Here is a 57,428-nt window from a genome sequence, read left to right on the forward strand (position 1 = left end):
GGCCGAGGCCGGTGACCTCGTCTTCGGCAACACCGACACGTGGACCCTGTGGAACCTCACGGGCGGCGTCAACGGCGGCGTGCACGTCACCGACGTGACGAACGCGTCGCGCACCATGCTCATGGACCTCGACACCCTGTCGTGGCGCGAGGACATCGCCGCGGACATGGGCATCCCGATGTCCATGCTGCCCGAGATCCGGTCGTCCTCCGAGGTCTACGGCGAGGGCCGCCAGCAGGGCCTCCTCCCCGGCGTCCCGATCGCCGGCATCCTCGGCGACCAGCAGGCCGCGACGTTCGGCCAGGCGTGCTTCGAGGTCGGGCAGGCCAAGAACACGTACGGCACCGGCAACTTCATGCTCCTCAACACGGGCACCGAGAAGGTCATGAGCGAGAACGGCCTCCTCACGACCGTCTGCTACAAGATCGGCGACCAGCCGCAGCGCTACGCGCTCGAGGGCTCGATCGCGGTCACCGGGTCCCTCATCCAGTGGCTGCGCGACAACCTGGGCATGTTCGAGGACTCGCCCGACGTCGAGTGGCTCGCCGGCAAGGTCGAGGACAACGGCGGCGCGTACTTCGTGCCCGCGTTCTCCGGCCTCTTCGCGCCCTACTGGCGACCCGACGCGCGCGGTGCGCTCGTCGGCCTCACCCGGTACGTCAACCGCAACCACATCGCGCGCGCCGCGCTCGAGGCCACGGCCTACCAGACGCGCGAGGTGCTCGACGCCATGAACGCCGACTCCGGCGTCGACCTCACCGAGCTGCGCGTCGACGGCGGCATGGTCGCCAACGAGCTGCTCATGCAGTTCCAGGCCGACCAGCTCGGCGTCGACGTCGTGCGCCCGAAGGTCGCCGAGACGACCGCGCTCGGCGCCGCGTACGCCGCGGGCATCGCCGTCGGGTTCTGGAAGGGCGAGCAGGACGTCATCGACAACTGGGCCGAGGACAAGCGCTGGACCCCCGCCGTCGAGGAGGGCGAGCGCGAGCGGCTGTACCGCAACTGGAAGAAGGCCGTGACGAAGACGTTCGAGTGGGTGGACGAGGACGTGGAGCAGTAGTCCGTCCGTCCTCTCGCGCGCGGGTCTCTCTCGCGTCCGGAGGGGTGGGTGCTCGACGCCGGTCTACCATCCGCTTGCTCGTTCCTCGCAAGCTCCCGCCAGACCCGCCACGACCGGCGTCGAGCACCCACCCCTCCTTTCGTGTCGCCTTTCGCGGGGGTGCGGCCGGGCTGCTGTCCGACGTGGGCGAGAGCGGGGCGTGGGTGCGCTCGCTCCGGGGCGACGGAGTCCCTACGGTGGTCGGGTGCGCGCGTGGGTGTACGAGCGGTACGGGTCGGTCGACGAGCTGCGGCTCCGGGACGTGCCGACGCCTGCGCCCGGGCGGGGCGAGGTGCTCGTCGAGGTCGTCGCGACGTCGGTGAACCTGTCGGACTGGGAGGCGCTGCGCGGCACCCCGGGGTACACGCGCCTCGACGGTCTCCGCGCGCCGCGCACGCGGGTCCTCGGGTCCGACGTCGCCGGGCGCGTGGTCGCGGCCGGCGAGGGCGTCGTGCGCTTCCGCGCGGGCGACGAGGTCTACGGCGACAACCTCCCGCGCCGTGGCGGGTTCGCCGAGTACGTGGTGATGCCCGAGAAGGCGCTCGCGCACAAGCCGCCGACGCTGACCTTCGTCGAGGCGTCCACGCTCCCGCAGGCGGGCGCCATCGCCCTGCAGGCCGTCGCGTCGGGGACGCCGGGGCAGCGGCTGCTCGTCAACGGCGCCGGCGGAGGCTCCGGGAGCTTCCTGGTCCAGCTGGCGGTCGCACGCGGCATGCACGTCACGGGCGTCGACGACGCGGCGAAGCTCGACTTCGTCCGTCGGCTGGGCGCGCAGGAGGTCGTCGACTACCGGCGGACGGACTTCACGCGGACCGGCCCGTACGACCTCGTCGTCGACCTCGTCGCGCACCGCTCCGTGCTCGCCTACCGGCGTGCTCTCGCCCGCCACGGTCGGTGCCTGATGGTCGGGGGCACGCTGCGGACCCTGCTCCGCATGCTCACCGTCGGCCCGTTGCTGGGGGCGCTGAGCGGTGCACGGCTCGGTGTCCTCCTCGTGCGGCAGGGGCCGCGCCACTTCGGTCCCGTCGCCGACCTGTGCGTCGCCGGCGAGGTCGAGATCCACGTCGACCGCACGTTCACCCTCGCGCAGGTCCCGGACGCTCTCACCGTCCACGGCACCGGCCGGGCCGCGGGCAAGGTCGTCGTCGTCGTGCGCGACACCTGAGGTGCCGCACGACCCCGACGCCGAGGCCCGGCGCGCGAGCGGGGCCAGGTCTGCCTAGCGTCGAAGACGGCCGCACGACGGCGGCCGACATCCACGGGAGGCGTCATGACCGACACGCACCACGAGCTGCCGCACGCAGGGTCCGACGAGGTCGCGAAGGTCCGCGAGCTCGTCAAGGACGAGCACATCGCCATGCTCACCACGGTCGCCGAGGACGGGAGCCTCGTCAGCCGCCCGATGGGCGTCCAGGCTGTCGACTTCGACGGCGACCTGTGGTTCTTCGCGGCCGAGGACTCGCACAAGGTCGCGGAGATCGCGCACGACTCCGCGGCGAACGCCGCGTTCTCCGGGTCGAGCTCCTGGGTGTCCCTGTCCGGTCGGGCGAGCGTGGTCCGGGACCGCGCGAAGATCCGCGAGCTGTGGAGCTCCGTGGCCGAGGCGTGGTTCCCCGACGGCCCCGACACCCCGGAGGTCGTGCTCATCCGGCTGCACGCCGACACGGCCGAGTACTGGGACTCCCCCGGCGGCCGTGTCGCGACGCTGTTCAGCCTCGTCAAGGCCAAGGTCACCGGCAAGCCCTACGACGGCGGCGAGAACGAGACGGTCCAGCTCTGACGGGACGCGTCACCGTCCCGGGCGGTGGCTAGGGTGGCGGCGTGAGCACCACGCGCGAGACCAGCTACACCGTGCCCGGGATGCACGTCACGGACCGCGAGGTCGAGGTTCCGCTCGACTGGTCGGACGACGCCGACCCCCGGCGGCTCACCGTCTTCGTGCGGGAGGTCGTCGACCCCGCCCGGCGCCGCGACGACCTCCCGCTCCTCGTGTTCCTCCAGGGCGGGCCCGGGGGGAAGGGGCCGCGGCCCACCGGCCGCGACGGCTGGCTCGGGGAGGCGCTGACGACCTACCGCGTCGTCCTGCTCGACCAGCGCGGGACCGGTCGGTCGTCCGCCGTGCGAGGAGCCGCGCTCGTCGCGCGGGGCGCGGCGCGGGCCCAGGCGGAGCACCTCACGCACTTCCGCGCGGACTCGATCGTCGCCGACGCGGAGCACGTGCGGCGGACGGTCTACGGCGGGCGGCGCTGGACGTCGCTCGGGCAGTCGTACGGCGGCTTCCTCACGATGACCTACCTGTCGCGCGCGCCCGAGGCCCTCGCCGCGTGCCTCGTCACCGGCGGCCTACCGGGGCTGCGCGCCGACGCGCGCGAGGTCTACCGGCGGACCCAGCCACGCGTCGCCGGGAAGAACGCGCGCTACCGGTCGCGGTACCCCGAGGACGAGGAACGCCTCGCGCGCATCGCCGACCGCCTCGCCGTCGGCGACGTCCGGCTGCCCGACGGCGACGTGCTCTCGGTGCGCCGGTTCCAGACGGTCGGCACGGACCTGGGCATGAAGCCCGGCCCGGAGCGGATCCACTGGATCGTCGACGAGGCGTTCGACCCGGGCGCCCCGGACGAGCTCACCGACACGTTCCTCGCCGAGGTCGGAGCCTCGACGTCGTTCCGCACCAACCCGCTCTACGCCGTGCTGCACGAGTCGATCTACGCGCAGTCGCACACCGGCCCCACCGCGTGGGCGGCCCAGGCCGTGCGCGACGACGACCCCGCCTTCGCGCCCGAGGCGCGGCCCCTGCTGCTCACCGGCGAGATGATCTACCCCTGGATGCTCGACGAGGTCGCAGCGCTCCGGCCGTTCCGCGCGGCGGCCGAGGCGCTCGCGGCCTGGGAGGACTGGCCCGACCTCTACGACCTCGACGCGCTCGCCCGCAACGAGGTGCCCGTCGAGGCGGCGGTCTACCACGACGACATGTTCGTCGACGCCGGGCTGTCGCTCGAGACGGCCGCGCACGTCGGCAACCTCGACGCCTGGGTCACCAACGAGTTCGAGCACGACGGGCTCCGCACCGGCGACGTCTTCCCGCGGCTCGTGGAGCGCCTCGCGGCGCGGGGCGGAGCGCTCCCCACCCGCTGAGCGCCGACGCGCCAGGTCCGTGCCCGAACGATGCCACGCCCGGCACCGCTGAGTGCGTGAAATAGTCGCGCCCCGGCCTCGGAACCGCGACGATTTCATGCACTCAGGGCGGGGTCAGTCCGACGGCGCGTGCTTGTCGAGGAACGCGTAGACCTCGGTCGCGTCGACGCCGGGGAACGCGCCGGTGGGCAGCGCCGACAGCACGTGCTGGTGCATGCGGGCGCTCGGCCACGAGGCGTCCTGCCACTGGGCCGCGGACGCGGCGGCGGGGCGCCGGCAGCACGACTCGTCGGGACAGGTCGACTGACGGCGCACCGTCGTGTCGCGACCGCGGAACCACTTGGCCGAGGCGAACGGGACCCCGACCGCCAGGGCGAACTGGCCGTTCGTCGTCGTCCCGGTCTGGGTGGAGCACCAGAACGTCCCGGCCGGGGTGTCGGTGTACTGGTACGACTCCTGCGCGCGGTCGCGGCGCGCGAACGCCTCGCGCACGGCCCAGCGCCGGCACACCATCTGCCCCTCGATCGCGCCCGTGACGTCGGCCGGCAGCGGCAGCCCGTCGTTGGCGTACCCGCGGAACAGGGCGCCGTCGTCACCGACCCGCAGGAAGTGGAGCGGGATGCCGAGGTGGACGGTCGCGAGGTTGGTGAAGCGCTGGGCCGCGGCCTCGTGCGTGACCCCGAACGCGTCGCGGAAGTCCTCGACCGCGAGGTCCTTCTCGCGCTTGCGGCGCTCCAGGAAGTCGACGGCCGCGGACTGCGGGATGAGGCAGCACGCCGCGAAGTACGTGATCTCGACGCGCTGGCGCAGGAACTCGGCGTACGAGCGCGGGCGCTCGTGCCCGAGCACCCGGTGGGCGAGGGCCTGCAGGGCGAGCGACCGCAGCCCGTGCCCGCCCGGGATCGAGGCCGGGGGGAGGTAGATGCGCCCGTGGCGCAGGTCCGTCACCGTCCGAGTCGAGTGTGGCAGGTCGTCGACGTGCCAGATCGTGAAGCCGAGCTGCTCGGCCATGCGCGCCACGGTCCGGTGGGTCAGCGCCCCGACCGTGTACCCGGCCCGGCGGGTCATGTCCTCCGCGAGCTCCTCGATCTCCGGGTAGTGGTTGTTGCGCGCCTGACGCTCGAGCCGCAGCTCGGTGTTGGCCCGCCGGGCCTCCTCGGGGGTGGCGATCGCCTCCGTCGCGCGCCGCTGCAGCTCGGCGTGCAGGCCGACGAGGTTCTCGAGGACCGGAAGCGGGAGCTTCTGGCTCGCCTTCACGGACGGCAGCCCGAGCGCGGCGAACAGCGGCCCGCGCTGCGCCCGGTCGAGCTCGATCTCCAGCGCGGCGCGGCGCGACGGCGCCTCGTCGGTGAGCAGGTCGGCCACCGACACGTCGAGCGCCTGGGCGAGCTGCTGCAGGAGCGACAGCCGCGGCTCGCGACGCCCGTTCTCGATCATCGACAGGAGGCTCGGCGCCGTGCCGACGGCGTCGCCGAGCGCGTCCAGCGTCAGGCCCCGGGCGGTGCGGAAGTGGCGGACGCGGCGCCCGAGGGTGATGAGGTCGGCGTGCGGCTCCCCCGTCGACGAGGGGGCGTCCCCTCGGGAGGCGTCGGTCGCACGGGCCATTCCTTCACAGTACGTCAAGATCCGGCGATCTTCACACGTTTAACGGCGGGAAACTTGCGCCGGCTCGCGCCAGGCTGGGGACATCGACCGGAATTCCCTCGACCCCGGGAGCCTCCCATGACCACGACCACCCCCCGCCGCAGCGGTCTCGCCGCCCTCCTCGACGACGTCGAGACCGAGCTCGCCGGCCTCACCACGTCGGCTCTCGGGTCCTCCGCGCGCACCGTCGACCCTCGCCCGCGCGACGCCCGCGCCTGGGTCCGCGAGATCGCGAACCTCACCGAGCCCGACGCGATCGTCTGGTGCGACGGCTCGGCCGACGAGAAGCAGCGTCTGCTCGACCTCATGGTCGACGCCGGGACCCTCGTGCCGCTCAACCCCGAGCTGCGCCCCGGCAGCTACCTCGCGCGGTCCGACCCGAGCGACGTCGCCCGCGTCGAGTCCCGCACGTTCATCTGCGCGCGCGACGAGGTCGACGCCGGCCCGACGAACAACTGGCGCGAGCCCGAGGCCATGCGTGCCGAGCTGCGTGGCGTCTTCGAGGGGTCGATGCGCGGCCGCACGATGTACGTCGTCCCGTTCTCGATGGGCCCCGTCGGCGGCCCGATCTCGCAGGTCGGCGTCCAGGTCACCGACTCGCCGTACGTGGTCGTGAGCATGGGCGTCATGACGCGCGTCGGTCAGGACGTCATGGACCTGATCGACGGTGGCACCCCCTTCGTCCCGGCCGTCCACTCGGTCGGTGCGCCGCTCGTCGACGACACGGGCGCCGTCTCCGAGGACGTCCCCTGGCCGTGCAGCGACACCAAGTACATCGCCCACTTCCCCGAGACCCGGGAGATCTGGTCCTACGGGTCGGGCTACGGCGGCAACGCGCTGCTCGGCAAGAAGTGCTTCGCCCTGCGGATCGCCTCGGCGATGGCGCGCGACGAGGGCTGGCTCGCCGAGCACATGCTCGTCATCCGCGCGACGTCGCCGGAGGGCCGCCGCTACCACCTCGCCGCAGCGTTCCCCTCGGCGTGCGGCAAGACCAACCTCGCGATGCTGCGCCCGACGATCCCCGGCTGGACGGTCGAGACGATCGGCGACGACATCGCGTGGCTGCGCACCGGCCCCGACGGCCGCCTGCGCGCCATCAACCCCGAGGCGGGGTTCTTCGGGGTCGCTCCGGGCACCGGGATCGAGACGAACCCCGCCGCGGTCGAGACGTTCGTCCGGGACACGATCTTCACCAACGTCGCGCTGACCGACGACGGCGACGTCTGGTGGGAAGGGCTGACGCCGGAGGCGCCGAGCCACCTCGTCGACTGGACGGGCCAGGACTGGACGCCCTCCGACGGCGACGGCGGCCGCACCGCCGCGCACCCCAACTCGCGCTTCACGGTCGCCGCGGCGCAGTGCCCGACGATCGCCGACTCGTGGGAGGACCCCGAGGGCGTCCCGATCGACGCGATCGTCTTCGGCGGCCGACGGGCGAGCAACGTCCCGCTCGTGGCGCAGGCGTACGGGTGGGAGCACGGGGTCTTCATGGGCGCGACGATCTCGTCCGAGCAGACCGCCGCCGCCGAGGGCACCGTCGGCGCGCTGCGTCGCGACCCCTTCGCGATGCTGCCGTTCTGCGGCTACAACATGGCCGACCACTGGGCGCACTGGCTCCGCGTCGGGGCGTCGATCGACGCCGACAAGCGACCCAAGATCTTCCAGGTCAACTGGTTCCGCAAGGACGCCGACGGGAGCTTCCTGTGGCCCGGGTTCGGCGAGAACTCGCGCGTCCTCGCGTGGATCGCCGCGCAGGTCGACCGCGCGCACGGCGTCCGGACCGACTGCGGCGCGGTGAAGAGCCCGGTCGGCCTGCTCCCCGCCCCTGGCGCGCTCGACACGACGGGCCTCGACCTGCCCGACGGCGCCCTGGACGCCCTGTTCGACGTCTCGCCCGAGCCGTGGCTCGCCGAGGCCGAGCTGACCGCCGAGTTCTTCGACACGTTCGGCAACCGCGTCCCGGACGAGCTGTGGGCGCAGCTCGCACGCCTCCGCGACCGGCTCGGGGCCTGAGCACGCACCCGTCGTCGGGCAGGACGTGGGCGGGCAGCACGCACGGTGCTGCCCGCCCGCGTGCGTGCGGACGCGACGCTTCGCACCCTGGTGACATCGGCTCCAGCAGGTGGGCCCCCGGAGGAAGCGCCGCTGCGGCGGCGAGGCGGGAGGACCCACCATGATCAGCACGGACCAGGTCGAGAGGCTTCTCCGCGAGGGGACGGTCGTCTCGAGCACCGGGGACAAGATCGGCAAGGTCGGCCAGGTCTTCCTCGACGACCGCACCGGCGACCCGGAGTGGGTGACGGTCAGGACGGGCTTGTTCGGCACCGCGGAGTCCTTCGTCCCGCTCGCCGACGCCGACGTCCAGGGCGACGAGATCCGCGTCCCCTTCGGCAAGGACGAGGTCAAGGGAGCACCCCGCGTGGACGACGCGGAGGGTCACCTCTCCGAGGACGAGGAAGCGGAGCTCTACCGCTACTACGGGCGCGTGCAGAGGACCGACGACCAGGCTGCGGTCGGCACCTCCGGCCAGGACGACCGTGCGGAGGAGGCGGGCGTCGTCGGGAGGCACGCCGCCGGCACGGCCGCCGACGACCCGACCGCCCGCTCGGACGACGCGTCGACCCGTGCGGACGACGACGCGTCGGACCGTTCCGCCGACGACGCCACCGGCCGGGTACGGCTGCGCCGCTACGTCGTCACGGAGTACGTGACGCAGACCGCCCCGGGTGAGCAGGCGGGCACGCCGAGCGACGACCTCGGTGCGGAGCAGAGGGTCACGGAGCGTGTCCGCGAGGAGATCGTCGAGACCGACGGAGAGGAGAACCGGCCATGAGCACCAGCTACGGGGCGACCCCGCCCGAGAACGACCCGGCCGCCCGCGAGGCGGGCGAGTCCCGGCGTACCGTCGGGCACGACGGCGATCCCGTCGCGCGCGACCGCGAGACCGTCGTGGCGCGCGAGAAGGAGGAGTACGGCGGCATCAAGATCGGCTCGGCCTTCTTCGGGTGGCTCACGGCCACCGGGACGGCCGTCCTGCTCACCGCGCTGGCCGCGGCCGCCGGGACCGTCTTCGGCCTCAACACCACGACGGACGTCCAGGACGCGGCCGAGCAGGCGACCGAGAACGCGGAGACCATCGGCATCGTCGGCGGCATCGTGCTGGCCGTCGTCCTGTTCGTCGCGTACTACTGCGGCGGGTACGTCGCGGGCCGCATGGCACGGTTCGACGGCGCGAAGCAGGGCCTCGCGGTCTGGCTGTGGGCCGTGGTCATCGCGATCGTCCTCGCGCTGCTGGGCCTGGTCGCGGGCAGCCAGTACAACGTGCTGTCGGAGCTGAACGCCTTCCCCCAGATCCCGGTGAGCGCGAGCGACCTCACGACCGGGGGCGTCATCGCGCTCGTCGTGGCCGCGGTGGTGAGCCTCGTCGGAGCCGTCCTCGGCGGGATCGCCGGCATGCGGTTCCACCGCAAGGTGGACCGGGCCGGTCTGGGCACCTGACGACGGGCCTCAGAGCCAGTCGTGCTCCCGGGCGTAGCGCGCGGCCTCGTGCCGCGTGCGCGTCTGGGTCTTCTGCATGGCGCTCGACAGGTAGTTGCGGACCGTGCCCTGCGCCAGGTGCAGGCGGGCCGCGATCTCGGCGACGGAGAAGCCGTCCCGCGTCACGCGGAGCACGTCGAGCTCGCGGTCCGTCAGCGGCACGTCGTCCATGAGGGCGGCGGCGGACACGTCCTGGTCGATCCACCGCCGGCCCTCGTGCAGCGCCGCGATGACGGTGGTGATGTGGCTCGGCTCGGCGGACTTGCTGACGAAGCCCTGCACGCCGAGCCGGAGCGCGTGGCGCAGGACCCCCGGCCGGGCGTGCCGGGTGAGCATGAGCACCACCTGGTCCGGCACGACGCGCCGGATCCGGTCGACGGCCTCGAGCCCGTCGACCCCGGGCATCTCCAGGTCGATGACGAGCACGTCGGGGCGGTGCGCGAGCGTCGCCTCGACCGCCTGCGCCCCGTCGGCGGCCTCCGCCACGACCGTGACGTCCCCCTCCAGCGGGAGCAGCGCGGCGAGGGCGCTGCGGAGGAGGGCCTCGTCGTCGGCCAGCACGACAGTGGTCACGACTCCTCGCCCCCGCCCGTCGGACCGGTGTCCTGCCGCCGTCCCGGGAACGTGGCCGCCGTGCGGAAGCGACCGTCGGCCACCTCCGCCGTGAGCACGCCCCCCGCCTCCGCCACGCGCTGCGCGAGCACCGCGAGCCCTCGGAGCGTCGGGCGCCCGGGGGTGGTGACCCCGTCGTTGACGACGGTGATGCCGTCGTCCGCGAGGGCGACGTGCACGAGCGTGGCGCGCGAGTGGCGCAGGACGTTGGTCGTGGTCTCCCGCAGCACCTGCGCGAGGAGGTCGCCGGACTGCACGCCGAGGTCGGCCGGGCGGTCGACGCGCACCCGGATGCCTGCGGCCTCGAGCAGCCGGCGGGCGTTCTCCAGCTCGGCCGAGAGGTTCGGCCGGCGCTGCCCGTACGCGAGCTCCTTCGCCTGCGCGATGGTGTCGCCGACCAGGGTGTACGTCTCGCGCAGCTCCCGCTCCGCAGCCTCCGTGTCCGTCCGGAGCAGCTTCTGGGCGAGCGCGATCTTCAGCTTCACGACGTGCAGGGTGTGGCCCTGGATGTCGTGCAGGTCGCTCGCGAACCGCATGCGCTCCCGCACCACGGCGAGCTCCGCCTCACGCTCCCGCGCCTCCTCGAGCTCGGTCATGACGTCGTAGAAGCCCTTGTGGGGATACCGCAGGCCGATCAGGACGGCCGTGATGCCCGTGGGGACGAGGACGTACGCGACGACCGCGGCGGCGTCGACCGGGCCGACGGCGACCAGGCCCCAGACGCCCACCGCGGCGACGTACCCGGCGAGGCCGACGGCCGCCGCGGCGCGGTGGCGGGGCAGCTCGGGGACCACGAGGCTCCCCACGAGCGCCAGACCGTAGTACGAGGCCTCCGGGCCGCCGTCCACCACGAGGACGCCGTACGGCCAGACGGCAGCAGCGACGACGAGGCAGGGCACCTGGACGCGCGCGAGGTCGCCCGCCGTCCACCGTTCGAAGGCCAGCAGGGCCGCGGCGGTCCCGAGACCCAGCACGACCGCCTGCACCGCGTCCTGGGCCTGCACCGCGACGAGGTACGCGCCGACGAGCGCGAGCAGGGGCAGGATGGTGAGGAGATTGATCCGCCGGAACCGCCGTCGCGACGCCACCGACGTGCGGGACGCCGGGGAACCCCACGGAGACCTGTAGCGCGACCGGTACGCCGTCGCGCGCTCGCCGGACGCCGTCGGGACCTCCGGCGCGGAGGGGCGTGCGTCCATGGGCAGCTCGCTGGGTGGGAGACGGTTCCGGAGCCAGTATCCGGTGCCGGGCGACGCCCGACCAGTGACGCCACGTCACACGGGAGCACCCGCGGACGTCATGCCCGGTTCCTGACGCCACGGCACTGGGAGCGCCCGACGGTCCGGGCTGTGATGGGGGCATGACCTCGAACCCCGTGATCGACGTCGACGACCTCGGCGTCACGTACGGCGACTTCCCCGCCGTGACGAACCTCTCGTTCCAGGTGGGGCGCGGTGAGCTGTACGCGCTCCTCGGCACCAACGGCGCCGGCAAGACGTCGGTGCTGGAGGTCGTCGAGGGCCACCGCGCCGCCACCTCCGGCGCCGTGCGTGTCTTCGGCGAGAGCCCGCAGGACCGCACCGCCGTGCGCGCCCGGACCGGGATCATGCTCCAGGAGAGCGGCTTCTCCCCCGACCTCACCGTCGCCGAGACGGTCCGGCTCCTCGGCCGCCTGTCCGGGCGCACCGACTCCGTGGACCGGGTGCTGGGCCTCGTGGACCTCCGGCACAAGGAGGGCACGCGCGTCGGCCAGCTCTCGGGAGGCGAGAAGCGCCGGCTCGACTTCGCGACCGCGGTGTACGGCGGGCCGGAGCTCGTCTTCCTCGACGAGCCGACGACCGGTCTCGACATCGCGTCCCGGGACGCGCTGTGGGAGACCGTGCAGGGGCTGCGCGACGGCGGGACGACCGTCGTCCTCACCACCCACTACCTGGAGGAGGCGCAGCAGCGCGCCGACCGCATCGGCCTGATGCACCGCGGGACGTTCCGCCACGAGGGCACGGTGGAGGAGCTGACGCGGACCCTGCCGGCCTCGATCCGCTTCTCGCTCCCGCCGGGTGCACCCGTGCCGCCCGTCCAGGCCGTCCCGCACGACGACCGGTCCTGGTCGATCGAGACGTTCGAGCTCCAGCGCGACCTCAAGCAGCTCCTCGACTGGGCCGCCGACCACGCCGTGGACCTCCACGGGCTGTCCGCGGCCCCGACGCGCCTGGACGACGTCTTCCGGGCCATCGGCGCCGACGAGCAGCCCGTCCCGGCACCGCTCCCGTAGACCCGCTGTGCCCGCAGAGCCACCCCCGACCTCGTCGACCCTCCCGCAGAACCGACCCACCGGACAGGAACCCGTCATGCTCCCCATCGCGCACAGCGAGCTGGTCCAGCTCTTCAGGAACCGTGCCGTGCTCGTCACCAGCCTCGTCATGCCCGTCGCCGCGGCCGTGTTCTTCATCGGTTTCCGCGACGTCTTCGCCCGGATCGGCAGCATCGGCTACGTCGCCGCCGTGCTCGTGTTCACGATCGCCGCCTTCAACCTCTACGCGACGACGGTGACCACGCTCGCCGCCCGCCGCCAGGACCTGTTCCTCAAGCGGCTGCGCTCGACCGCCGCAGGGGACGCGAGCATCCTCTCGGGCCTGGTGCTCCCCGTCTCCGCGATCGCCCTCGTGCAGGTGGGCGTGATCCTCGGCGTGTTCGCGGCGGTGGGCGGCGGTCCGGCCGACCCGGTGCTGCTCGTCGTCGCCGTGCTCACCACGTTCGTCATGATGCTGGCCCTCGGGATCGCGACGGCAGCGTTCACCACCTCGCCCGAGCACGCGCAGGTCACCAGCCTGCCCCTGAGCCTGGGCGTCGTGGCGGTCGCCACCTGGGTCGGCATCACCGGCACCGAGAGCCTGCCGCTGCTCAAGCGGCTGCTGCCCGGGGGCGCGGCCACCGAGCTCGTCGTCACGTCGTGGGAGGGCGGTGCCGCACTCACCGACTCGCTCCTCCTGCTCGCCCCGACCCTCGCGTGGGTGGTCGTGGCCGTGGCGGTCGCGGCACGGGTGTTCCGCTGGGAGCCTCGACGATGACCTGCGCACCGATCCGCACCCACCAGCACCTCGGAGAGGACCCACGATGAGCGACCCGACCGCGGCACCCGGCCCGACGGACGGCCCCACCGACGCCACAGCGCGCCACGACGACCTGCTCGTCGTCGAGGACCTCATGCTCCTCCTGCTGGACGACGACGGCGCGTCCGTCCAGGGCGCCGGAACCCTGTACTACACGCTCGGGGGCGCCGTGCTCACGGAGCTCGCGCTCCTCGGCCGCGTCGAGGCCGACGGCTCCGGGATCCTCAACGGCCCGCGCATCACGCCCGTGGGCGACGCCCCGCTGCCCGATCCCCTGCTGCAGCAGGCGTTCGACACGGTCTCCGAGAAGACGCAGCGCGTGCAGCCGCTGCTGGTCGCGCTCGGTGCCGACCTGTGGCGCGAGGTGGTCGACCGGCTCGCGCACCGCGGGCTCGTCGAGCGGCAGCAGTCACGCGTGCTCGGGCTGTTCCGCACGACGCGGTGGCCGGCCGCGAACCAGGCGCACGAGGCGCGGCTGCGCGAGCGGGTCCGCGCCGTGCTCGAGGACGGCGAGGCGCCCGACCCGCGCACGGCCGCGGTGATCGGGCTGCTCTCGGCCAGCGGCGCCCTGCCGTCCCTGCGACCGCCGCTGCCCTGGACCACGGTGACGGCGACCCGCGCGAAGGAGATCGAGCAGGGCCAGTGGGGTCCCGAGGCCGTCGCCACCGCGGTCACGCGCACCGCGGCGGCGATCGCCGCCTCCAGCGCTGCCGTCGCCGTCGGCGTCGCCGCGAGCGGGCGATGAGGCGGCCGCTCAGTACCGCATCCCCATGAGGTCGCGGACGTCGTCGAGGGTGCGGTCGGCGATCTCGTTCGCCCGGGCGTTCCCGCGGGCGAGCACGTCCAGCGGGTCCGGTCCGTCGCCCGCGGCGAGCGCGCGGCGTCGGGCCCGCAGCGGACGCAGGTGCTCGACGAGCGCCTCGGTCACGACCTGCTTGAGCCGGCCCGCTCCCGCAGCACCGACCTCGTCCGCGAGCGCCTCGGGCGTCGTCCCGGCGGCGAACGCACCGAGGGTCAGGAGGTTCGCGACCTCGGGACGACGGTCCGGCTCGTAGGTGACGTGCCGCTCCGAGTCGGTCCGGTGGCGGCGGACGAAGCGGGCGGTCGCGTCCTCGTCGTCGCGCAGCTCGAGCGCGTTGCCCGCGGACTTGCTCATCTTGCGCCCGTCGGTGCCGAGGATCGTCGGCGCAGGTGCCAGGAGCACCTCGGGCTCGGGGAAGTACGGGCTCGTCGCGGCGTACCGCTGGTTGAAGCGCCGCGCGACCGTGCGCGTGATCTCGACATGAGGCAGCTGGTCCTGCCCGCCCGGGACGAGGTTGCCGTGGCAGAAGAGGATGTCCGCGGCCTGATGCACGGGGTAGGTGAACAGCAGCCCGCTCATCGGCCGCCCCTGGCGCGCGGCCGCCGCGAGCGCCTCCGCCTTGACCGTGGGGTTGCGCTCGATCTCGGCCGTCGTGACGAGACTGAGGAACGGCAGGAGCAGCTGGTTCAGCGCGGGGACGGACGAGTGCGTGAAGATCGTCGTGCGCTCCGGGTCGATCCCCGCGGCGAGGTAGTCCAGCACGATCTCGCGCACGGTCGCGCGCAGGTCGCCGGCGTCGTCGCGGTCGGTGATCACCTGGTAGTCGGCGATCACGAGCACGATCTCGACCCCGGCGCGCTGCAGGCGCACGCGGTTCGCGACGGTCCCGACGTGGTGGCCGAGGTGCAGCGCCCCGGTCGGTCGCTCCCCGGTGAGGACGCGGAAGCGTGACGGGTCGGCGGCGATCTGCGCCTCGATCTCGGCGCTGCGGGCGCGCGCCGCGGCGACGGACGCGGTGGAGGACGGCGCGGATGCGCTCTCGCGGCTCGGCGCGGCGGGCGGGGCGAGGGTGTCGGTCATGGGAGCTCTCCTTCGGGGAGGGGAGCCGCGCGGCGCAGGTCCGGTGGTCCGGCACGGACCGGTCGGACGGGGGATCGCCGCACATGACGACGTCCCGGCTGCGGAGCGCAGCTCGGGACGTGGGCAGGACAGGTCACGGCTGCGGGGGCAGCCACCACCAGTCGCGCGTGAACATGCGCCCAGGGTACGCCGCGCGACCCACGGTGCGGGAGATCGGTGCCGTCACGCCGCCGGCCGGCACGGTGCGGTGGTCAGAGCGACAGGACGTGGTTCGCGGCCCCCGCACCGGCGAGCCCCAGGGGACGGTCGCGGCGAGGACGAGCGGCACGAGCCACCGTTGTCGCGGCGTGCGGGCGAGGAACACGGCGGCGACCAACCCGACGGCGCAGAGGATCGCGCCCGACGCGCCCTGCCACGGGAACAGGAGCCAGCGCACGAGGCCCTCGCTCACGAGCACGCCGCACAGGAGCGCCAGGCCCGTGACCTGGCGCCAGACGACGTCCGACCGCCACCACGAGCCCGCGAGGCCGAACACGATGCCACCGACGACCGCGCCGCCCACCCAGAACAGGAGCGTGCCGAGATCAGACGGGACGTCGTGCACGGTGCGTGCGACGTAGTACCCCGCGACCAGCAGGAGCTCCGCACCGACACCGGCGAGTGCCGCGCGGGCACCTCCGCGCACGAGCGCCCCGGCGGCGAACGCGACGACGACCCACGCCGCGATCGAGTTGGCCCACATCGCCCACGGGTCGACGAGCACGCCCTGGAGCCACTCCGTGAGCACGCCGAGGCCGGCCGCCGCGCCGAGCAGCGCCAGGACGAGTGCAGCCCGCGGGCGAGGGGACGTCGGCCCGGGACCGGCCGCCGGCGAGGCGGTAGCCGATGGATCGACAGCCACCGCACCGGCCGCTGCAGGAGGTGTCGTCGGGCGGTCCGCCGCCGTGAGCTCGCTGGTCACCGATCCAGCCAACACCGCGGCAGGCTGGTCGCGCGTCCTCCTCAGGAGGGGTCCACGCCTCAGCCTCCGGGTGGACGCAGCGCCGCCCGCCCGGCGAGCGGACGGCCCACGGGCGAGGATGGGTCCCGTGCCCGAGCCCCACGTCGAGAACGTCACCGGTCCCGTTGCCTACCACGCGGAGGGGCCCGTGTGGTGGCCCGGCTGGAGCGCGCTGCGGTACGTGGACATGCTCGCCGGCGACCTCCTCACGCTGCGGCCCGACGGCGGCGTCGACCGCCTGCACGTCGGTGACCACGCGGCCGTGGTGCGGCCGCGCGCGGGCGGAGGGTTCGTCGTCGGGCTCGAGCGGTCGGTCGCTGTCGCCGACGCCGACGACGCCCCGGTGCGCGTGCTCGCGACGCTGTGGGACGACCCCACGGTCCGGCTCAACGAGGGCGCCGCGGCGCCCGACGGCGCGTTCTACGCGGGCGGCATGGCGCAGGGCGAGCGGCCGGGCGCGCTGTACCGCGTGGAGCCCGACGGCAGCGCGCGCACGGTGCTCGACGGGATCCAGGTGTCGAACGGCCTCGGCTTCTCCCCCGACGGGGCGCTCGCCTACTACGTCGACTCCGCGACGCAGCGCGTCGACGTGCTCGACGTCGTCCCGGCCGACGAGGACCCGCGCGGGCTGGTCCGACGCCGGCCGTTCGTGGAGGTCGACCCCGACGACGGGACGCCGGACGGGCTCACCGTCGACGCCGAGGGCGGCGTGTGGGTCGCGCTGTTCGGCGGGTCGGCGGTGCGGCGCTACACCTCTGCCGGAGCGCTCGACGCGGAGGTCCGGTTCCCCGCGAGCCAGGTGACCGCGTGCACGTTCGGCGGCGACGACCTCGACACGCTGTTCGTCACCACGTCACGCCAGGACCTCGACGCCGACGACCCGGACGAGCGCGAGGCGGGGTCGGTGTTCCGCGTCGACGTCGGCGTGCGCGGGCTGCCGGTGCTGCCCTTCGCGGGCTAGCGCCCTCCGCGCAGACCGCGCAGACCGCGCCTCCTGCGCCGCGGGAGCGTCGCCAGCGCGACGCCCGCGAGGCTCAGCACGCCGCCCGCGAGGGTCAGCCCCGCGGGGACCTCGGCGAGCAGCGCCCACGACAGGACCACGACGAGGGGCGGCACGAGGTACGTCGACGCCGCGAGCCGGCCCGCGCTCGTCCGCGAGAGCGCGTAGCCCCACGTGGTGAACGCGACGGCCGTCGGGAAGAGCCCGAGGTAGACGACGGCGAGCGTGGACGCACCCGTTGCGGCCGAGGCCTCGCGGACGAGCGCGGGGGCGAACGGCAGGCACGCGACGGTGCCCGCGAGGCACCCGACCCACGTCATCGTCAGGGCGTCGACGCCGGCCAGGAGCCGCTTCTGCGCCGTGGCCGACCCGGCGTAGAGCGCCGCGGCGGCGAGCCCGAGCACGACCCCGAGCACGTCGGCGTCACCCGTCGACGTGGTCACGGCGATGACCGCGACGCCGGCGAACGCGACGGCCATCCCCGCGAGCAGGCGGCGCGGGAACCCCTCGCCGAGGAGCAGACCGGCGAGCACGGCGACGAGCACGGGCGCGACGTTGACGAGCAGCGCCGTCGTCCCGGCGTCGAGGTGCTGCTCGGCGGCGTTGAGCGCGACGTTGTAGAGCGCGAACCACGCCACGCCCCACGTCGCGACGGCGACGAGCGTGCGTCCCCGCGGCAGGGCGGGAAGGGCTGCCACGACCCGCGCGAGACCACCCGGACCCGCGGTCGGCGTCCGGGCCGCGACGCGGGCCGCCCGGACGAGCACGATCGCGGTGAGCCCCACCGAGCCCGCGAGCTGGCGGCCCAGCGCGAGGGCCCCGGGCGAGTAGTCGTGACCCGCCGCGCGCACGCCGACGAACGCCGACGCCCACAGCACCACCGTCACGGCGGCCGCGAGCAGGACGAGTCCTCCCGTGCGTCGCGCCGTCTCCGCCGACGTCTCCTCCGTGACCACCATGGGTCGATCGTCGCCGCTCGGACGATGAAGCACCAGCACGTATTGCTACCGCTCGATGCAGTCTCGCTGTACGGTCTGAGAATGCTTGACGTGCACCGGCTCCGCATCTTCCGCTCCGTCGTCGCGAGCGGCTCGGTCCAGGCCGCCGCCGCGAACCTCGGCTACACGCCGTCCGCCGTGAGCCAGCACGTGGCCGCGCTCCAGCGCGAGACGGGCCTCGTCCTGCTCGAGCGCGCAGGTCGTGGCGTCCGGCCGACGGCCGCCGGGCTGACGCTCGCCGCCCAGGCCGACGGCGTGCTCGCGCGGCTCGGCGAGGTCGAGGCCGTCGTGTCCGACCTGCGCGCGGGCCGCACCGGGGCGCTCTCGATCGCCTACTTCGCGTCCGTCGGGGCGGCGTGGCTGCCCGCCGTCGTCCGCCGGCTCACCGACGAGCTGCCGGGCGTCCGGCTCGACCTGTCGCTCGCCGAGACGATCCCGGACGACCCCGACCGACGCGCGGACGTGCAGATGGTCGTCGCGCCGCGCGGCTTCGACCCGGGCCCCGGCTTCCGCGCGCACCACCTCCTCGACGACCCCTACGTCGTCGTCCTGCCGCCCGGGCACCGGTTCGCGGACGCACCGCAGGTCGACCTCGCCGACCTCGCCGACGAGCGCTGGGTCGACAACGACTTCGCCCGCGGCTGGTGCCGGCGCAACGTCCTCGAGGCGTGCACCGCGGCGGGGTTCAGCCCGCCGTTCCACGTCGAGGCGCACGACTACCCGACGGCGCTCGCGTTCGTCGCGGCGGGGATCGGCGTGACCGTGCTGCCCGCCCTGGGGGCAGCGCACCTGCCCGACGGCCTCACCGCCGTCCCCGTCGTGCGACCCACGCCCGTCCGGTCGATCCACGCCGTGGTGCGCGACGCCGTGGCCCTCACCCCGCCGGCGCGGACCGTGCTCGACGAGCTGCGCCGGACGGCGTCCGCGCCCGACGACCGGGCGGCCGCGCCTGCCCACCCGGCGCCGTCGCGCGTCTACTCCGCCGCGGCGCTGTAGGGCTTCCCGGGCCAGTACGCCCACTCCTCGAAGTGCGCGACCCGCCCGTCCGCGGCGAAGCGCAGGAGCCACAGGTCGCGGTACTCCTGCTCCTCGGTGCCCGTGTACCGGACCTCGAGCCGCACGACGGCGGAGTCCCCCTCCACGGCGACGGGCTCGGCGGTGACGCTGAACGTGGCGCCCTCGTCGGCGGTCCAGAACCCACGGATCGCGTCGTGACCGTGGAGCGGCTCGTCGTCGTACGGCGACCGCAGGTACGTCGCGTCCTCGGTGAACAGCCGCTCGACGGCGCCTGCGTCGCTCGCCCGCCACGCCCGCTCGTACCGGTCCACCCACGTCATCACCGCGTCGCGGTCCATGCGTCCCCACCTCGCTCGCCGGCCTCCCTCGGCGGGCCGCTCGCGGCCCGCCGGCCCTCGACCACCCTGCCCGAGCCTGCGCCGCCTCGCCCGCCGGACGCCGCAGGCCGACGAGGCCGGTCCCGGTGTCGATCTGGGTGTCGATCTCGCACTGTCCCGTTCGACCTGTGGATGAGAGGGTCGGAAGGACCGGCCCACCGACACCGGGAGTCAGCGATGAAGTACATGCTCATCATGCGCAGCACCGACGAGGGCCAGGCCGCGTTCGAGAGCGTCTCCTTCGACGAGATGCTCGAGACCATGGGCCGGTTCAACGACGAGCTCATCCGGGCGGGCGTGCTGCTCGCGGCCGAGGGGCTCGACGACGCGGCGGAGGGCGTCGTCGTCGACCTCTCGTCCGACGTGCCCGTCGTGACGGACGGCCCGTACGGGGAGACCAAGGAGCTGTTCGGCGGCTACTACGTCCTCGACGTCGCCTCGAAGGAGGAGGCCGTCGAGTGGGCCAAGCGGCTGCCGTACTCGGGCCTCGGGACGAAGGTCGAGGTCCGCCGGGTCCCGACGATCGACGAGTTCCCGCAGGACAACGAGTGGATCCGCAAGGAGCGCGCGTGGCGCGAGGCGACCGGTCAGCTGTGACCTCACCCGACGGCCGCCGGGCCGTCGAGGCCGTGTGGCGCATCGAGTCGGCGCGGATCGTGGGCGCCCTCGCCCGGTACACGGGCGACTTCGCGCTGGCCGAGGACCTCGCGCAGGAGGCGCTCGCCGAGGCGCTCGTCTCCTGGCCGCGCGACGGCGTGCCGCGCAACCCGTCGGGCTGGCTGCTCACGGTCGGCCGGCGTCGCGCGATCGACACCTACCGCCGCCGCTCCGCCCTCGACGAGCGGTACGCCGCCCTCGCCCACCACCTGGGCGAGGGCGGCGCGACGTCGGGCGGGCCGCCGTCGGGCGACGCCGGCCCCGGGGACGCGGACGGCGTCCTGTGGGACCCGGACGAGGTGCACGACGACGTGCTGGCCCTGATGTTCGTCGCGTGCCACCCCGTGCTGTCGCCCGAGGCCCGTGTGGCGCTCACGCTGCGGGTCGTCGGCGGGCTGTCGAGCGAGGAGGTCGCGCGTGCGTTCCTGGTGCCGACGGCGACCGTGCAGGCCCGCATCACGCGGGCGAAGAAGACCCTCGCGGCAGCGGCCGTGCCGTTCGGGGTGCCCCCGGCCGACGAGCGCCGCGAGCGCCTCGGCTCCGTCCTGGGCGTGCTGTACGTGATCTTCACGGAGGGGTCCACCGCGACCTCGGGCGACGAGTGGCTCCGGCCGGACCTCGCGCACGAGGCGGTCCGGCTCGCGCGCGTGCTCGCCGGGCTCGTGCCCGACGAGCACGAGGTGCACGCGCTCCTCGCCCTGTTCGAGCTCACCGCCGCACGCTTCCCGGCTCGGACCACGCCCGACGGCGACCCCGTCCTGCTCGCGGACCAGGACCGGCGGCGGTGGGACCGGTCCGCCGTCCGGCGCGGCCGGGCCGCGCTCGCGCGCGCCGACGCGGTCGGGCCGTCGGGCCACGGACGCGGTCCGTACGGGCTCCAGGCGGCGATCGCGGAGTGCCACGCCGTCGCGCCCTCCGTCGACGAGACCGACTGGGACCGCATCGTGCTCCTCTACGAGGCGCTCGGTCGCGTCGCCCCGTCACCCGTCGTCGAGCTCAACCGGGCGGCGGCCGTCGCGATGGCGCACGGCCCGGCGGCAGGGCTGCGGATCGTCGACGAGCTCGTCGCGACGGACCGGCTGCCCCGGTTCCACCTGGTGCCGAGCGTGCGCGCCGAGCTGCTCGGACGCCTCGGGCGGGTGGACGAGGCCCGGGCGGAGTACGCGCTCGCCGTGCGGCTGTGCCCCGCCGTGCGCGAGCGCCACCTGCTCGAGCGCAAGGCGGCCCTGCTCCCCCCGTGACCGCTCCCGCGCGTCCCGCGCGCCGTCAGCGCTCGTCGCGCAGCACCACGTCGAGCATCTCGAACCCGTGCAGCGCCCCGCCGTCGAGCCCGGTCCGCCGGACCAGGTCCGGGTCGGCGAGGAATCGGACGGTCGTCCCGGTCCCGGGGGACGGCGGGAGCTCGACCAGCTCCGTCGCCGGCACGCCGTGCTCGTACCGCTGCGTCCACGTCCCGGCGCGACGGCGGTTCGTGTGCTCCAGCCACGTGCTCAGGGCCGCGACCGTCGACATGCCGCGCCGCGCGAGCCCGTCGGGGAGCGCCGGCGGCTCCGCCGCGTCGAAGAACCGCACGTCCTTCGTCGCCATGACGGGCTTGCGGACCGGTCGCCCGGCGTCGTCGGACCTCGTGTCCGTGCCCCGTCCGTCGTCCGCGACGGACACCGAGCCGTCGTCGTGCAGGGTAACCACGACGTGGCCCACCCGTCCCTGGCTCTCGGCCTCCTCGTCGGCGTACGCGAGGACCTCGAGCACGAGGTGCTCCACGCCGCCGGCGGCGAGTCCCGGGTCCGCCCGCACCTGGGCGAGGTGCGTCTCGTCGACGGTGAGCGTCCAGTCGTGCGTCGTGGTCACCCGGTGGTCCCGACCGCCCGTCTCCCGTCCCGTCACAGCGCGACCCTACCGGCGACAGGCCTGCGCGGTGAGGGAGAATCGAGCGCGTGAGCCACTCCCCCGACCCCGGCACCGACTGGCGGCCGCACGTCGCCGACCCGGCGTCCCGACCGCCGTCGACCCTGCCGCACGTCGTGTTCTTCGAGCCGCGCATCCCGGGGAACACGGGCAACGCGATCCGGCTGGCCGCGGTCACGGGCGCGCGCCTGCACCTCGTCGAGCCGCTGGGCTTCGACCTCGACGAGCCGAAGCTGCGCCGAGCGGGCCTCGACTACCACGATCTCGCGGCCGTCGAGGTGCACGCCGACCTCGATGCCGCGCTGGCCACGCTCGCGGGGCGGGTGTACGCGTTCACCACGCGCGCGACGACGTCGTTCACCGACGTGACCTACCGTCCCGACGACGTGCTGCTGTTCGGCCCGGAGCCCACCGGCCTGCCCGACGAGGTGCTCGCCCACCCGCGGGTCACCGACCAGCTGAGGATCCCGATGCTGCCGGGCCGGCGCTCGCTCAACCTCACCAACGCCGCGTCCATCGCGGTGTACGAGGCGTGGCGACAGACGGGCTTCGCCGGCGGCGGCTCTCCCGCGAGTGCATGAAATAGTCGCGCCGAAAGGCCTCGGACGCGACTATTCCATGCACTCAGCGGGCCGGTCAGGTGAGGTCGCGGACCTCCGCGTACCGTTCGCGGATCGCCAGCACCGGGTCCGCCTCCGAGACCGCGCCCGACGACGCCGCCCAGGTCGGCGGGTCGACGTCGCCCGGCCCGGTGGACCCGTCGGCGGCACCCACGCCGGCCCGGTGCGCCGCGAGGACCCACGCGGCCTGGCGCGCCGCGCCGTCGGCCACGTACTCCCCGGGCTCCGGGACCGCGACGGGCAGACCGAGCACCTGCGGCGCGATGCGCCGTACGGCCTCCGACTGCGCGCCGCCCCCGATGAGCTGGACCCGCTCGACCGGCACGCCGAGCGCGCGCAGCGCGTCGAGCCCGTCGGCGAGACCGCACAGCATGCCCTCGACGAACGCGCGCGCCAGGTGCGGCCGCGTCGCGGTACCGAGCCGGATCCCGTGCAGCGTGCCCGACGCGTCGGGACGGTTGGGCATGCGCTCGCCCTCGAGGTAGGGCACGAGGACGAGCCCGTCCGCGCCGGGCGGCGCCTCGAGCGCGAGCCGGGACAGCTCCTCGTGGTCGACCCCGAGCACCTCGCGCGCCGCGTCGAGCACCCGGCTCGCGTTGAGCGTCACGGCGAGCAGGAGGTACCGGCCCGTCGCGTCCGAGAACCCGTTGACGAGCCCCGAGCCGTCGGCCGTGCGGTCGTCCGCGACGGCGGACACGACGCCCGACGTCCCGATCGACACGGCCACGTCGCCCGCCGTCATGCCGAGGCCGAGAGCGGCACCGGCGTTGTCGCCGGCGCCGGGGCCGAGCAGCGCTCCGCCCTCGACACCCGCGCCCGCCACGGTCGGGTGCGCGACGCCGGCGACCGCGGACGGCGCGAGCACGCGCGGCAGCACGACGTCGGTCCGGCCGAGCGCGAGCTCCAGCAGGTCCAGGCGGTAGCCGCCGCGCCCGTCGTCCGCAGACCCGGACCGACCGTCCGCGCCCTCAGCGGACGCCGCGCGGGTCGCGTCCCAGTAGCCCGTGCCCGACGCGTCGGACGCGTCGGTGACGAGCGCGTCGAGGTCCGGACCGAGCGGAGCCGTCGGGTCGTCCGCGGGCCCGTACCCGGCGATGCGCCACGTCAGCCAGTCGTGCGGGAGCGCGACGGCTGCGACGCGGGCCGCGTTCTGCGGCTCCGCGTCACGCAGCCACCGGAGCTTCGTGACGGTGAGCGACGCGACCGGGACGGAGCCGATCGCGTCGGCCCACGCCTGCGCGCCCGCCTCCTCGGCCGACTCGACTCGCACGCGCGCGTCCGGCACGCCCTCGGCGAGGCGCGCCTCGCCGAGCTCGCGGACCAGGTCGCGGGCCGCCGGCGCGGACCGGGTGTCGTTCCACAGCAGCGCCGGGCGGACCACCCGGCCGTCGGCGTCGAGCAGGACCATCCCGTGCTGCTGGCCGCCGACGGCGAGCGCCGCGACGTCGTCCAGGCCGCCCGCGGCCGCGGCCGCGGCACCGAGGGCGTCCCACCATGCGGCGGGGTCGACCTCGGTGCCGTCGGGGTGCTTCGCCGCACCGAAGCGCCGGAGCGCCCCGGTCTCGGCGTCGCGGACGACGACCTTGCACGACTGCGTCGACGTGTCGATCCCGGCGACCAGGGTCCGTCCGGCGCCGGCGCCGGACGTCTGAGAGTGGTTCGCCACGTCAGCCGATGAGGTGCTCGAGCGCGAGCTGGTTGAGGCGCACGAACCCGAAGTCGCGGTTCGCCGCGGCGTCGACGTCGAAGTCCTCGTACGCGCTGCGGTCCGCGAGGATGTCCGCGACGGTCTCGCCCTCGGCGAGGGTCGGCTCGCCCAGCTCGAAGACGCCGGAGTGCGCGAACGCCTCCTGGACGCGGCTGTCGGCGCGGTACGCCGCGGCCTTGCGCGCGAGCAGCCGGTACGTGTCCATGTTGGCGCGCGCGGAGTCCCACACGCCGACCTCGTTCTCGGTGCGCGACGGCTTGTAGTCGAAGTGGCGCGGACCGGTGTACGTCGGGCCGCCGTTCGGGAAGCCGTTCTCCAGCAGGTCGACCGTGAAGAACGCGGAGAGCAGGTCACCGTGGCCGAACACGAGGTCCTGGTCGAACTTGATGGACCGCTGGCCGTTGAGGTCGATGTGGAAGAGCTTGCCGGCCCACAGGGCCTGCGCGATCCCGTGCGTGTAGTTGAGGCCCGCCATCTGCTCGTGCCCGGTCTCGGGGTTGAGGCCGACGATGTCGCCGTGCTCGAGCTTCGCGATGAGCGCGAGCGCGTGGCCGATCGTCGGGAGGAAGATGTCGCCCCGGGGCTCGTTGGGCTTGGGCTCGAGGGCGATCTTGAGGTCGTAGCCCTGGTCCTTGATGTACCCGGCGACCGTGTCGATGCCCTCGGCGTAGCGCTCGTGGGCCGAGTTCAGGTCCTTGGCGCCGTCGTACTCGGTGCCCTCGCGGCCGCCCCACATGACGAACGTCTTGGCGCCGAGCTCGGCCGTCAGGTCGACGTTGCGCAGCACCTTGCGCAGCGCGTAGCGGCGCACGCCGCGGTCGTTCGACGTCACGCCGCCGTCCTTGAAGACGGGGTGGCTGAAGAGGTTGGTCGTCACCATCTCGATGACGAGGCCGGTCTCGTCGGCCGCCTTCCGCACGGAGTCGAGACGGCGGGTGCGCTCGGCGTCGTCGGACCCGAACGGCACGACGTCGTCGTCGTGGAACGTGAAGCCCCACGCACCGAGCTCGGCCAGCTTGCGGACCGAGTCCGCCGGGTCCAGCTCGGGGCGGCTCGCGCTCCCGAACTGGTCCTGCGCGGTCCAGCCCACGGTCCACAGACCGAAGGAGAAGTTGATGTCCTGAGTGGGCTCGTCGGCCACGATGGTCTCCTCGTCGAGAGTGCCGCCCGCGTGCTCGGCACGCCGACGACGCATTTTTGTCGTATGGCTGAACTTATGCTCCGGAGTCGGTAAGGTCAAGACCGTGAACCGCAGCGTCGCGACCCGCACGGGTCCACCCGCAGCCCGGCAGGCCACGCTGCGCGAGCACAACCTGGCCCTCGTGGCCCGGGCCGTCTTCGAGGCGCCGGTCCCCTGCTCGCGCGCCGACATCGCGGCGGCCAGCGGGCTCACCCGCGCGACCGTCTCGACGCTCGTCGACCGCCTCGTCGGCTCGCGCATCGTCGCCGAGCTCCCGCCCGCGACGCCGCAGCGCGCCGGCCGGCCCGCCGTGCCGCTCGCCCCGGCACCCCGCACGATCGTCGGGCTGGGCCTCGAGGTGAACGTCGACTACCTGGGCGGGCGAGTGCTGGACCTTACGGGCACCGTCGTCGCCGAGCACGTCGACCCCGACGACCTCCACGACAGCGACCCCGCCGAGGTGCTGGCACGCCTGGGACGCATCGCGCGCGACCTGGTCGAGCGCGTGCGGGCCGACGGCATGACGGTCGCCGGGGCGCGCCTCGCGCTGCCGGGCCTCGTCGACACGCGAGCCGGCCGCCTCGAGGTCGCCCCCAACCTCGGCTGGTCCCGCCTCGATCCCGCGCCGCTCCTGGACCTCGACCCGGACCTGCCCGTCGAGATCGGGAACGAGGCCAAGCTCGCCGCCCTCGCCCAGTCGAGCCGCGGCGTCGTGCCCGACGGCGCGGGGCCCCGCGAGGCGGACGGCGCGCCGCGGCCGGCCCCGACCACGTACCTGTACGTCTCGGGCGACGTCGGGATCGGCTCCGCGATCGTCGTCGACCGCAGGATCTTCCACGGCCGGCACGGCTGGGCCGGAGAGATCGGGCACGTCGTCGTCGACCCGCGCGGCCCGCGCTGCCGCTGCGGCGCGACGGGCTGTCTCGAGCAGTACGCGGGCAAGGACGCGCTCCTGCGCGGCGCGGGCCTCGACGTCGGCGCCGACACCGCCGAGCTCGTCGCCCTGCTCGACGCGGGCGACCCCGTGGCGCGCGAGTCCGTCGCACGCGCCGGCACGGCGCTGGGCAGCGCGCTCGCGGACTACGTGAACCTCGTCGACATCGACACCGTGCTGCTGGGCGGGATCTACCCGGCGCTGCTGCCGCACCTGCGCGCGCCCGTCGAGGCGGAGCTGCAGACCCGGGTCCTCGCCGCACCGTCGGCCGACCTGCACGTCGACGCCGCACCCGTGGGCGACCACGCCGCCCTCACGGGCGGCGCCCGCGAGGTGCTGCGCGCGGTCGTCGAGGACCCGAGCGCCTGGGTCGACGACGACTGAACGCCCACCGACTGAGAGCCCCGCCCGCGCGACGTAGTACCCCGGTCCGGTGCCGATAGTTCTTGAAGGCGCCGGGCGAGCGAGGACCAGGGCGAGACGTCACCAGGAGGGGTGGGTGGGGCGCCGCGTCGTGGCGGGTCTGGCGGGCGCCGCGAGGAACGGGCGGCGGATGGTAGACGCGGCGCCCCACCCACCCCGACACCCAGGGCGCCCACGCGCCGTCGGGAACGACCGGGGTACTACCTCGGGGGCGGCGCCGTGCTCGCGCGGGCGACGAGGCGCGTCGGGACGAGCCGCGTCCCGGTCTCGTAGACCCCCTCGCGCACCTGCCGCAGCACCTGCTCGACGCACCGCCGGCCGACCTCCGCGAAGTCCTGGTGCACCGTCGTGAGCGGCGGCAGGAACTCGCTGGACTCCGGCAGGTCGTCGAACCCGACGACGCTCACGTCCTCGGGCACGCGCCGGCCCGCGTCGTGCAGCGCGCGCACGAGCCCGAGCGCCATCTGGTCGTTGGCGACGAACACGGCGGTGACGTCGTCGCGCGCGGCGAGACGACGGCCGGCCTCGTCCCCGGACGTCGGGGACCAGTCGCCGCGCTCGACGGGCGGCACGTCGCGCCCCGCCTGCTCGAGCGTCGAGCGCCAGGCCGCGGTGCGTCGCTCGGCGGCGAACGAGTGCGCGGGCCCGGCGAGGTGGTGCACGGTCCCGTGCCCGAGGTCGAGCAGGTGCCGCACGGCCTGCCGCGTCCCGTCGGCCTGGTCGGTGTCGACGACGGCGTAGCTCTCGCCCGCGTCGGAGTCCGCGACGACGACCTGCACGCCGGGCGGCAGGCTCACCTGCGCGACGTCCAGCAGGTGCACCTCCATGAGGAGGATGACCGCGTCCACGGCGAGCTCGCCGAGCCGGGTGAACGCCCCGCGGACGCCGTCCTGCGTGGGAGCCGCGACGGGGATGATCGTGATCGCGTAGCCCTCCGCGGCGGCCGACGTCGCGATCGCCTCGAGCGTGCGGACGTTCCCCGTGGTCGCGAGCGAGAAGAGGATGACGCCGATCGTGCGGAAGCTGCCGCTCTTGAGCGCGCGGGCCGCGCTGTTCGGGCGGTAGCCGAGCTCGCTCATCGCCGCGAGCACCCGCGTCCGCGTGGACTCGACGACGCCGGGGTGGCCGTTGGACACGCGCGACACCGTCTGCGCCGAGACGCCGGCGACGCGTGCGACGTCGGCCATGGACACGCGTCTCAGCGGCAGCAGGCCGCCCGCGGCGCTCAGGTACCGGCGTGAGCCGTCCGGCGACGTCGCGGTGAGCGTCGTGGTGGCGGGGGCGTCCTCGTCGAGCCCGTCGGTCATCGTCCTCGTCCTCGTGGTCCGGTCGTGCGGGAAGGTGCGCGGTCAGCATGCCGTGCGAGATCACCCTAGGCGATGTTTGCGCAAACACCGAGCGTCGTGCATGCTGATGTTTGCGTAAACACCCGGGGACGACCGACGTCCCCCGCCCCCGACGACGAGGAAGCAGCATGACGACGACGTCCCCACCCGTGGTGGTCTCCGACGTGCCACCGGTCGACGGCCCCTCCTCCCGGCCCGCGCGGCGCCGACGGCGCTCGTGGATCGGCTGGGGGTTCGTGGGCCCGTTCATGGCCGTCTTCGCGCTCGTCTTCCTCGCGCCGATCGCGTACTCGATCTACCTGAGCCTGTTCCGCACGCAGATGGTCGGCGGCACGCAGTTCGTCGGGTTCGAGAACTACGCGCGCGCCTTCTCCGACCCGCAGTTCTGGTCGGGCGTCACGCGCGTCGGGCTGTTCCTCCTGGTCCAGGTGCCGATCATGCTCGGCATCGCGCTGCTCGTGGCGCTGGCGATCGACAGCGGCCGCCTCTACGGGAAGAACTTCTTCCGCATCTCGATCTTCCTGCCGTACGCCGTCCCCGCCGTCGTCGCGACGCTCATGTGGGGCTTCATGTACGGCACGCGCTTCGGCCTCGTCGGGAACCTCAACGACGCGCTCGGGACCTCGATCCCCAACCCGCTGTCGCCCGACTGGGTCCTCCTCGCGATCGGCAACATCGTGACCTGGGAGTTCGTGGGCTACAACATGCTCATCTTCTACTCGGCGCTGCGCGTCATCCCGACGTCGCTCTACGAGGCCGCCGAGCTCGACGGCGCGACCCAGTGGCAGGTCGTGCGGGCCATCAAGATCCCCGCGATCCGCGGCTCGCTCGTCATCGCGACGATCTTCTCGATCATCGGCTCGTTCCAGCTGTTCAACGAGCCGAGCATCCTGCAGAGCCTCGCGCCGAACGCCATCACGACGTACTTCACCCCGAACCTGTACGCCTACTCGCTGTCGTTCTCCGGCCAGCAGTACAACTACTCGGCGACCGTCGCCATCATCATGGGCGTCCTCACCATGATCGTGGCCTACGTCGTCCAACTGCGCGGCATGCGCAAGGAGGCCTGACCGTGACTGCGACGACTCCCACCAACCCGCACCCGTCCGTCGTGCCCGTCGTCGGCCCGCCGCCCCGCAAGCCTGTCCGGCTGCGCTCGCGCGCCGCGCACAGCGTCTCGAAGCCGCGCCGCAGCACGCTGCTCACGGTCCTCAGCGGCGTCGTGCTCCTCTACGCGCTCGTCCCGCTGTTCTGGCTCTTCGTCAACGCGACGAAGACGCAGTCGAGCCTCTTCGCGTCGTTCGGCCTGTGGTTCAGCGGTGACTTCGCGCTGTTCGACAACATCGCCCGGACCCTGACCTACGACGGCGGCATCTTCGGCCGCTGGTTCGCCAACACCGTCCTGTACGTCGTGGTCGGCGCGGGCGGCGCGACGTTCCTCGCCGTGCTCGGCGGGTACGCGCTCGCCAAGTTCGACTTCCCCGGGAAGCGCGGCGTGTTCGCGACGGTCATCGGCGCGGTCGCCGTGCCGGGCACCGCGCTGGCCGTCCCGACGTTCCTCATGTTCAGCCAGATGGGCCTGACGAACACGCCGTGGGCCGTGATCATCCCGTCGCTCATCTCGCCGTTCGGGCTCTACCTCATGTGGGTCTTCGCGGCCGAGGCGATCCCCACCGAGCTGCTCGAGGCCGCGCGCGTGGACGGCTCGAACGAGTTCCGGACCTTCTTCCAGGTCTCGCTGCCCCTGCTCGCGCCCGGGATCGTCACGGTGCTCCTCTTCACGATGGTCGCGACGTGGAACAACTACTTCCTGCCGCTCATCATGCTCAAGGACCCCACCTGGTACCCCCTGACGCTCGGCCTCAACGCGTGGAACGCCCAGGCCGCGACGGCGGGCGGCGAGGCGATCTTCGACCTCGTCATCACCGGGTCGCTGCTGACGATCCTGCCGCTGATCGCCGCCTTCCTGCTCCTCCAGCGCTACTGGCAGTCCGGCCTCGCGGCCGGGTCCGTCAAGGAGTGAGCTCCGGTCGCGCGGCACCGCACCACCGGGCCGCACGACCCCGACCGTCCACCGTGCCCCACCCGCACCACCCCGTCCGTCTGACGACGAAGTGAGAGGAACCCTCATGTCCATCCGCACCCCCCGCACCCTGCGGGCCGTCGCCGCCACCGGCGTCCTCGCCCTCGGCCTGGCCGCCTGCAGCTCCGGCGGCGGCGACGACGCCGGCTCCGGTGCCGACGGCGGCTCCGCCGACGACGTCGCCGCGGCCCTCGAGGAGGGCGGCTCGCTCACCGTGTGGGCGTGGGAGCCCACGCTCGAGCAGGTCGTCACCGACTTCGAGGCCGAGTACCCGAACGTCGACGTCGAGCTCGTCAACGCCGGCACCGGCAACGACCAGTACACGGCGCTCCAGAACGCGATCGCCGCCGGCTCGGGCGTGCCCGACGTCGCGCAGGTCGAGTACTACGCGCTCCCCCAGTTCGCGCTGTCCGACGCCGTCGCGGACCTCTCCGCGTTCGGTGCCGCCGACCTGGACGGGACCTTCACGCCCGGCCCGTGGAGCGCCGTCCAGCAGGGCGAGGGCGTCTACGGCCTGCCGATGGACTCGGGCCCCATGGCCCTCTTCTACAACGAGGAGGTCTTCACGCAGCACGGCATCGAGGTGCCGACGACGTGGGACGGCTTCGTCGAGGCGGCCCGCGCACTGCACGCCGCGGACCCGGACGTCTACATCACCAACGACACCGGTGACGCCGGCTTCACGACGTCGCTCATCTGGCAGGCCGGCGGCCAGCCGTTCCAGGTCGAGGGCACCGACGTGACGGTCGACCTCGCGGACGAGGGCAGCACGCAGTTCGCCGAGACGTGGCAGACGCTCATCGACGAGGACCTCCTCGCGCCCGTGAGCTCGTGGAGCGACGAGTGGTACCAGGGCCTCGGCAACGGGACCATCGCGACGCTCGCGATCGGCGCGTGGATGCCCGCGAACCTCGAGTCGGGCGTGCCCGACGGCGCCGGCAAGTGGCGCGTCGCCCCGCTCCCGCAGTGGGAGGAGGGCGCGTCCGCGAGCGCCGAGAACGGCGGCTCCGCGCTGTCCGTGCCGGCTGCGAGCGAGAACCAGGCGCTCGCCTACGGCTTCCTGGAGTACGCGAACGCCGGTGACGGCGTCCAGACCCGCGTCGACGGCGGCGCCTTCCCGGCCACGACGGCCGAGCTCGAGTCGGACGAGTTCCAGGGCTACGAGTCCGAGTACTTCGGCGGCCAGAAGATCAACGAGGTCCTCGCCCAGTCGGCGGCCGACGTCGTCGAGGGCTGGTCGTACCTGCCCTTCCAGGTGTACGCGAACTCGATCTTCAACGACACGGTCGGCCAGGCGTACGTCTCGTCGACCACGCTGCCCGAGGGCCTGCAGGCCTGGCAGGACGCGTCCGTGAAGTACGGCGCGGAGCAGGGCTTCACCGTCAACGAGTGAGGCACGCCGGTGGCCGGGCCCTCGCGGCCCGGCCACCGGCCCCCGGCCGACCTGCACGAGCACGACCGCCCCGACCGCTCACCCGAGGAGCACACCCGTGTCGACCACGACCGACCGACCCGTCCCCCACCGCTGGCTGCGCCGCCCCGGGCCGCACGCGCCGTCGGGCACGCCCGCCGCGTCCGACCGCACCGGCGCGTCCTCCGCGACCGCCGAGCACGCGCCGTCGGGCCTGTCCTACGGCGCGGACTACAACCCGGACCAGTGGCCGCGCGAGGTGTGGGACGAGGACGTGCGGCTCATGCGCGAGGCCGGCGTGACCGTCGTGTCGCTCGCGATCTTCTCGTGGGCGCGGATCCAGCCGACCGAGGACGCGTGGGACTTCGCGTGGCTCGACGAGATCATGGACCTGCTCCACGAGAACGGCATCACCGTCGACCTCGCGACGGCGACCGCGTCACCGCCGCCGTGGCTGACGACGAAGCACCCGGAGATCCTGCCGCAGACCCGCACGGGCGAGACGCTGTGGCCCGGGGCGCGCCAGCAGTGGCGCCCGACGTCGCCCGTCTTCCGGGAGCACGCGCTGCGCCTCGTGGAGCGCATGGCCGAGCGCTACGGCGACCACCCCGCGCTCGTCGCGTGGCACGTGTCGAACGAGCTCGGGTGCCACAACGTCTACGACTTCAGCGACGACGCGGCCGCCGCCTTCCGGTCCTGGCTGCGCGCGCGGTACGCGACGCTCGACGCGCTCAACGCCGCGTGGGGCACCGCGTTCTGGTCGCAGCGCTACAGCGCGTGGGAGCAGGTCCTGCCCCCGCGCCTCGCCGCGTCGCACCCCAACCCCACGCAGCAGCTCGACTTCAAGCGGTTCTCGTCCGACGCGCTGCAGGACTACCTGCGCGCCGAGGCCGCGATCCTGCGCCGCGCGACCCCCGACGTCCCCGTGACGACCAACTTCATGGTCATGGGCGAGACGAAGGGCATGGACTACGCGGCGTGGGCCGACGAGCTCGACTTCGTCTCCAACGACCACTACGTGCTCCCCGGCCCGCAGGCGCTCGACGAGCTGTCGTTCTCCGCGAACCTCACGGGCGGCATCGCCCGGCACCGCCCGTGGTTCCTCATGGAGCACTCCACGAGCGCGGTGAACTGGCAGCCGGTGAACGTCGCGAAGAAGCCCGGCGAGCTCGCGCGCGACTCCCTCACGCACGTCGCGCACGGCGCGGACGCGGTCTGCTACTTCCAGTGGCGCCAGTCCGCCGCGGGCGCCGAGAAGTACCACTCGGGGATGGTCCCGCACGCGGGAGAGCGCTCGCGCCTGTTCCGCGACGTCGTCGCGCTGGGCGCGACGCTGCGCGACCTCGCGCCCGTCGCCGGCAGCGAGCAGAAGCCCTCGCGCGCGGCGATCGTCTTCGACTGGGACTCGTGGTGGACGTCCGAGCTGGACTCCCACCCGACCGACCGCCTGCGGTACCGCCAGGAGGCGCTCGACTGGTACTCCGCGTTCCTCGCCCTCGGCGTGCGCGCGGACGTCGTGCCGGTCGCGTCCGACCTCACGGGCTACGACGTCGTCGTGGCACCCGTGCTGCACGTGGTCCCGGCCCCGCTGCGGGACCGCCTCACGACGTACGTGGAGGGCGGCGGGCACCTCGTGACGACGTACTTCTCGGGCGTCGTCGACCAGGACGACCACGCCTGGCTCGGCGGGTACCCCGGTGCGCTGCGCGACCTCCTCGGCATCCGCGTCGAGGAGTTCTCCCCGCTGCTGGACCACGAGTCCGCGACGGTCGAGCTCGGCGGCGAGCAGCTCGAGGCGACGCTGTGGAGCGAGCCGGTCGACGTGGTCGACCCCGCCGTCGAGGTGCTCGGCTGGTACAAGACCGGCGAGCAGGCGGGACGTGCCGCCGTGACGCGCCGGGTCGTCCCGGCCGGGGACCGCGCCGGGTCCGCCGCGTACGTCTCGACGCGCTTCGGCCGCGAGGGCCTGGTGCCCGTGCTCGCGCGACTGCTCGACGACGCGGGCGTGCGCAGCGAGCTGCCCGCCACGGTGCGCGGCCAGGTCGAGCTCGCGGTCCGCACCGACGGGACCGACGACTTCTGGTTCCTCGTCAACCGCACCGCGCAGCCGGTCGAGGTGCCCGACGTCGCGGGCGACGTCCTCGCGGGCCGCCGCCTCGCGCCGTCGGGCACGCTCCTGCTCGAGCCGCGCGGCGTGGCGGTCGTCCGCCGCCCCGCGAGCTAGCGGGGCCGGTTCCACCACGCGCGACCACCGTTCTTCCTCGGCACGACAGACCCCCCGCGGGAACGACCCGCACCCGGCGCCCCGGCGCCGGATCGCAGCGACGCGAAGGAGGTGGCTCAGGGATGAGCCGAACACCTGACGAGCGACAGCACGACGACTCGACAGCGCGAGGAGGCCCGCCCGGCCGGTCCGCCCGACGACGCGGCACGCGGCTCGGCGCGGGGATCGGGGCCGGTGCGCTCGTGGCCGGCTGCGCCCTCGCGGCGCTGCCCGCACAGGCGGCCCCGTCCGCGCCCGCCGCGGCACCGGCCGGCGCGGTGTCCGCAGCCGCGGACGTCCCCGGCGTCACCGTGACGCCCGACCCGTCCTACGCGGGCGAGCCGTTCGAGGGCTGGGGCACGAGCCTCGTCTGGTTCGCCAACGCGACCGGCGACTACCCGGACGAGATCCGCGAGAAGCTGGCCGACATGGTCTTCGGCGACGAGGGCCTCAACCTCAACATCGCGCGCTACAACGTGGGCGGCGGCAACGCGCCCGACGTCCCGCCGTACCTGCGCGCGGGCGGCGCCGTCGAGGGCTGGTGGAAGGCGCCCGAGGGCACGACGCGCGAGGACGTCGACTGGTGGGACCCGGAGAACCCGGACCACTGGGACGCGGACGCCGACGCGACGCAGCGCTGGTGGGTCGACCGCATCAAGGACGAGGTCACGCACTGGGAGACCTTCAGCAACTCCCCGCCGTGGTTCATGACGGTGAGCGGCTACGTCTCGGGCGGGTTCGACGCGAACACCGACCAGCTCAAGACCGAGAGCATCGACGACTTCGCCGCGTACATGGTCGGCGTCACCGAGCGCCTCGAGGACGCCCACGGCATCCAGGTCGACACGATCGACCCGTTCAACGAGCCGAACACCAACTACTGGGGCACGCAGCTCGGCGACGACGGCAACCCGACCGGGGGCCGTCAGGAGGGCGCCCACATGGGCCCGGAGCTGCAGCAGCAGGTCATCCCCGCGCTCGCCTCCGCGCTCGACGGCTCGGACACCGACGCCGTCATCTCCGCGATGGACGAGACCAACCCGGGCACGTTCGCGCGCAACTGGAACTCCTACCCGCAGTCCGTGCGCGACCAGGTGTCCCAGCTCAACGTGCACACCTACGGCACCGGCCAGCGCACGACGGTCCGCGACATCGCCAAGGGCGAGGACAAGCCGCTGTGGATGAGCGAGGTCGGCGGCAACTGGAGCTCGACCGGCCAGGACTTCGAGACCATGGAGTCGGGACTCGGCAGCGCGCAGCACATCGTCGACGACCTGCGCGAGCTCGAGCCGTCGGCGTGGGTGTTCTGGCAGCCGGTCGAGGACTACACCAACATGGCGCCCGGTGGCGAGAGCGCGAACGGCATGAACTGGGGCGAGATCCAGATCCCGTTCGACTGCACCGCCGACGACACGCTCGAGACGTGCCCGATCTACACGAACACGAAGTACTGGGCGACCCAGAACTTCACGCACTACATCGAGCCGGGCGACTCCCTCGTCCGCTCGGACGACGCGAGCAGCACGGCCGCGGTCTCCGCGGACGGCGAGTCCGCGACCGTCGTGCACGTCAACGCCACGAAGGCCGAGCGCGCGGTCACGCTCGACCTGTCGAAGTTCGGTGCGGTCGAGTCCGATGCGACCGTCACCCCCGTCGTGACCAGCACGGCGGGCTACCTCGTCGAGGGCGAGCCGGTCGCGGTCACGCGGGACGGTGACGAGGGCGCGAGCGCGACCCTCGTCGTCCCGGCGGAGTCCGTGACCACGTTCGTCGTCGACGGCGTCTCCGGCGTGGCGGACGACGCCGCGCTCGTCCAGGACGGCCACGTCTACCGTCTCGACGGCGTGCAGTCGAACCGCTCGCTCGCCCCCGCGGCGACCGGGGACGGCGTCGTCATCCGCACGGACGCGGCCGTCGCCGAGCAGGCGTGGGAGCTCACCGCGCTCGGCGCGCCCGACGGCTCGGGCACGCACCGCACGCGCTACGCGGTGACGAACGCGGCGACGGGCGAGCAGCTCGCCGTCGCCGCGGACACCTCGCCCGTGCTCACCGCGGCGCCCGCCGACGTCGCGGACACGCCCCTCGCGGCGCAGTGGATCCTCTCCACGACCGGTGACGGCACCTACACGCTCGTCAACGCGTCGTCGAAGACCCTGCTCGAGGTGGGCGGCCAGGCGACGGCCGACGGCTCTCCCGTCGGCACGTACCTCGCGAACTCCGGGATCAACCAGCGGTGGCGGCTCGTCGACGAGACGGTGCTCGGCACCGAGCCCGTCGAGGCGTTCACCACGCCGGGCACGGCCCCGGAGCTGCCCGCGACCGTCACGCCCGTCTACCGCGACGGCGCGCGCGGCTCGCTGCCCGTGACGTGGGACCTGCCCGGTGACGACGCGTGGGCCGAGGCCGGGACCGTCGAGGTGACGGGGACCGTCGCGCTGCCCACGGGCGGCACGCTGGAGGCCACGGCGACCGTCGTCGTCGACACGCTCGAGCGCACGCTCCCGGCGCGCGCGAAGGCGTACGCGGGCGGCACGCCCGAGCTCCCGACGACGGTCACCGCCGTCGCCGCGGGCGGCGCCGAGGTCCAGCGCCCCGTCACGTGGGACGCGGCCCCCGAGGGCGCGTTCGACACGGTCGGCGTGGTCGAGCTCACCGGCACGGCGGACGCCGGCACCGTGGACGGCGCCCCGACGACCCTGCCCGCCGTCGTGCGGGTCCAGGTCACCGAGGCCGCGTCCGCCAACGGCGCCCTCGCCGCCGGCACGACCGCGTCCGCGACGTTCACCGAGCCGGGCTACTCCGTGGCCGGGGTCGTCAACGGCAACCTCACGGACAAGGCGTGGTCGAACTGGCTGTCCGGCACCAAGCGCGCCTCCGACACGCTCACCGTGACGCTGCCCGCCGAGCGCGACGTCACCGGCGTCGTGACCCGCTTCTGGAAGGACGGGTCGAGCGCGACCTGGGCGCAGTCCGTGCAGCTCCAGGCCCTCGTCGGCGGGTCGTGGACGGACGTCGGCGGGCCGGTCGCCGTGGACGCGTCGCCCGACGGGCCCGCGCCCGTCGTCGAGGTCCCCGCGGACGTGCGCACGTCGTCCGTGCGGGTGGTCCTCACAGCGCGCCCGAACACCCACCTGGTGGTGTCCGAGATCGAGGTGCTGGCCAAGGTGCCGGGCACGGGGTCGGACGCCGCGGCGTCGGGCATCACCGTGGACGGCGAGCCGCTCGCCGGCTTCGACCCGGAGGTCACGGCGTACGAGGTGCCGGCCCAGGGCGGCGTGCCCGAGGTCGCGGCCACCGCGCACGACCCGTACGCGAGCGTGGCGGTCGAGCCGGCGGACGCGGTCCCGGGCGTCACCACCGTCCGCGTGACCGCCGAGGACGGCACCGAGCGCGCCTACACGCTCTCGTGGGCCGACGGCGCGCAGGTGCCCGTCACCGCGACCGCCGAGGTGCGGTGCCTCGCCGGGAAGGCGTACGTCGCGGTCCGGGCGACCAACGACGGCGCAGCGCCGGTCGACGTGACGATCACGACGCCGTACGGGTCGCGGTCGTTCACCGACGTCGCGCCGGGCGCGAACGCGTACCAGTCGTTCGCGACCCGTGCCGCGTCCGCCCCGGCCGGGACCGTGCAGGTGGACGTCGACGGCTCCGAGGCCGTCGAGCTCGCCTACCCGGCGCGCCGCTGCTGACGAGGCCGCCCGGCACGACGGCGGCCCGCCGGGGACGACCTCCCCGGCGGGCCGTCGTCGTCGCACCCGACGGCCCGCCGGGAGACCGTCCGGCGGGCCCTCGACACACCCCGCGCGGGCTGCTGGGACACAATTCGGACACGCCCGGGCGGGACGCACGCGCGGGGGAGGCAGACATTGCGTAGCGTAGGCACTTGCGCCCTGGATCGTCCGGGGCGCGCTGAAGGAGGCGCGTCGGTGGCCGAGAGCGGTGTACGGGTTCAGGACGACGGGACCCTGTGGGTCATGTACGGCGAGATCGACGCTGCGGTCCAGGCGCGGCACGAGGACGACCTGCAGCGTCGCGCGCAGGCGGCGAGCGGTCAGATCCGGATCGACCTCACCGACGTGACGTTCATGGACTCGGGCGGCCTCCGGCTGCTGTACCACGCGGCGACCGCGGGAGAGACCCCGCCGGCCCTCCTCGGCACGCCACGACGCGTCCGCGACCTCCTCGAGCTGAGCGGCGTCGACGGCCTGTTCCAGGTCGAGGACCCCACGTGAGCATCGCGGCCGCGGAGGTCCCCGTCCGCTTCGTCGAGATCGGCGCGTGGCGCCTCGCCACGCTCGCGGACCTCGGTGACCTGCGCGGGCAGGTGCACCGCACGCTGACCGGCGCGCCGCTGCCGCCCGACCGTCACCTCGACGCGGCCCCGGAGCGCATCGTGCTCGTCGCGAGCGAGCTCGCCACCAACGCGCTGCGCCACGGGCGCGCCCCGGCACGCGTCCGCCTGCTCAGCGACGGTCGTGAGTTCGTCGTCGACGTCGTCGACCACTCCCCCGAGCGCCCGCCCGTCATCGACCCGAACCGCCCGCCCGGTGCCGGTGGCTTCGGCCTGCAGCTCGCGCGTCGCGCGGCGCGCGAGGTCGGCTGGTTCACGACGGTCGCGGGCGAGAAGCACGTCTGGGCCCGGTTCGAGGTGCCCGTGTACCGTGCCGGTACCGGCACGAGGAGCGCGCTCGCGCTCCTCGCCTGACCCGGGCCGTCCCGGCCGAGCTGCCGGCCCGACCAGGGCCCCGCGGGCGCCGCGTCAGGGTTCGCGACGCAGCACGAGGAGCGTGGCGTCGTCCGCCGAGTGCGGGTCACGGGCCGCGGCCAGGATCTCGTCGGCGCCGGGCCTGCTGCCTCCCGCGAACACCGCCGCGAGCCGGTCGAGGCCGTCCAGGACGGACTCCTCCCGCCGCTCGACGAGCCCGTCGCTGTAGAGGACGAGCGCCCCGCCGCGCGGCACCTCGAAGACGTGGGTGGTCGGCGCGCGGTCGACCAGGCCCAGCGGGGGCGCGCTCGCCCCCTCCGCCCAGCGCGGCGTCCCGTCCGCCTCGACGACGAGCAGGGGCGGGTGCCCGACCGACACGTGCTCGACGACACCGGTCGCCGGGTCCAGGAGCGCGACCGCGACGGTCGCGACCTCGCCGGGGAGGGTCCACCGGGCGAACTGCGCCAGCCGCTCGACCGCCTCGGCGGCGGACGACGTGCCCACGAGAGCTGCCCGCAGGGTCGTGCTCAGCTGGCCCATCGTCGCCGCCGCCTGGAGCCCGTGCCCGGTGACGTCGCCGACGACGAGGGCGACCTTGCCCGACGGCAGGTCGAGCGCGTCGTACCAGTCGCCGCCGACGAGGCCGGTGCCGGCCGACTCGTAGCGCGACTCCAGGGTCCAGCCCTCGATCCGCGGGAGCAGCGCGGGCAGCAGGCTGCGCTGCAGCTCCTCCGTCGCGCGCAGCGCCTTGCGACCGCGGGCGTAGAGCGCCTCGACGAGGTGCCCGCGCAGCGCCGCCGCGAAGTCCGTCTGGTCCGACGTCCAGGGGCGGCTGTGCCCGCGCACGACCTCGCGCCACCGCTCGAACGACCTGCGCGGGCTCAGCCGGACGTCGCCGCCCTCGCGGCGGGCGATGGCCTTGTTGTGCGGGTCCCCGCCCCAGTCGACGTGCCGGAGCACCTCGTCCCGGACCCACAGCACGACCTGCCCCTCGGGCAGCACGATGCCCAGGACCCCGGCCACGTCGGGCATGCGGGCGGCGAGCTCGGGGGCGTCGTGCGCGAGCCGGTCCGTGGACACGAGCTCCTCGCCGTGGGACAGCACCCAGGCGACGAGGGCCCGGCACGCGTCGTCGTCCGGGACGCTCCCGACCGAGGTCAGACGACCCTCGGCGACGACGACCGCGCCGTCGGCGCGCACGAGGCGGCGCAGCCAGCCCGAGCGGGTGATCGCCGTGCCCAGCGGTGCGGCCTCGTCGCGGCTGTCCGCGGCGAGGTGCGCGAGCACGCTCTCCGCGCGCCGCACCTCGGCGTCCCGCTCCGTCTCCGCCTGGGCCACGAGCCGGACCGACAGCGCCGACCCGAGGAACTCCGCCGCGGTGCGCACCTCGAACGGCGGCTCGTGCGGGCCGGCGTAGTGGTGGCACGCGATGAGGCCCCAGAGCCGTCCCTCGCGCAGCAGCGAGATGGACATCGAGGCCCGCACGCCCATGTTCCGCAGGTACTCGAGGTGGATCGGCGAGACGCTGCGCAGCGTCGAGTACGTGAGGTCGAGCGGGGCACCCGTCGTGGACAGGACCGTCGGGACGATCGCCGACGGCTCGTAGTCGACGTCGGCGATGAGCCGGATCCAGTTCTTCTCGTACAGCGCGCGCGCCTGCGGCGGGATGTCCGAGGCCGGGTAGTGCAGCCCGAGGAACGAGTTGAGGTCGTCGCGCCGCGCCTCGGCGACGACCTCGCCGTTGTACGCCGCGTCGAAGCGGTAGATCATCACGCGGTCGAACTTCGTCAGCTCGCGCACGTGGCGAGCGGCGTCGTCGTACAGCTCCTCCAGGGTCGCGGCACGCTCGAGGTCACGCAGCGCGCGCCGCACCGAGAGGTAGGTGTTGGGGAACGTGAGGGGTCGCGCGCCGGTGGCCGCCTCGAGCTCGACGACGAGGACGGGCTCGGCGCCAGGACCGGCGTCGGGCAGCGGCGGCCGGTGGAGCACCGCGTCGACGTCGCTCGCGAAGCCGTCGAGCCGGAGGGTGAGCGGGTTGCGGTCCGCGAGCTCCGCCCCGGCGGACGCGTGGGCGAGGACCCGGCGGGCGGGGTCGGGACCGAGCGCCGCAGCGAGGTGCTCGCCGAGCAGGTCCTCCGGCGCCGCACCGAGCAGGCGCTCCGCGCTCGCCGACGCCTGGAGCACCGTGCCGTCCGACTCACGGACCGCCAGGAGCACACCGCGCGGCTGGACGAGGCCCGGGACGTGGATCGGCTCCCGGGCGCAGTTGTCGAGGTCGACGGGCTCACCGGGGGCGAGCAACCCGTCAGGGTCGACCGTGCTGGTCACTCCTACCTCCGTCCGCCGCCGTGGCCACGGGGGCGCACGGAAAAGATCGACGGATCACCTGGGCTCGAGGATCCGGGTCGAACGGCTCAGGCTACCGCGAACGAGGACGATCTCCGCCACGGAACACCGGTCGTCCTGGCGCAGGATCCCGCGGGTGCGCGAGCCGTGGCGCCGCGCGCTCCCCTCCGCGGTCGAGACGCCGCGCGTGACCGACGCCCCGGAACTCCGCGGTAGCGTCGTACGTCGGACGGGCGGGAGGACCGGAGCGCGTCCGCCCGTCAGCCGAACCAGAAGGTGACCATGAGCCCGACCGTCGACCAGCCCGAACCGATCCTGCGCGCGAGCGACCTCTCCGCGGGCTACTCGGGGCCCGACGTCGTCCACGGGATCGACCTCGACATCGTCCCGGGCACCGCGCCCGTCGGGATCGTCGGGGAGTCCGGCGCGGGCAAGTCGACCGTCGTGCGCGCCCTGGTCGGGCTCGTACGGCCGACCCGCGGGCACGCGACCTTCCAGGGGCGCGCGGTCGCAAAGCTCTCCCGCCGCGACAAGAAGACGTTCCGGGCCGAGGTGCGCCGCGTCTCCCAGGACGGCCTCGCCGGCGTGGGGATCGACCCGCGCTGGTCGGTCGACCGCGCGCTCTCGGCGGCGCTCACCGAGGCGCGCAAGGCGGGCCGCGCGAACGGGCGCCCGGTCGCCGACCTCCTCGCCGACGTCTCGCTCGAGCCGCGGTACGCGCCGCGCACGATCCACTCGCTCTCCGGCGGGGAGAAGCAGAGGCTCGCGCTCGCCGTCGCGCTCGCCACGCGACCGCGCGCGCTCCTGCTCGACGAGCCGCTCACGGCCGTCGACCCGGCGATGCGCGGCGACGTCGTGCGCAGGCTCGGCGAGGCGACGCAGGCGCTCGGCACCGCCGTCCTCCTCGTGTCGCACGACCTCGAGCTCGTGGAGCGCCTGTGCCCCACGGTGCACGTCCTCGCGGACGGCACGTTCGTCGCGTCGGGCGCGCTCCGCGACGTGTTCGCCGGGACGGCGCCCGGGTCCGACCACCCGGCGGTGCGCGGGCTCGCCGAGGCCGCGCCGCTCGCGGTCCAGCGCTTCCGCTGAGAGAAGTTCGCGAGCGGTGTCGAAGACCGGTACCGCCCGTTCGACGTCCTGGTGAACCCGTCCCCACGGCACTACGGTCGAGGGGCACTCACCGAGGAGGAACGTCATGCGCGTCATGGTCCTGATCACCGGCACCGGAGCCGACGAGGACAAGATCGCCCCCACGCAGGAGATGCTCGCCCGGATGGGCGAGTACAACGAGGAGCTCGTCAAGGCCGGCGTCATGCTCGACGGGCAGGGTCTGCACCCGAGCGCGAAGGGCGCGCGGGTCGTGTTCGACGCGAGCGGGACGTCGGTGGTCGACGGCCCGTTCACCGAGTCGAAGGAGCTGCTCGCCGGGTACTGGATCTGGCAGGTCTCCTCGCTCGACGAGGCCGTCGAGTGGGCGAGGCGGTGCCCGTCCGACCCGCAGTACGGCAGCACGCAGGTGCTCGAGATCCGGCCGGTCTTCGAGCCCGAGGACTTCGGCGCGGAGTACACGCCCGAGCTGCGCGAGCAGGACGAGCGCCTGGCCGAGGAGATCAAGGCCCGGCACGGCGGGGCCTGAGCGATGGCCGACGCACCGACGACGGAGCCGTCGAGCGGTCCCGCCCGCGGGTCGGTGCGCAGCGCGGACGAGGTGCGCCGGACCGTCGAGGCGGTCTGGCGCATCGAGTCCGCTCGACTGATCGCGGGGCTCGCGCGCACCCTGCGCGACGTCGGGCTCGCCGAGGACGTCGCGCAGGAGGCGTTCGTCGCCGCGCTCGAGCAGTGGCCGGAGCGGGGCGTCCCGGACAACCCCGGCGGGTGGCTCACGACGGTCGCGCGCCGGCGCGCCGTCGACCTGGTCCGCCGCGAGCGCAACCGCGACGCCAAGTACGCGCGCCTCGCGGCGGGCCTCGTGGCACCCGGCGCGAGCACGCACGGTGGCACGACGACGCGCGCGAGGGACGGCGGCGCCGTCCTCGTGGGCAGCGTGCCCGCCCCGGACGCCCTGGTCGACGCGCCCGTGGACGACGACCTCCTCGCGCTCGTGCTCGTCGCGTGCCACCCCGTGCTCCCGCGCGAGGCGCGCGTCGCGCTGACGCTCCGCCTCGTGGGCGGCCTCACGACCGAGGAGATCGCGCGCGCGTTCCTCGTCCCGTCGGCGACCGTGGGCCAGCGGGTCTCGCGGGCCCGGCGCACGCTCGCCGAGGCCCGGGTCGCGTTCGAGGTGCCGCAGGCGGACGAGCTGCCCGCCCGGGTGCCCGCGGTGCTCGAGGTCGTGTACGTCGTGTTCACCGAGGGCTACGCGGCGACCTCGGGCGACGCCTGGGTGCGTCGCGACCTGGCCGAGGACGCGATGCGCCTCGGCCGCGTGCTCGCCGGCCTGCTCCCGGGCGAGCCGGAGGTGCACGGCCTCGTCGCGCTCATGGAGCTCCAGGCGTCGCGCTTCGCGGCGCGCACGGGGCCCGACGGCGAGCTCGTCCTCCTCGAGGACCAGGACCGCTCGCGGTGGGACCGGCTCCTGGTCCGGCACGGGCTCGCGGCCCTCGACCGTGCGTTCGCGCTCGGCACGCGAGGCGGGAAGGCCCTCGGGCCCTACACGCTCCAGGCCGCCATCGCCGCCTGCCACGCACGGGCGGCGACGTTCGCCGAGACGGACTGGGAGGCCATCGCGTCCCTGTACGACGCCCTCGCCGCCGTGGCGCCGTCGCCGGTGGTCGAGCTGAACCGCGCGGTCGCGGTGCTCATGGCGGACGGGCCGGAGCGTGCGCTCGAGGTGCTGGACGCGGTCCACGACGACCCGCGCCTCGCCCGGCACCACCTCTACGGCGCGGTGCGCGGCGACGTCCTGTCCCGGCTCGGGCGCCACGCCGACGCCGCCGGGACGCTCGAGCGCGCGGCCGGGCTGGCACCGACACGGCACGAGCGCCGGCTCCTGCTCGGCCGCGCCGCCGCGGCGGCCGCGCGGGACGAGACGGCCGCGCGGGACGACGCGGCCGGCGGGACCGGCGGGACCGGCGGTCCCTAGGATCGTGGCGTGACCACGACCTCCGGGCGCCTCGACGACGCCCGCCCCTCGCTCCGCGAGACGGCGTACACGACGCTCAAGGCGCGCATCATCGGTCTCGACCTGCACCCGGGCCAGCGGCTCGTCGAGCGCGACATCGCGACCGAGCTGGGCGTCTCGCGCGTGCCGCTCCGCGAGGCGCTGCACCAGCTCGAGAGCGAAGGGCTCGTCGTCCTCGTGCCCCGCCAGGGGGCGCTCGTGTCGCCGTTCACGCGCGCCGACGTCGAGCAGCTCTTCGAGGTGCGCGAGAACGTCGAGGTGCTCGCGTTCCGGCTCGCGGCCCTGCGCCGTTCGGACGCGGACCTCGCGACGATGGCCGCCGCCGTCGACGCGGCCCGCACCGCGCTCGCGGCGCACGACGACGCCGCGACGGCCGCCGCCAACGCCGGGTTCCACGCCGCCGTCGTCCAGGCGTGCGGGAACCCGCTCCTGCGCTCGATGCTCGCTCCCCTCGACGCCCGGGTGCGCTGGCTGTTCCACCTCACCAAGCAGCGCGACACGCACGAGCAGTGCGAGGAGCACGCGACGATGCTCGCCGCGATCGAGGCGCGCGACGGCGACGCCGTCGCCGACCTCGCGCTGCGGCACGTCGCCTCCGGGCGCGAGCCGAGCCTGGCGCTCGCGGAGACGTGGGCGTCGGCGCCCGTGGACCCCGTCGAGGCCACGCGCACGCGCAAGCGAGGACCGCGCTCCCGCTGACCGCCGGTCGCGACCGGTCGCGTCCGGTCACGCATGATTTACGGGCGGTTGACGCGCCCGAAACACGGGGTCCCCACACTCGGTGCTTAGTGGTATACCACTAACTCGACCAGGAGGACCCATGCGCAGCACCCGTCCCGCCTCCCCCGCCCGCCCCTCGCCCCCAGCGCGCGCACCCCACGCGCCGGAGCGCCGCCGTCGGCGCGCTCCTCGCCGGGAGCCTCGTCGCCCTCACGGCGTGCAGCACGTCGACCGCCGCCGGGGACGACGCTCCGGCGGACGGCGACGAGCCGCTCGCCGTCGGCGTCTTCCTCCCCGGCTCCACCTCCGACACGGGCTTCATGCAGTCCGCCTACCTCGGCTACCAGCGCCTCGAGGAGGAGCTCGGCGACGAGGTCGAGCTCTCGTTCGTCGAGGAGGTCGCCGCCGCCGACTACGAGCAGACGCTCGTCCGGTTCGCCAGCACGTCGGACCTCGTCATCTCGGTCGGCGGCCAGACCGACGCCGACCTGCGCAAGGTCGCGCCGCAGTTCCCCGACGTGACGTTCGTCGAGATCGGCGGCCCCGCGGACGCGGAGCCGCTGGACAACCTCGCCTACTACGACCCGCAGCAGGCCGAGGCGGAGTACCTGTCGGGTGCCGTCGCCGCGCTCAGGCTCGGACACGGGCAAGGTCGGGTTCATCGGCGGGGTCGAGCCCCCGGCGATCGTCAACGCGTCCGTCGCGTTCGCGAACGGCGCCGAGGCCGCGGTGCCGGGCACCGAGGTCGTCACGCCGCAGTTCCTCGGCGACTTCAACGACCCCGCGAAGGCCAAGCAGGCCGCGGCGGCGAACTTCGGCGTCGGGGTCGACGTCGTCGGGCAGATCGTCAACCTCGGCAAGCAGGGCATCGAGCAGGCCGCGAAGGACGCGGGCGCCTCCATGGTCGGCGGCCCGATCCCCGGCGAGTGCACCGACGGCGGCCCGTACGTCGGCTACGTGCGCACCGACATCGGCACCGAGGTCGAGCACGCGGTGCGGTCCGTCCTCGACGGGACGTGGGAGGCCGCCCAGGTGCCGTTCGGCCTGACCAGCGACCTCGGCGGCACCGAGTTCGTCCTGTGCACCGACGACCCCGCGACCGTCGCCGCGCTCGAGGAGATCACGGAGTCGGTCGCGACCGGCGCCGTCGAGACGTACTGAGACGTACTGAGACGCCCCGAGACGCCCGGAGACGCCCGGAGACGTCCCGACGCGACGTCCTGACGCGACGTCCTGACGCGACGTCCTGACAGGCCCGGCGGCGGAGCCACCACCCCGCCCCGGGCCGCCCGGGCCGCCGAGCCGTCCTCGCACCCCGAACGGAGACCTCATGCCCACGACGCTCCCGCCCGCCCCGCCGGCGCGCCCCGCACCCGGTGTCGCGCCCGTCACGCCCACGCTCGCCCTGCGCGGCGTGACGCGGGTCTTCGGGACCCACACCGCGCTCGACGCGGTCGACCTCGAGATCGCCGCAGGGGAGGTGCACTGCGTCCTCGGCGAGAACGGGGCCGGGAAGTCCACGCTGTGCAACATCGTGTTCGGGTCGCTGCCGCCCACGTCCGGCGAGGTCCTGCTCGACGGCGTGCCGTTCGCCCCCGCGTCGCCCGCCGACGCCCTCGCGCGCGGCGTCGCGATGGTCCACCAGCACTTCTCGCTCGTCCCGACGCTCACCGTCGAGGAGAACCTGCTGCTCGGCCGGGGCGTCCGGCGCCTGCGCCCCGACCGCGCCAGCCTCGCGGCACGTCTCGCGGTGATCGAGCAGACGCTCGACCTGCACATCGACCCCGCGGCGCGGGTCGGTGCCCTCACGGTCGGGGCGCGCCAGCGGGTCGAGATCGTCAAGGCCCTGCTCGACGAGCCCCGTCTCCTCCTGCTCGACGAGCCCACCGGCGTCCTCGGGCCGGACGAGGTCGACGGCCTGCTCGCGACGTGCCGCCGGGTCGCCGCCGCGGGGACCGCGGTCGTGCTCATCACGCACAAGGCTCGCCGAGGTGATGCGCGTCGGCGACCGGGCGACCGTCCTGCGGGGCGGGCGCGTGGTGGGCGGCGGCCCGCTCGCACGGCGCGGGACCGCTCCCGGAGCCGGTCTCGGTGCCGCGGAGCTCGTGGGCCTCATGGTCGGGCGCGACGCATCGAGCCTCGACCCGGTCCTCGCCGCGAGCGTGGGCGTGACGCGGGACGGCGGCGCTCCAGCGGTCGACGTCCGGGGGACGTCCCGGCGGCCCGTACCGCGCCGGCTCGACCTGCGACGTCGGCTCGACCTGCGACGTCGGCGCCAGCACGCGACGTGGCGCCCGCGCTCGAGGTGCGGGGCCTCGTGGTCGACCGGCCCGACGGCGCCCGTGCGGTCGACGCCGTCGACCTCCGCGTCCAGCCCGGCGAGATCGTGGGGATCGCCGGCGTCGAGGGCAACGGGCAGAGCGAACTCGTCGCCGCGCTGTCCGGCGCCGTCCGGCCCTCGGCGGGGCAGGTCGTGCTGGCGGGGACGGACGTGACCCGCGCCGGGCCGCGGCGTCGGACCGCGCTCGGGCTCGGCGTCGTCCCGGAGGACCGTCACCACGAGGCCGTCGTGACGGGCCTGAGCGTCACCGCGAACCTCCTCCTGGGCAGGCTCCACCGCTACCGGCGGTTCGGGCTCCTCGACCGTCGCGCCATGGACGCGGCCGCGCGTGAGCTCGCGCGGCGGTTCGACGTCCGGGCCGCGAGCCTCGACGCCCCGCTCTCCGCGCTGTCCGGCGGGAACCAGCAGAAGGCCGTCCTCGCGCGCGAGCTCAGTCTCGACCCGCTGCGCTGCGTCGTCGCGGCCCAGCCCACGCGCGGGCTGGACCTCGGAGCCGTGGACGACGTCGTCGCGCACCTGCGGTCCGCGGCGCGCGCCGGCGTCGGCGTGCTCGTCGTGTCGAGCGAGCCTGTCCGAGCCTCCTCGTCCTGTGCGACCGCGTGCACGTCGCCTACCGGGGCTCCCTGCGCGGCCCCGTCGCCACCGACGACCCCGGCGCGCGCGACCGCGTCGCCCACCTCATGACGGGAGCCTCGGCATGACCGCCACGACCTCGACCGCCCCACCGGTGACGCCCGGCGCACGTCCGCGCCCGTCACCCCCTGCGGCCTCCCCCGGCGGCCCCTCCCTGCGGGACCGGCTGCTCGGCGCGCGGCCCGTCCTCGTCCCGCTCGCCGCCGTGCTGGGGGCGCTCGCGGTGAGCACGGCGCTGGCGGCCCTCGCCGGGGCGACGCCCGCCGAGGCCGCGAGCGCCCTGTGGGAGGGCATGGTCGGCACGCCGTACGCGGTCGGGTCGTCCGTCAACGTGGCCGCCGTGCTGCTGCTCGTCGCGACCGGCTTCCTCGTCGCGCACCGCGCCGGGCTCGTCAACGTCGGGGGCGAGGGCCAGATCTGCGTCGGCGCGGTCGCCGCGACCGCCGTGGGCACGACGCTCCCGCCCGCGCTGCCGTCCGTCGTCACCCTGCCGCTCGTGCTGCTCGTCGCCGCGCTGGGAGGCGCCGCCTGGGCGTCGGTCGCGGCCTGGCTCGCGGTCCGGCGCGGCGTGAGCGAGGTCATCACGACCCTGCTCCTCAACTTCGTCGGTGCCGCCGTGCTCGTGCTGTCCGTCCACGAGGAGGCGCTCCTGCGCCAGCCCGTGACGAGCTCCGAGACGCTCCCCCAGTCGTCGCCCCTGGTCGACGCCGCGCACCTGCCGCTGCTCGGCGTCCCCGGCTCGCCGGTCACCGTCGCCGTCGTGCTGGCCGTCGCCGGTGCCGTGGTCGCCGCGCTCGTCCTGCGGCGCACCGCGACCGGGGTGCGTCTCACCGCCGTCGGGCAGTCGCGTCCGGCGTCGCTCCGCCTGGGGCTGCCGGTCGACCGGCTGCGCTTCTCCGCGCTCGCCACCGCGGGCGCCGGCGCGGGCCTCGCCGGCGGCGTCCTCGTCGCCTCGGCCCCGCACGTGCTCGACGACGGCCTGTCGTCCGGGTACGGGTTCTCGGGCCTCGTCGTGGGCCTCCTCGCGCGCGGCTCGTTCACCGCGGCCGTCGGCATCGCCACCGCGCTGGGCTTCCTCGTCTCGGGCGGGATCAACCTCCAGGCTCGCCGCAGGCGTCCCGGCGTCGATCACGCAGATCACCGAGAGCCTCATCATCCTCGGCGTCGCCGGGACGGCGATCTGGTCCGTGGGCCGGCTCGGTGCACGCGGGCGGCGCTCGCGGAGCCGCAGACCCGCGCGCCGCCTCTCCCCCACCGCCGGCCCGACAGCGACGGAGGCCTCCTCATGATCCTCACCCTCACCGACCTCCTCGTCGCCAGCGTCGCGCTCGCGATCCCCGTGCTCGTGGCCGCGTCGGGCGAGCTCGTCGGCGAGCGCGCCGGAGTCCTCACGATGAGCGTCGAGGGCATGATGCTCACGGGCGCGTTCGCCGCCGTCGTGGGCGCGACGTCGAGCGGCTCGGCCCTCGTCGGCGTCGCGTGCGGGCTCTCGCCGGCCTGCTCGTCGGCGTGCTGCAGGCGGTGCTCAGCGTGGTGCTGCGGGCCGACCAGATCGTCACGGGCATCGCGGCCAACGCGCTCGCGCTCGCGGGCACGACCTTCGGCGCGCGCCTCCTGCTCGAGCGCGGGACCGAGGTGCCGGGGTTCGACCGTGTCGCGATCCCCGTCCTGTCCGAGATCCCCGTGATCGGGCCGGCGCTGTTCCGCCAGACCGGCCTCGCCTATGCGCTCGTGGTCCTCGTCGTCCTGCTCGCCGTGCTGACGTCGCGGCGCACCGGCTGGGGCCTCGCCGTCGACGCCGTCGGCGAGGACGCCGCGAGCGCCGACCGGTCCGGCATCCCGGTGCTGCGCGTGCGGTTCGCCGCGGTCCTCGTCGTCGGGCTCCTGTCCGGCCTCGCGGGGACGCGCTCGCGCTCTCGGAGGTGCACACCTTCACGGACAACATGACGGCCGGCGTCGGGTACCTCGCGGTCGTCGCCGTCATCGCGGGCGCTGGCGCCCGGTCGGCGTCGCCGTCGCGGCGCTCGTCTTCGGCCTCGCGCAGGCGCTGCAGTTCACGCTGCCCGCGCTCGGCGTCGACGTCCCGTTCGCGCTGCTCGTCATGCTCCCCTACGTCCTCGCCCTGCTCGCGGTCGCGGGCCTCGTCACCCACAGCAGACCGCCCGGCGGGCTCACGACGCCGTTCGTGCGGCTCGGCCGGTCGTCGTGACCCCGCGTGCCCCGGACACCGGCCCGGAGACCGGCTCGCCACCCGCGCGCACCACGACCCGCGCGCCCCGGGCCCGCCCGCCCAGCACCGCCCGCTCGCACTCCACCGCCCGCTCGCACTCCCGCGCCCGCCCGAACCCTGGAGGCCCCGTGCCCCTCGTCCTCACCCGCAGCGACCTCACCGGACTCGTCACGCCCGCACAGGTGGTCGAGGCCGTCGAGCACGCCTTCGCCGACCTGGCCGACGGCACGGCTGCGCAGGCCCCGCTCGCCGTGGCCGCCGTGGACGACGGCGCGCACTTCCTGCCCATGACGGCCGTCTCGCCGCGCGCGGGGCTCGCCGGGTCCAAGCTGCTCGCGGACGTGCCGGGGAACCGCGCACGCGGCCTCCCCGCGCAGCGCTCGGTGCTCGTGCTCGCCGACGCGTCGGACGGCGCACCGGTCGCCGTGCTCGACGGCGGCCTGCCGACGCGGCTGCGCACCGCGGCGGCGAGCGCCGTCGCGACGCGCTGGCTCGCGCGGGAGGACGCCCAGGTGCTCGGCCTCGTGGGTGCCGGCGGCCTCGCGCTCGAGCACGTCAGCGCGATCGCGGAGGTCCGCCCGCTCGAGCACGTCCTGGTCTGGTCCCGCTCGGACGCGACGGTGGCCTCGTTCGTCGAGCGGACCGGCGAGCGCCACCCGCACCTCAAGGTGACCCGGGTCGACTCCCCGGCCGGCGCCGTCGGCTCGGCGGACGTCGTGTGCACGCTCACCCCGGCCCGCGAGCCCGTCGTGCGCGGCGCCTGGTTCCACCCCGGCCTGCACGTCAACGTCGTCGGCGCGCCCCCGCGCCCCGACCACCGCGAGGTCGACGGCGAGGCGATGGCTCGGTCACGCGTCGTCGTCGACTCGGTCTCGACGGCGCTGCACGAGTCGGGCGACGCGCTGCTCGCGATCGCGGAGGGCGCGATCGACGAGTCGGCGTGCCGGCTCGAGCTCGGGGACGTCGTCACGGGCCGGTCGCCCGGACGGCGGACCGCCGACGAGGTCACCCTGTTCGACTCCGTGGGGCTCGGCATCCTCGACGTCGCGATCGGGCGGCTCCTCGTGGACGCCGCGCGCGCCGCGGGCCGGGGCCTCTCGGTCGAGCTGTCGGCATGAGCGCGACGACGCCCGGCGGCAGCCCCGCGACCGACGGTCGTGCCGCGGTCGCGTCCCTCTCGGCGAGCGACCGCGCGCACCTCGCGGAGGCGCTCCGCATCGCCCGGGCGACGCTCGTCGACGGGAACCGGCCGTTCGGTGCCGTGCTCGTCGCGGCCGACGGCCGGGTCCTCGCGACCGGTCGCAACGCCGCCGCGCAGACGGGAGACCCGACGTCGCACGCCGAGCTGGACGCCGTGCGCGCGGTCCCGCCCGCCGACCGCCCCGCCGTCGCGGGTGCCACGGTGTTCGCGAGCGGCGAGCCGTGCCCGATGTGCGCGGCCGCGCTCGTCTGGGCCGGCGTCGGCCGGGTCGTGTTCGGCACCGCCGCGCCGGACGTCCGCGCGGTCGTCCCCGGCTCGCCGTCGTTCGCGCTGCGCTGCTCCGACGTGGTGGCCGCGTCCGACGCGACGGTCGAGGTCGTCGGCCCGGCGCTCGGCGAGGACGGCCTGGCGCCGTTCCGCGAGCTCGCGGCATTGCCTGGCCCGACCGCCGAGGGAGGACCGCAGCCCGCGAGGTAGGCCCGAGACCAGGACTGCGGTGCTACCTCGCGGGCCTGCGGCACTACCTCGCGAGGGCGGTCTCGATCGCGGCCTGCTCGTCGTCCGTGAGCGCGGGCGCGGACAGCGCGGCGACGCTGTTCTCGAGCTGGCGCACGCTGCTCGCGCCGACCAGCGCCGATGTGACGCGCTCGTCGCGCAGCACCCACGTGAGCGCGAGCTGCGCGAGCGACTGGCCGCGCCCCTGCGCGATCTCGTTCAGCGCACGAGCCGTCGCGAGGTAGTCCTCGTCCAGGTTGTCCGCGGACAGGAACGGCGAGTCGGGCCGTGCCGCCCGCGACCCCTCGGGCGCGGAGCCCGAGAGGTACCTGTCGGTGAGCAGGCCCTGCTGGAGCGGCGAGAACACGATGGTCCCGACCCCCAGCTCACCGACGACGTCGAGCAGCGACTCCGACTGCACCCCGTCGTAGCGGTCCTCGTGCGCCGGGTCCTCGACGTGGCGGTTGAGCAGGGAGTAGCTCGGCTGGTGGATGAGCAGCGGCGTGCCGAGGTCGGCGAGGATCGCGGCGGCCTCGCGCGTGCGCGCCGGCGAGTAGTTCGAGACGCCGACGTAGAGCGCCTTGCCCGCCTGGACGGCGTCGTGCAGCGCGCGCATGGACTCCTCGAGCGGCGTGCTCGGGTCCGGGCGGTGGTGGTAGAAGACGTCGACGTGGTCGAGGCCCATCCGCTGCAACGACTGGTCGAGCGACGACAGCAGGTACTTGCGCGACCCGCCGTCGCCGTACGGGCCGGGCCACATGTCGTACCCGGCCTTGGACGAGATGACGAGCTCGTCCCGGTACGCCCGGAAGTCCTGCGCGAGGTGCCGTCCGAAGTTCTCCTCGGCCGAGCCGTAGGGCGGGCCGTAGTTGTTGGCGAGGTCGAAGTGCGTGATCCCGAGGTCGAACGCCCGCCGCAGCACCGCGCGCTGGGTCTCGAACGGGTTGACGTCGCCGAAGTTGTGCCAGAGCCCGAGCGAGATCGCGGGCAGGTCGAGGCCGCTGCGCCCCGTCCGCCGGTAGGTCATCGAGTCGTATCGGTCGTCGGCAGCGACGTAGCGCGCGGTGAGGGGCATGGCCCCATTCTGCCGCGCGTCGCCGCCCCCGGCGGACCGGACGACCTCAGCGCGAGGGCGTCTCCACGACCTGGCCCGCCCACGCGAACCCGCCGCCGAAGCCGAAGAGCAGCGCGGGCGCACCGGCGGGGATCCTGCCCGCGTGCCACCACTTGGACAGCCCGAGCGGGATGGACGCGGCGGAGGTGTTGCCGGACTCGACGATGTCGGTGACGACGACCTTGTCCTCCAGGCCGAGCGCCTTGGCGAGCGGCTCGATGATGCGCAGGTTGGCCTGGTGCGCGACGAGCACCTCGATGTCCTCGAGCGCCATGCCGGACCGCTCGACGACGACCTTGGCGCGCTCGGCGGCGCGCGTGATGGCCCACTTGAAGACGGCGCGGCCGTCCTGGGCGAACCTGTCGTCCGGCGCCTCGATGAGCACGGCGGGCGTGAGGTCGGGCTCGGAGCCCCAGGTCACGGGGCCGACGCCCGGGGTGTCCGTCGCCTGCAGCACGGCGGCGCCCGCACCGTCGGCGGTGAGGATGCACGTGCTGCGGTCGGTCCAGTCGGTGAACGCGGTGAGCTTCTCGGCCCCGATCACGACGGCCGTGCGCGCGGAGCCGGCGCGGATCGCCTGGTCGGCGAGCGCGACGGAGTGCGCGAACCCGGAGCACGCGACGTTGACGTCGAGCACGGCGGGCCCGACGACGCCGCGCAGGTCGAGCTCGGACGCCTCCTCGGGCGTCGACTGCCCGGGCATGACGCCGGTGCGCAGGTGGTAGGCGACGCGGCCCGCGGTGTTGGGCGAGCGGTCGACGGCGGTCGCGGTCGCGACGATCACGAGGTCGACGTCGGCGGCCGCCACGCCCGCGTCGTCGAGCGCGTGGCGGGCGGCCCCGACGGCCATGTCGGCGACGGTCGTGTCGTCGTCGGCGACGTGCCGCGTGACGATGCCCGTGCGGGACCGGATCCACTCGTCGTTCGTCTCGACGAGCTGCGCGACGTCGTCGTTGGTCAGCGTCTTCTCGGGCTGGTGGTGTCCGAGGCCGACGATCCGCGATCCGGCCGCGCCGGTGGCAGGTGTGAGCATGCGTCGATCATTCACCGTGCCCGCCGGATCGTCCAAGCCGCCGGGTCGCCGCCGCTCAGGTGACGGTCCCGAGCTGCCACGGGACGAACTCCTCGCCGCCGATGTCGAGGTCCTCGCTCGCGGTCTGCTCGCCGGACGCGACGGCGAGGATGCGGGCGAAGATCTCGTCGGCGACGGCCTCGAGGGTCGCGGTGCCGTCGACGATCCGGCCGCAGTCGATGTCGACGTCGTCGCCCATGCGGGCGTAGAGCTCGCTGTTGGTCCCGAGCTTGATCGACGGCGTGGGCTTGCACCCGAACACGGAGCCTCGACCGGTCGTGAAGCACACGACGTTCGCGCCGCCCGCGACGAGCCCCGTCACGGAGACCGGGTCGTAGCCGGGGGTGTCCATGAAGACGAAGCCCTTCGTCGTCAGGGGCTCGGCGTACTCGTGGACCGCCGCGAGGTCGGCCTGGCCGCCCTTGGCGACGGCGCCGAGGGACTTCTCGAGGATGGTCGTCAGGCCCCCGGCCTTGTTGCCGGGCGAGGGGTTGTTGTCGAGGCTTCCTCCGCCGGCCGCGGCGTAGCCCTGCCACCAGTCGAGGCGGTCGAGCAGGCGCTGGCCGACCTCCGGCGTGACGGCGCGCCGCGTGAGGAGGTGCTCGGCGCCGAAGACCTCGGGCGTCTCCGCCAGTGCCGACGTGCCGCCGTAGGCGACGAGACGGTCGGACGCGAGGCCCAGCGCGGGGTTGGCGGTGATCCCGGAGTAGCCGTCGGAGCCGCCGCAGTTGAGGCCGAGGACGAGCTCGGACACGTCGCACTCGGTGCGCTCGAAGCGACCGTCGATCTCCTCGACCATCTCCCGGACGGCCTGGACGCCCGCCTTCACGGTCGCGCGCACCCCGCCGGAGTCCTGGATCGTCAACGTCCGCACGACGGTGTCCGGGGAGAGCTGCGCTCCGGCGAGCACGGTGTCGACGGCGATCATCTCGCAGCCGAGCCCGAGCACGAGCACGCCCGTGACGTTCGGGTGGGCCGCGTAGCCGCGCAGGGTCCGCAGCAGCACCTGGGCACCCTCGCTCGTCGGGACGAGCCCGCACCCGGACTGGTGGGTGAGCGCGACGACGCCGTCGACGTGCTCGTACCCGTCCGTCGCGAACCCGCGGAACTGGTCGGCGATCATCTTCGCCGTGCTCGCGGAGCAGTTCACCGACGTGAGGATCGCGACGTACGACCGCGTGCCCACGCGGCCGTCGGCGCGGCGGTACCCGCGGAACGTGGGCCGTGGTCCCGCGGGCGTCTCCAGCGTGGTGTGGACGGTGGCGAGCTCGTGCTCGCGCTCGCCCTCCTCGAAGCCCAGGTTGTGCACGTGCACGTGGTCGCCCGGCTCGATCGACGCGGACGCGACACCGATGACCTGCCCGTACTTGCGGACGGGCTCGCCCGTCGGCACCGCGCGCAGCGCGACCTTGTGCCCGCGCGGCACGTCGTCGCGGACCGTGACGGGGGGACCGCCCTCGGCCGCCACGACGTCCCCGGGGGCGAGGTCGCGCGTGGCGACCGCGACGTCGTCCTCGGCGCGCAGCACGAGGAGCGCGGCGCGCTCGTGGGTCGCGGCGTTCACGCCCGCACCGCCTGCGCGGGCGCGGTCTGCGCGGCGTCCTGGCGGGCGTCCTGGCCGGCGGCCAGGTCGCGGTGGGCGCCACCGACCGCGTCGGACAGCCGGACCGGCAGACCGGTCTCGAGCGACCTGTTGGCGGCGATCCCCACGCCGGCGGCGAGAAGACCGTCGCGCCAGCCGGCGGGCCGACCCAGGGGGTCGTCGCCCGGGCCGCGGAAGACGTCGTGGAGGAGCATCGCGTCCCCGCCCCCGTGAGACCCCTGCCCCCTCGGGATCGGCACCTCCCGCGCCTCCTCCCAGTGCCGCTGCACGACGAGCCGCTCACCGCGCGGGCGCGTCGGCCCCGTGGCCAGGGCCTCCTGCGCCGACGGGTCGAGGACCGGCCGGCCGTCCTCGTCCGTGAGGACGGCACCGCGCTCGACGACCTCGAGCTCCGCCCGGCCGCGCGTCCCGGTGACGCTCACGCGATACCCCTCCCAGGGCCCGTAGGCCGTCAGCGAGTAGGTGAGGACCGCCCCACGGCCGTACTGGACGATCACCGCGGCGGTGTCCTCGATCGTCACGCCGGGCGCGAACGGGTCCTGGTCGCGGCGGTACCCGTCGTGCGCCTCGGCGTCGAGGTACAGGTCGGCGAGGCGCTGGTCGTCGGCGAGGTCGAGGAGGAACAGGTCGCGGGGCGCGTCGGCCGCCGGGCCGTCGGGCGCGCCGCGCGTCCCCCGCGCGGGACGGCTGCCCGCCGGTGCACCGTCGGACCCCGCCCCGTCCGCCCCGTAGAAGCGCAGGCCCCCGCGCGCGAACACGACGTCGGGCTCGTCGTCGACCCACCAGTTGACGAGGTCCGCGTGGTGGCTCGACTTGTGGACGAGCAGCCCGCCGGAGACCGCCTTCTCGCGGTGCCAGCGGCGGAAGTAGTCGGCGCCGTGGACGGTGTCGAGCACCCACTCGAAGTGGACCGCGGTGACCTCGCCGATCTCGCCACTCGCGACGACCTGCTTGAGCGCGGAGTTGCGGGGCGAGTAGCGGTAGTTGAACGTCACGACGACGTCGCGGCCGTGCTCGGCGACGGCCTCGGCGATCTGGCGGCAGCCCCGCCCCGTCGTGGTCATCGGCTTCTCCAGCACGACGTCGGCCCCGGAGGCGAGCACGCGCGCGACGACGTCGGCGTGCGTGCGGTCGGGAGACGTCACGACGACCGCGTCGACGCGCTCGCGCGCGATCATGGTCTCGAGCTCGTCGGGCGCGTACGTCGGGACGGGCGCCTCCCCGGCGGCCGCGACCAGGTCGTCGTAGAACGCGGAACGCACCGGGTTCGGCTCGCACCACGCGACGAGACGAGCGACGTCGCGGTGCGGGCCGAGGATCGCGTCGACGTACATCTGGGCTCGGTGCCCGGTCCCGACGACGGCGTAGCGGCGGCGGGAGTCGGTGTCTCGGGGGGACTCGGCGAGGGCAGGCAAGACGGTCCTTCCATGGGTGGTGTCGCGCCGCCGCCGGCGGGCGGCGGGCGGTCGGCCGGACCGTCCCCGGGGGCGACGGGGGCGGTCCGGCCGGTCGTGCCCGGGCGCCGTCGGCGCCCGGTGGATCGGTGCGTCAGCCGCCGATGGCCGCCTCGACCTCGGTCATGAACTGCGACGCGGCGTCGGCGGGCGACAGGTTCCCGAAGAGCACCTCGGTGTTGATGCGGATGAGGATGTCGGTGACGTCGCCGGCGCCCTGCGGGGGCACGGCCGGGCCGTCGACGATGTCCTCGCTGATCTCCTCGATGAACGTGGCGACCTGCTGGTCCGTCGGGGGCAGGTCGGGCAGGATCGCCTCACGGACGTCGACGTTCGCGGGCAGGCCACGGTCGGAGAGCATCAGCGCGCCGGCCTCGGGGTCGTTGAGCAGGAAGTCGACGAACTTCGCCGCGGCCTCCGGGTGCTCCGAGGTCTCGGCGACGGAGTAG

General features: G+C 74.6%; 49 protein-coding genes and 2 pseudogenes (2 of these 51 running past the window's edge). 34 read left to right on the forward strand and 17 right to left on the reverse strand.

The window, feature by feature from the left end; all coding sequences use genetic code 11:
* The 4 genes from glpK to ACWPWV_RS02725 all read left to right on the forward strand — a co-directional run.
* Positions 1-1,060: the 3' portion of a glycerol kinase GlpK gene (gene glpK, locus ACWPWV_RS02710; RefSeq protein ID WP_454041426.1), read on the forward strand. The gene continues 458 nt to the left of window position 1, outside the view; 1,060 of the gene's 1,518 nt are visible here — the last part of the coding sequence; its start codon lies beyond the left edge, outside the window; it ends in the stop codon at positions 1,058-1,060.
* A gap of 244 nt (positions 1,061-1,304) precedes the next feature.
* Complete coding sequence (locus ACWPWV_RS02715) at positions 1,305-2,264, forward strand: NAD(P)-dependent alcohol dehydrogenase (RefSeq protein WP_454041427.1); 960 nt, start codon at positions 1,305-1,307, stop codon at positions 2,262-2,264.
* A gap of 105 nt (positions 2,265-2,369) precedes the next feature.
* The gene (locus tag ACWPWV_RS02720; protein WP_454041428.1) at positions 2,370-2,879 is read left to right on the forward strand and encodes a pyridoxamine 5'-phosphate oxidase family protein; all 510 of its coding nucleotides are present in this window, start codon (positions 2,370-2,372) and stop codon (positions 2,877-2,879) included.
* 80 nt (positions 2,880-2,959) lie between these two features.
* Positions 2,960-4,234, forward strand: coding sequence for an alpha/beta fold hydrolase (locus tag ACWPWV_RS02725; RefSeq protein WP_454042795.1), 1,275 nt, complete (start codon positions 2,960-2,962; stop codon positions 4,232-4,234).
* Positions 4,235-4,348: 114 nt separating this feature from the next.
* On the opposite strand, the gene ACWPWV_RS02730 is transcribed toward ACWPWV_RS02725, so the two are convergent.
* Positions 4,349-5,839, reverse strand: coding sequence for a helix-turn-helix domain-containing protein (locus ACWPWV_RS02730; protein WP_454041429.1), 1,491 nt, complete (start codon positions 5,837-5,839; stop codon positions 4,349-4,351).
* A 117-nt stretch (positions 5,840-5,956) separates the two neighbouring features.
* Between ACWPWV_RS02730 and ACWPWV_RS02735 the strand changes: the two genes are divergently transcribed.
* The 3 genes from ACWPWV_RS02735 (at position 5,957) to ACWPWV_RS02745 (ending at position 9,376) form a co-directional block, all read left to right on the forward strand.
* Positions 5,957-7,891, forward strand: coding sequence for a phosphoenolpyruvate carboxykinase (GTP) (locus tag ACWPWV_RS02735; RefSeq protein WP_454041430.1), 1,935 nt, complete (start codon positions 5,957-5,959; stop codon positions 7,889-7,891).
* A 160-nt stretch (positions 7,892-8,051) separates the two neighbouring features.
* Positions 8,052-8,711: a PRC-barrel domain-containing protein gene (locus ACWPWV_RS02740; protein WP_454041431.1), complete on the forward strand. Its 660-nt coding sequence runs from the start codon at positions 8,052-8,054 to the stop codon at positions 8,709-8,711.
* Positions 8,708-9,376 carry a DUF4153 domain-containing protein gene (locus tag ACWPWV_RS02745; protein WP_454041432.1) on the forward strand — a complete coding sequence of 223 codons (669 nt, stop codon included), beginning with the start codon at positions 8,708-8,710 and terminating at the stop codon, positions 9,374-9,376. Before ACWPWV_RS02740 ends, ACWPWV_RS02745 begins: the two co-directional genes overlap by 4 nt.
* Before the next feature lie 9 nt (positions 9,377-9,385).
* Here the strand turns inward: ACWPWV_RS02745 and ACWPWV_RS02750 are convergent, their stop codons facing one another.
* Together ACWPWV_RS02750 and ACWPWV_RS02755 are read right to left on the reverse strand one after the other, a co-directional pair.
* The gene (locus ACWPWV_RS02750; RefSeq protein WP_251153387.1) at positions 9,386-9,988 is read right to left on the reverse strand and encodes a response regulator transcription factor; all 603 of its coding nucleotides are present in this window, start codon (positions 9,986-9,988) and stop codon (positions 9,386-9,388) included.
* Positions 9,985-11,226 (reverse strand): sensor histidine kinase, encoded by a 1,242-nt coding sequence (locus tag ACWPWV_RS02755; protein ID WP_454041433.1) that lies wholly within the window; start codon positions 11,224-11,226, stop codon positions 9,985-9,987. The genes ACWPWV_RS02750 and ACWPWV_RS02755 overlap by 4 nt, the downstream gene beginning before the upstream one ends.
* A gap of 161 nt (positions 11,227-11,387) precedes the next feature.
* On the opposite strand from ACWPWV_RS02755, the gene ACWPWV_RS02760 reads away from it, so the two are divergent.
* The 3 genes from ACWPWV_RS02760 (at position 11,388) to ACWPWV_RS02770 (ending at position 13,882) form a co-directional block, all read left to right on the forward strand.
* A complete protein-coding gene (locus ACWPWV_RS02760; protein WP_454041434.1) occupies positions 11,388-12,299 on the forward strand; it encodes an ABC transporter ATP-binding protein in 912 nt (303 codons plus the stop codon).
* 76 nt (positions 12,300-12,375) lie between these two features.
* Positions 12,376-13,095, forward strand: coding sequence for an ABC transporter permease (locus ACWPWV_RS02765; RefSeq protein ID WP_454041435.1), 720 nt, complete (start codon positions 12,376-12,378; stop codon positions 13,093-13,095).
* A 46-nt stretch (positions 13,096-13,141) separates the two neighbouring features.
* Positions 13,142-13,882, forward strand: a complete 741-nt coding sequence (locus ACWPWV_RS02770) for a GOLPH3/VPS74 family protein (RefSeq protein WP_454041436.1) — start codon at positions 13,142-13,144, stop codon at positions 13,880-13,882.
* A gap of 9 nt (positions 13,883-13,891) precedes the next feature.
* Here the strand turns inward: ACWPWV_RS02770 and trpS are convergent, their stop codons facing one another.
* Both trpS and ACWPWV_RS02780 read right to left on the reverse strand, forming a co-directional pair.
* On the reverse strand, positions 13,892-15,019 hold the full coding sequence (gene trpS, locus ACWPWV_RS02775; RefSeq protein WP_454041437.1) for a tryptophan--tRNA ligase: 1,128 nt from the start codon (positions 15,017-15,019) through the stop codon (positions 13,892-13,894).
* A 133-nt stretch (positions 15,020-15,152) separates the two neighbouring features.
* Positions 15,153-15,980: a DUF6518 family protein gene (locus ACWPWV_RS02780; RefSeq protein WP_454041438.1), complete on the reverse strand. Its 828-nt coding sequence runs from the start codon at positions 15,978-15,980 to the stop codon at positions 15,153-15,155.
* A 127-nt stretch (positions 15,981-16,107) separates the two neighbouring features.
* On the opposite strand from ACWPWV_RS02780, the gene ACWPWV_RS02785 reads away from it, so the two are divergent.
* Positions 16,108-16,980, forward strand: a complete 873-nt coding sequence (locus ACWPWV_RS02785; RefSeq protein ID WP_454041439.1) for an SMP-30/gluconolactonase/LRE family protein — start codon at positions 16,108-16,110, stop codon at positions 16,978-16,980.
* Here ACWPWV_RS02785 and ACWPWV_RS02790 read toward each other — a convergent pair.
* On the reverse strand, positions 16,977-17,978 hold the full coding sequence (locus tag ACWPWV_RS02790; RefSeq protein ID WP_454041440.1) for a DMT family transporter: 1,002 nt from the start codon (positions 17,976-17,978) through the stop codon (positions 16,977-16,979). The genes ACWPWV_RS02785 and ACWPWV_RS02790 overlap by 4 nt on opposite strands.
* Before the next feature lie 81 nt (positions 17,979-18,059).
* On the opposite strand from ACWPWV_RS02790, the gene ACWPWV_RS02795 reads away from it, so the two are divergent.
* On the forward strand, positions 18,060-19,013 hold the full coding sequence (locus ACWPWV_RS02795) for a LysR family transcriptional regulator (RefSeq protein WP_454041441.1): 954 nt from the start codon (positions 18,060-18,062) through the stop codon (positions 19,011-19,013).
* On the opposite strand, the gene ACWPWV_RS02800 is transcribed toward ACWPWV_RS02795, so the two are convergent.
* Positions 18,992-19,372 (reverse strand): YybH family protein, encoded by a 381-nt coding sequence (locus tag ACWPWV_RS02800; protein ID WP_454041442.1) that lies wholly within the window; start codon positions 19,370-19,372, stop codon positions 18,992-18,994. The two genes, ACWPWV_RS02795 and ACWPWV_RS02800, sit on opposite strands and share 22 nt — an antisense overlap.
* A 216-nt stretch (positions 19,373-19,588) precedes the next feature.
* Here ACWPWV_RS02800 and ACWPWV_RS02805 point away from each other — a divergent pair, with 216 nt between their 5' ends.
* Together ACWPWV_RS02805 and ACWPWV_RS02810 are read left to right on the forward strand one after the other, a co-directional pair.
* Positions 19,589-20,008 (forward strand): YciI family protein, encoded by a 420-nt coding sequence (locus ACWPWV_RS02805; RefSeq protein WP_454041443.1) that lies wholly within the window; start codon positions 19,589-19,591, stop codon positions 20,006-20,008.
* Entirely contained in the window at positions 20,005-21,309 is a 1,305-nt protein-coding gene (locus tag ACWPWV_RS02810; RefSeq protein WP_454041444.1) for an RNA polymerase sigma factor, read from the forward strand. Before ACWPWV_RS02805 ends, ACWPWV_RS02810 begins: the two co-directional genes overlap by 4 nt.
* 25 nt (positions 21,310-21,334) lie before the next feature.
* Here the strand turns inward: ACWPWV_RS02810 and ACWPWV_RS02815 are convergent, their stop codons facing one another.
* A complete protein-coding gene (locus tag ACWPWV_RS02815; protein ID WP_454041445.1) occupies positions 21,335-21,955 on the reverse strand; it encodes an ATP-binding protein in 621 nt (206 codons plus the stop codon).
* Between the two features lie 125 nt (positions 21,956-22,080).
* Between ACWPWV_RS02815 and ACWPWV_RS02820 the strand changes: the two genes are divergently transcribed.
* On the forward strand, positions 22,081-22,557 hold the full coding sequence (locus tag ACWPWV_RS02820) for a tRNA (cytidine(34)-2'-O)-methyltransferase (RefSeq protein WP_454042796.1): 477 nt from the start codon (positions 22,081-22,083) through the stop codon (positions 22,555-22,557).
* Between the two features lie 55 nt (positions 22,558-22,612).
* Here the strand turns inward: ACWPWV_RS02820 and ACWPWV_RS02825 are convergent, their stop codons facing one another.
* Both ACWPWV_RS02825 and xylA read right to left on the reverse strand, forming a co-directional pair.
* Entirely contained in the window at positions 22,613-24,262 is a 1,650-nt protein-coding gene (locus ACWPWV_RS02825; RefSeq protein ID WP_454041446.1) for an FGGY-family carbohydrate kinase, read from the reverse strand.
* Position 24,263: 1 nt separating this feature from the next.
* Complete coding sequence (xylA, locus tag ACWPWV_RS02830) at positions 24,264-25,448, reverse strand: xylose isomerase (protein WP_454042797.1); 1,185 nt, start codon at positions 25,446-25,448, stop codon at positions 24,264-24,266.
* 100 nt (positions 25,449-25,548) lie between these two features.
* Here xylA and ACWPWV_RS02835 point away from each other — a divergent pair, with 100 nt between their 5' ends.
* Positions 25,549-26,802, forward strand: a complete 1,254-nt coding sequence (locus ACWPWV_RS02835; protein WP_454041447.1) for an ROK family transcriptional regulator — start codon at positions 25,549-25,551, stop codon at positions 26,800-26,802.
* 239 nt (positions 26,803-27,041) lie between these two features.
* Here ACWPWV_RS02835 and ACWPWV_RS02840 read toward each other — a convergent pair whose 3' ends face one another.
* The gene (locus ACWPWV_RS02840) at positions 27,042-28,148 is read right to left on the reverse strand and encodes a LacI family DNA-binding transcriptional regulator (protein WP_454041448.1); all 1,107 of its coding nucleotides are present in this window, start codon (positions 28,146-28,148) and stop codon (positions 27,042-27,044) included.
* 167 nt (positions 28,149-28,315) lie between these two features.
* On the opposite strand from ACWPWV_RS02840, the gene ACWPWV_RS02845 reads away from it, so the two are divergent.
* From ACWPWV_RS02845 to ACWPWV_RS02875, 7 genes are all read left to right on the forward strand, one after another.
* The gene (locus ACWPWV_RS02845; RefSeq protein WP_454041449.1) at positions 28,316-29,257 is read left to right on the forward strand and encodes a carbohydrate ABC transporter permease; all 942 of its coding nucleotides are present in this window, start codon (positions 28,316-28,318) and stop codon (positions 29,255-29,257) included.
* A gap of 2 nt (positions 29,258-29,259) precedes the next feature.
* On the forward strand, positions 29,260-30,210 hold the full coding sequence (locus tag ACWPWV_RS02850; protein ID WP_454041450.1) for a carbohydrate ABC transporter permease: 951 nt from the start codon (positions 29,260-29,262) through the stop codon (positions 30,208-30,210).
* A 106-nt stretch (positions 30,211-30,316) separates the two neighbouring features.
* Positions 30,317-31,663, forward strand: coding sequence for an ABC transporter substrate-binding protein (locus tag ACWPWV_RS02855; protein WP_454041451.1), 1,347 nt, complete (start codon positions 30,317-30,319; stop codon positions 31,661-31,663).
* A gap of 97 nt (positions 31,664-31,760) precedes the next feature.
* On the forward strand, positions 31,761-33,905 hold the full coding sequence (locus ACWPWV_RS02860; RefSeq protein ID WP_454041452.1) for a beta-galactosidase: 2,145 nt from the start codon (positions 31,761-31,763) through the stop codon (positions 33,903-33,905).
* A 122-nt stretch (positions 33,906-34,027) separates the two neighbouring features.
* On the forward strand, positions 34,028-37,633 hold the full coding sequence (locus ACWPWV_RS02865) for an Ig-like domain-containing protein (protein ID WP_454041453.1): 3,606 nt from the start codon (positions 34,028-34,030) through the stop codon (positions 37,631-37,633).
* A gap of 237 nt (positions 37,634-37,870) precedes the next feature.
* On the forward strand, positions 37,871-38,176 hold the full coding sequence (locus tag ACWPWV_RS02870; RefSeq protein WP_454041454.1) for an STAS domain-containing protein: 306 nt from the start codon (positions 37,871-37,873) through the stop codon (positions 38,174-38,176).
* Complete coding sequence (locus ACWPWV_RS02875) at positions 38,173-38,649, forward strand: ATP-binding protein (protein ID WP_454041455.1); 477 nt, start codon at positions 38,173-38,175, stop codon at positions 38,647-38,649. The genes ACWPWV_RS02870 and ACWPWV_RS02875 overlap by 4 nt, the downstream gene beginning before the upstream one ends.
* Positions 38,650-38,703: 54 nt before the next feature.
* Here ACWPWV_RS02875 and ACWPWV_RS02880 read toward each other — a convergent pair whose 3' ends face one another.
* Positions 38,704-40,977 carry a SpoIIE family protein phosphatase gene (locus ACWPWV_RS02880; RefSeq protein ID WP_454041456.1) on the reverse strand — a complete coding sequence of 758 codons (2,274 nt, stop codon included), beginning with the start codon at positions 40,975-40,977 and terminating at the stop codon, positions 38,704-38,706.
* 300 nt (positions 40,978-41,277) lie between these two features.
* Here ACWPWV_RS02880 and ACWPWV_RS02885 point away from each other — a divergent pair, with 300 nt between their 5' ends.
* The 11 genes and pseudogenes from ACWPWV_RS02885 to ACWPWV_RS02935 all read left to right on the forward strand — a co-directional run bounded on the left by ACWPWV_RS02885 (position 41,278) and on the right by ACWPWV_RS02935 (position 51,718).
* Positions 41,278-42,084, forward strand: a complete 807-nt coding sequence (locus tag ACWPWV_RS02885) for an ABC transporter ATP-binding protein (RefSeq protein ID WP_454041457.1) — start codon at positions 41,278-41,280, stop codon at positions 42,082-42,084.
* A gap of 106 nt (positions 42,085-42,190) precedes the next feature.
* Complete coding sequence (locus ACWPWV_RS02890) at positions 42,191-42,631, forward strand: YciI family protein (protein ID WP_454041458.1); 441 nt, start codon at positions 42,191-42,193, stop codon at positions 42,629-42,631.
* Positions 42,632-42,634: 3 nt separating this feature from the next.
* Positions 42,635-44,077, forward strand: a complete 1,443-nt coding sequence (locus tag ACWPWV_RS02895; RefSeq protein ID WP_454041459.1) for an RNA polymerase sigma factor — start codon at positions 42,635-42,637, stop codon at positions 44,075-44,077.
* Between the two features lie 9 nt (positions 44,078-44,086).
* Positions 44,087-44,815 (forward strand): GntR family transcriptional regulator, encoded by a 729-nt coding sequence (locus ACWPWV_RS02900; protein WP_454041460.1) that lies wholly within the window; start codon positions 44,087-44,089, stop codon positions 44,813-44,815.
* Positions 44,816-45,156: 341 nt separating this feature from the next.
* Positions 45,157-45,411, forward strand: a pseudogene (locus ACWPWV_RS02905) (hypothetical protein); the annotation flags it as partial.
* Positions 45,412-45,451: 40 nt separating this feature from the next.
* Positions 45,452-45,997: a BMP family lipoprotein gene (locus tag ACWPWV_RS02910; RefSeq protein ID WP_454041461.1), complete on the forward strand. Its 546-nt coding sequence runs from the start codon at positions 45,452-45,454 to the stop codon at positions 45,995-45,997.
* A 169-nt stretch (positions 45,998-46,166) separates the two neighbouring features.
* Positions 46,167-47,861 (forward strand): ABC transporter ATP-binding protein, encoded by a 1,695-nt coding sequence (locus ACWPWV_RS02915; RefSeq protein WP_454041462.1) that lies wholly within the window; start codon positions 46,167-46,169, stop codon positions 47,859-47,861.
* A gap of 241 nt (positions 47,862-48,102) precedes the next feature.
* Positions 48,103-48,336 (forward strand): annotated as a pseudogene (locus ACWPWV_RS02920) (hypothetical protein); the annotation flags it as partial.
* Between the two features lie 1,007 nt (positions 48,337-49,343).
* Entirely contained in the window at positions 49,344-49,757 is a 414-nt protein-coding gene (locus ACWPWV_RS02925; protein WP_454042798.1) for an ABC transporter permease subunit, read from the forward strand.
* Positions 49,758-50,168: 411 nt separating this feature from the next.
* A complete protein-coding gene (locus ACWPWV_RS02930) occupies positions 50,169-51,158 on the forward strand; it encodes an ornithine cyclodeaminase family protein (RefSeq protein ID WP_454041463.1) in 990 nt (329 codons plus the stop codon).
* Positions 51,155-51,718 (forward strand): nucleoside deaminase, encoded by a 564-nt coding sequence (locus ACWPWV_RS02935; protein ID WP_454041464.1) that lies wholly within the window; start codon positions 51,155-51,157, stop codon positions 51,716-51,718. Before ACWPWV_RS02930 ends, ACWPWV_RS02935 begins: the two co-directional genes overlap by 4 nt.
* A gap of 43 nt (positions 51,719-51,761) precedes the next feature.
* Here ACWPWV_RS02935 and mgrA read toward each other — a convergent pair whose 3' ends face one another.
* The 5 genes from mgrA to ACWPWV_RS02960 all read right to left on the reverse strand — a co-directional run.
* Positions 51,762-52,811, reverse strand: a complete 1,050-nt coding sequence (gene mgrA, locus ACWPWV_RS02940) for an L-glyceraldehyde 3-phosphate reductase (protein WP_454041465.1) — start codon at positions 52,809-52,811, stop codon at positions 51,762-51,764.
* A 46-nt stretch (positions 52,812-52,857) separates the two neighbouring features.
* Entirely contained in the window at positions 52,858-53,883 is a 1,026-nt protein-coding gene (locus ACWPWV_RS02945) for a 3-oxoacyl-[acyl-carrier-protein] synthase III C-terminal domain-containing protein (protein WP_454041466.1), read from the reverse strand.
* 55 nt (positions 53,884-53,938) lie between these two features.
* Complete coding sequence (locus tag ACWPWV_RS02950; protein ID WP_454041467.1) at positions 53,939-55,486, reverse strand: UxaA family hydrolase; 1,548 nt, start codon at positions 55,484-55,486, stop codon at positions 53,939-53,941.
* On the reverse strand, positions 55,483-56,859 hold the full coding sequence (locus ACWPWV_RS02955) for a Gfo/Idh/MocA family protein (RefSeq protein WP_454042799.1): 1,377 nt from the start codon (positions 56,857-56,859) through the stop codon (positions 55,483-55,485). Before ACWPWV_RS02955 ends, ACWPWV_RS02950 begins: the two co-directional genes overlap by 4 nt.
* A 214-nt stretch (positions 56,860-57,073) precedes the next feature.
* Positions 57,074-57,428: the end of an ABC transporter substrate-binding protein gene (locus tag ACWPWV_RS02960; protein ID WP_454041468.1), read on the reverse strand. 989 nt of this gene lie beyond the right edge of the window; only the last 355 of its 1,344 coding nucleotides appear in the window; its start codon lies off the right edge, out of view; the stop codon is at positions 57,074-57,076.

Source organism: Cellulosimicrobium sp. Marseille-Q8652, from assembly GCF_965112045.1.

Excerpts from the sequence above, each read along its gene's own strand:
- ACWPWV_RS02720 (WP_454041428.1), top strand. The coding sequence starts at position 2,370 with ATGACCGACACGCACCACGAGCTGCCGCACGCAGGGTCCGACGAGGTC.
- ACWPWV_RS02725 (WP_454042795.1), top strand. The coding sequence starts at position 2,960 with ATGCACGTCACGGACCGCGAGGTCGAGGTTCCGCTCGACTGGTCGGAC.
- ACWPWV_RS02730 (WP_454041429.1), bottom strand. The coding sequence starts at position 5,839 with ATGGCCCGTGCGACCGACGCCTCCCGAGGGGACGCCCCCTCGTCGACG.
- ACWPWV_RS02735 (WP_454041430.1), top strand. The coding sequence starts at position 5,957 with ATGACCACGACCACCCCCCGCCGCAGCGGTCTCGCCGCCCTCCTCGAC.
- ACWPWV_RS02740 (WP_454041431.1), top strand. The coding sequence starts at position 8,052 with ATGATCAGCACGGACCAGGTCGAGAGGCTTCTCCGCGAGGGGACGGTC.
- ACWPWV_RS02745 (WP_454041432.1), top strand. The coding sequence starts at position 8,708 with ATGAGCACCAGCTACGGGGCGACCCCGCCCGAGAACGACCCGGCCGCC.
- ACWPWV_RS02755 (WP_454041433.1), bottom strand. The coding sequence starts at position 11,226 with ATGGACGCACGCCCCTCCGCGCCGGAGGTCCCGACGGCGTCCGGCGAG.
- ACWPWV_RS02760 (WP_454041434.1), top strand. The coding sequence starts at position 11,388 with ATGACCTCGAACCCCGTGATCGACGTCGACGACCTCGGCGTCACGTAC.
- ACWPWV_RS02765 (WP_454041435.1), top strand. The coding sequence starts at position 12,376 with ATGCTCCCCATCGCGCACAGCGAGCTGGTCCAGCTCTTCAGGAACCGT.
- ACWPWV_RS02770 (WP_454041436.1), top strand. The coding sequence starts at position 13,142 with ATGAGCGACCCGACCGCGGCACCCGGCCCGACGGACGGCCCCACCGAC.
- trpS (WP_454041437.1), bottom strand. The coding sequence starts at position 15,019 with ATGACCGACACCCTCGCCCCGCCCGCCGCGCCGAGCCGCGAGAGCGCA.
- ACWPWV_RS02790 (WP_454041440.1), bottom strand. The coding sequence starts at position 17,978 with ATGGTGGTCACGGAGGAGACGTCGGCGGAGACGGCGCGACGCACGGGA.
- ACWPWV_RS02795 (WP_454041441.1), top strand. The coding sequence starts at position 18,060 with ATGCTTGACGTGCACCGGCTCCGCATCTTCCGCTCCGTCGTCGCGAGC.
- ACWPWV_RS02800 (WP_454041442.1), bottom strand. The coding sequence starts at position 19,372 with ATGGACCGCGACGCGGTGATGACGTGGGTGGACCGGTACGAGCGGGCG.
- ACWPWV_RS02805 (WP_454041443.1), top strand. The coding sequence starts at position 19,589 with ATGAAGTACATGCTCATCATGCGCAGCACCGACGAGGGCCAGGCCGCG.
- ACWPWV_RS02840 (WP_454041448.1), bottom strand. The coding sequence starts at position 28,148 with ATGACCGACGGGCTCGACGAGGACGCCCCCGCCACCACGACGCTCACC.
- ACWPWV_RS02845 (WP_454041449.1), top strand. The coding sequence starts at position 28,316 with ATGACGACGACGTCCCCACCCGTGGTGGTCTCCGACGTGCCACCGGTC.
- ACWPWV_RS02855 (WP_454041451.1), top strand. The coding sequence starts at position 30,317 with ATGTCCATCCGCACCCCCCGCACCCTGCGGGCCGTCGCCGCCACCGGC.
- ACWPWV_RS02865 (WP_454041453.1), top strand. The coding sequence starts at position 34,028 with ATGAGCCGAACACCTGACGAGCGACAGCACGACGACTCGACAGCGCGA.
- ACWPWV_RS02885 (WP_454041457.1), top strand. The coding sequence starts at position 41,278 with ATGAGCCCGACCGTCGACCAGCCCGAACCGATCCTGCGCGCGAGCGAC.
- ACWPWV_RS02890 (WP_454041458.1), top strand. The coding sequence starts at position 42,191 with ATGCGCGTCATGGTCCTGATCACCGGCACCGGAGCCGACGAGGACAAG.
- ACWPWV_RS02895 (WP_454041459.1), top strand. The coding sequence starts at position 42,635 with ATGGCCGACGCACCGACGACGGAGCCGTCGAGCGGTCCCGCCCGCGGG.
- ACWPWV_RS02915 (WP_454041462.1), top strand. The coding sequence starts at position 46,167 with ATGCCCACGACGCTCCCGCCCGCCCCGCCGGCGCGCCCCGCACCCGGT.
- ACWPWV_RS02935 (WP_454041464.1), top strand. The coding sequence starts at position 51,155 with ATGAGCGCGACGACGCCCGGCGGCAGCCCCGCGACCGACGGTCGTGCC.
- mgrA (WP_454041465.1), bottom strand. The coding sequence starts at position 52,811 with ATGCCCCTCACCGCGCGCTACGTCGCTGCCGACGACCGATACGACTCG.
- ACWPWV_RS02945 (WP_454041466.1), bottom strand. The coding sequence starts at position 53,883 with ATGCTCACACCTGCCACCGGCGCGGCCGGATCGCGGATCGTCGGCCTC.
- ACWPWV_RS02955 (WP_454042799.1), bottom strand. The coding sequence starts at position 56,859 with ATGTACGTCGACGCGATCCTCGGCCCGCACCGCGACGTCGCTCGTCTC.